The following is a 47,364-nucleotide window of genomic DNA, read 5'->3' on the forward strand; positions in this document are numbered from 1 at the left end:
CCTGCTGCTCCAGTTGCTCCCGCTGCTCCGGTTGCTCCTGCTGCTCCTGTACCTCCAGTCGCTCCTGCTGCTCCTGTTGCTCCTGTACCTCCAGTTGCTCCTGCTGCTCCTGTTGCTCCTGTACCTCCAGTTGCTCCTGCTGCTCCTGTTGCTCCTCTCTTCCCTCTCTTACAACACTTTGAGGTCGTAGTTGTTGTCGTAGTTGTTGTCGTAGACGTTGTCGTACAACAACAATGTGAACTCGATTTTTTCGGATTATTACTCATATAAATTTGTAACTCTGGTTCAATCGAATCGAGGACTTGTTTAATTTCCTCTTTATTTAATCGCTCCAAATATTCCACCTCTTCCCATTGTTTTAATAGTTTATGAGCTAGAATATATTTTGCGAGGGCTGGATGAGAAAACAATCATTCCCCTAGTAGAGTGACATATCGCATGAAATCTTAATACTATATTATGTAAAAATACTACTTACAAGAGGTGGCAGAATGAGCATCAACGATAATCTTTCTATCCCACATTTTCACATTACTGCTATTCCCGAGCAGCTAGAAAAATTAAACAAGAACATCTACTTAGAGCTATGGATCCCGGCAGTCCTTCGCCTTAATCAAGATGAATATCAAATAAAGCTGGCCTATCGTGGCTCACATACCCGTAAATTTCCAAAAAAATCGTTCCAGGTCAAGTTCATTTCACCAATGGTTTACAAGGGAGAACAAGAATTTCATCTTAATGCCGAATATGCAGACCCCTCATTCATACGAAACAAACTTTCCTTTGACTTTTTTACCCGTATCGGAACCCTATCACCACAAACCTACCATGTGCTGCTGTACATCAATGAACAATTTGCCGGTATATATTTGAAGCTTGAATCTGTAGATGATCTTTTTTTACAAACAAGAGAATTGCCCGACGGGCCGATTTATTACGCCATAAATTCGAAGGCCAATTTCTCGCTTCTTAATCCTAAAACCTCTGAAGTTAAAGACTCCCTTGAAGAAGGGTATATGAGAAAGTGCGGAACGACTGCAGACGATGCCGATTTACGCACGTTTATTTATAAAATCAACACAACCACAGTCGCTCAATTTGAATCCGAAATTGAAAAACTGTTGGATGTCGATAGTTACCTTCGCTGGTTAGCAGGAGCCGTATGCACTCAAAACTTCGACGGCTTTATTCATAATTACGCTTTATACCGCAATAGAGAAACAGAACGGTTTACTATCATTCCGTGGGATTACGACGCAACCTGGGGAAGAAATGTGAACGGACACGTACTGAAGCATACGTATCTTCCGATAGAGGGGTTTAATACACTCACTGCGCGTATCTTGGATGTGTCTTCATTTCGCTTATCATATTGTAGTCTTTTGCATGCCATTTTTCGCGAGCATTTTACAGAGACGGCACTGGAGCCTGAAATTATTTCACTGCAGCAATTGCTTCATCCATTTATCCATCTCGATCCTAATAAAAAAGACGGCGATGGCATATTTTTAGGCGAGCGAGGATTCATTCTTTCTTTTATCGAGAAGCGGAGGACATTTTTGATGGAGAGTATAGAGTCATTTCAAGCACCAAAAAAATAAGGTAAGCAAAGCTCTTCAAGTTTTCTCTTTGGTTCTTCGAAGGATAACCAGATCGTCCACATATCGGACGAGCGTGGGCTTCAACCTTAAGATCTCTCCACCAGTTGCCTGTTAGCTACGAAGCGACTTGTTCTCTTACCTCGTTTTAAATTTCATAAATTTAGTTGTGCTTAGCTTTGATAGGCACGCTAAAACATAAAAACCCCACTTCATCCGAAGTGGGGCTGCCTATAAATATTGTCGCCTGCTATTCAGCCGGCAATTAATTCCTACACCTTACGGGAAGTCAACTTCGCTTGCGTCAGCAACATCAAGTAATCGTAACCGCCTGCTTTGGAATCCGTACCGGACATGTTGAACCCGCCGAAGGGATGTACGCCGACAAGCGCTCCTGTACATTTGCGGTTGATGTACAAGTTACCGCAATGCACGGTCTCCAACGCTTTTGCGATGCGATCTTCGTCCGTGGAGAAGTACGACCCCGTCAACCCGAACTCCGTCTCGTTGTACATCGCAATTGCTTCCTTCCAATCCTTTGCTTTCGCAATCGCGAGCACAGGCCCGAAGATCTCTTCCTGCATCAAGCGCGCCTTGCCGCTCACATCCCCGAACACGGTTGGCTGAATATAATAGCCGTTACCTTCCGCTTTGCCGCCGCCAACTAGCAGCGTGCCCTCGCTTTTGCCAACTTCGATGTAGTCCAAAATCCGCTCATACGATGCTTTATCAATCACCGGACCTGCCGCGAAGTTTAACTCCGGCAGACCGCTTTGTAGTCTGTTCGTGTAGGCGACAACCTTCTCGACCACTTCATCGTAAACCGACTCTACGATGATGGCGCGGGAACCCGCGGAGCATTTCTGTCCTTGGAAGCCAAAAGCCGAAGCCACAATCGCAGCCGCAGCTGCATCCAAATCCGCCGTTTCGTCGACGACGATGCCGTCTTTTCCACCCATTTCAGCGATGACTCGCTTAATCCAAATTTGTCCCGGGGCTACATCAGCAGCCAAACGGTTAATCCGTAAGCCAATTTCTTTCGACCCCGTGAAGGAAATGAAACGTGTCTTCGGATGCGTCGTCAAGTAGTCGCCAACTTCAGCACCGCTGCCAGGGATAAAGTTGATCACGCCCGCTGGCAGACCTACTTCCTCCATCAAAGCTACGAATTTATGTGCGATAACAGGAGTCGTAGATGCTGGCTTCAACAGCACCGTATTCCCCGAAACAACAGCAGATACCGTCATACCTACACAGATTGCAAGCGGGAAATTCCAAGGTGGAATCACAACGCCAACACCAAGTGGGATGTAGGAAATCTGGTTGTTCTCACCGGGAATTCTCACCAAAGGTTGTGTCTCATTGATCCCACTCAAACGGATCATTTCACGCGCATAGAACTCGATGAAATCGATCGCTTCCGCGGTATCGACATCGGCTTCTACGTAGTTTTTGCCGGACTCCAAGATCATTAGAGCTGAGAATTCATGCTTGCGCTCACGCATAAGAGCAGCCGCTTTGAACAAATATTCCGCACGCTCTCTTGCAGGTACTCTTTTCCAGGACACGAACGTTTCGAGTGCGGTGTTCATTGCTTTTTCAGCCAAAGCCTGATCAGCCTTACTCACGTACCCGATCACTTCATCCACATTACCTGGATTGATCGATGTAATTTTCGCTTCAGTCATGACCTTCTCAGCACCAATATATAGCGGGTACTCGCGTCCAAGCTCGCCTTTCACCTTCGCGATCGCCGCTTGCATTGCCTTCACATTGTCCTCTAGTGCAAAATTCGTAAACGGTTCATTCGCGTAAGGAATAACCTTAGTTGATAATGTAGTCATGTATAATGGCTCCTCTCCGAATAGAAAGCTATTTTAAATGTATTTACCCGTGTTTATTTGAACATATTTTTAAGCACAAACCAGACATTGGCTGGCCGCTCTGCTAACCTTCTCATGAAATAACCGAACCAATCCACGCCATACGGCACATAAATACGAACGCGGTAACCCTCTTTCACTAGTTGCTTTTGCAAATCTTCACAGATCCCATAAAGCATTTGGAACTCGAATTGATCTTTCCCGATGTTATGAGTGCTCACGAATTGTTTCGTGAAATTGATAATTGCCTCATCATGACTTGCGACAGCTGTATAATGTCCGTTCAACAGATGCTTCTGAATAATCACTTTGTAATTCTCATCGACAGCACTTTTCTCTGGAAATGCAACCTCAGGAGACTCCTTATAGGCTCCCTTCACCAATCGCAAATTCGCGCCAAGCTCATGCAAATCATCGATATCCTTCTGGGTGCGGAACAGATAAGCCTGAATCACAATCCCGACATTGTTGTATTCTTCACGCAGCTCACGATAAATATCTAATGAAACCTGACAATGCGCATAATCCTCCATATCAATCCGGACAAAATTACCATGCATCCGCGCACGATCTAGAATCCGTTTCATGCTGCTTACGCAAAGTTCTCGGCTAATATCAAGCCCTAAAGATGTCATTTTCAACGATAAATTGGAGCGAACACCCGACTCCGCTATCGCGTCGAGGGTTTGGATACACATCGCAGCCGATTCTAACGCTTCTTCCTCGTTAAAAACAAACTCGCCTAAATGGTCCAACGTCGCCAAGCGCCCATCTTGATTCAAACCACGCACGGCGTTGATCGATTGCTGAATCGTCTCACCTGCTACAAAGCGCGCAGCACCAAATCGGAGTCCATATTTCTTCGCTAAGCGATTGGCTGCACGACTTTTGCCAAGGGATTGAAACATATTACGCATCATGAGTTCCATCTGTGGTTGCCTCCAAGAAGAATTTGTGCACTTATGTTTAATATATAATCGAATTATACACTTTATTTTCAAATATGAACACTATTTGTTCAAAAATATTTTTTAACTTGTACAAAAAAGCCTTAAACCCATCCATATCTGTACAATATTCACCTAAGGGCCAAGATGTGTTGAATCACCTACCTTTTCATGGTAAATTAAAACCAAATATGACGGCTAAAAGAGGGTTAACATGTTCATGCCTGAACACTTTCCATTACACACACAGATTCAAACACTTCCAATAGAGACGAAACTTACTGAAGTTATTACGGTTCTGCACAGTGGCACTGCCGTACTCGTTCATAATAATCACACGGTTGCGCTATTTACACCTGAGGATGCCGAACTTATGCATGCCTTTACTGCTGTCAATGTGGCTGAGTTACTTCTAATGACATCTTATTTCAACACACAGCAGCATCCCCTAGCGAAACTAACCACAGCAACACAAGATCTAGAGCTTCCACAAGGAACGAAAAGACACATCCTATGCACGAATGACACAGGCACAATCACAGGCTATCTCACCTTACATGCGTATGCGAATTACGCTTTGAAAGAGCGGCAGAAGTGGCACGCTTACTTTACTGCGCTTGCAGATACAGTGACTGACGCCGTAACCGTAGTTGATCGGGATGGTGCCGTGATTTGCTGGAACCCAGTTGCAGAAGAGCTCTATGGGCTGCCGCGTGCAGACATTGTTGGCAAGCGGATCGGGGAACATTTTGACGTGGAAACCTTGATGGTTTTGAAAATGTTAGATGAAGGCCGGCTCATCCGCAATACGTATCATCGTCCGAGGCCAGAAACACATGTCCTCATTAATGCTTCCCCAATCAAAGATGCCGCGGGTACGATCATCGGTGGCATTGCAACAGAACAAGATATTACACAATTGGTGCGATTGAACGAACAATTGACAACAGTCGAGTCCGTAGGGCTCCCTTTTGAAGCATCGCAGGAAGATCCGTTTGCCCTTATCAAAGGAAAAGGTCCGGCTATCGGCAAGGTCATCCAATGGGCCAAAAAAGTCGCAGCCACCGAAACTCCCGTCCTGTTAATTGGTGAATCGGGGGTTGGTAAAGAGCAGCTGGCGCAAATCATACATCAGTCCAGCTCGCGCTCGGCRCAGCCTTTTGTAACCGTACATTGTGGTGTTGTGCCTGCGGGGATTTTGGAAACCGAACTATTCGGTTATCAAGGTGGGGCTTTCAGTGGAAGTGAAAGTGGTCAGCCCGGTAAATTAGAATTGGCCAAAGAGGGTACACTGTTTATTAACGATATTGAGAAAATGTCCCTCGAGCTCCAAGCCAAGCTGTATCGCTACATCACCCAGCAAACGCTTGTCCGCTCTGGCGGGAACCAGCCAATTCATGTAAGGACGCGCATCATTATTGCAACGACACAAGATTTGGCCAGCAAACTTGCTTCTCATGAATTTCGAACTGATCTCTATTACGCTCTGAATGTCGTGTCCATTCGAATTCCGCCTCTTCGCGAGCGTGTCGAGGATATTCCTGCGATGGTTCATATGTATCTCAAACAGTTTTCGATGCATTACCAGAAACCAGTTCCTACATTAGCGCCAGAAGTCATACTAGCATTGACGCAATACGATTGGCCGGGAAATATTCAGGAATTGAAAAATGTGATCGAGCGTTGCATTATTTTAAATGAAGATGATGTTATTACAATAGACCAACTGCCTACCACTCTTCAGGAGCAACAGCCGAGTTTAGTTCAAGACACTGAAACATCCACGATGACGTTAAAAGAAACCGTTAGCGAGATTGATGAAATTACTTTGATTGAAGAGGCATTAGCCAAAACCGCTGGGAATAAGAGTGCTGCAGCCAAGCTGCTCGGGATTTCGCGTGGAACGCTTTATAATAAAATGAAGGAATTCGAAATGGAGTAATTTATCAATGGAAAGAGGGCTCACCAATTATGGTAGCCCTTTTTTAATAGTATGAAAACTCGCTATACAAGGAGGCAATTTGTAGATCAATCCAGTACCTCACGAAAAAGCTCAAGTTACTATCAGTCATACCTAGCAATAGTCATAGGTAGTGAATAATAGTGACATTGAGCTCTGTAATAAATAAACTCTATTTAAATAAACATCAGTTAATCGTTATACCTGCACTAGCAAAGCCGACTACAGTTTCCAAAAGGTCCAGTCCGCCTGTATCGAGTGAGAATACCATTAAGAGGCGATCTTGTGCGGCAACTGCTAGATTAAACGGAAGCATTGCATTCCTTGTAGTACCTATAGTAACCAAGCCGCCTAGTGACGGTGTTAAAGGAACTACAGCAGCTGTCGGCGAGAATATGTTGCTGCCAGCAGGTGCTCTATACAAGGTTGCAGTAATTGTAACTGGGCTTACCAACGTGACGCCAGCAGTAACACTGAAGAATGCTGATAAGGATGTGACTGTTCCGGCGCGAGGCACCGAGAATGCGAAGTCAAGAAGTCCTCCACTGGCTGAGAGATTAATAGTTGTCCCACCAACAACAACATTATCGATTGAACTTCCGAATCCGATAAGGCCACCCGTGCTGAGTAAGCCACCTAAAACAGAGGCTAATGCTACTGGAGTGCCTGATGCAAACGGAATAATTGCACCCGGTCCAGCTGCTCCAGTTGCTCCGGTTGCTCCTACTGCTCCTGCTGCTCCCGTGGCTCCGGTTGCTCCTACTACTCCTGCTGCTCCTGCTGCACCGGTGGCTCCGGTTGCTCCTGCTGCTCCTGCTGCTCCTGCTGCTCCCGTGGCTCCTGTTGCTCCTGCTACTCCTGGCGCACCTGTTGCTCCAGTAGCTCCTGTTTCTCCTACCCCTGGACCCGTTGGTCCTATCGGACCTATTGCTCCGGTTGCTCCCGTTGCACCTATACCCATTGGACCCATCGGCCCCATTGGTCCCACTGGTCCCATTGCACCTGCTGATCCTGGTGCCCCGGTTGGTCCAGTGCCCCCAATTCCGTATGGTCCTGTTGCTCCAGTAGCTCCTGCCGCACCCTGTGACCCCGTTGGTCCTGTATGGCCTCTCTTGCCTCTATCGCCATCTTCACCTTTTTTCCCTCTTTGCCCCGTTGCTCCTGTTGCACCTGTTGCTCCTATTGCTCCAGTTGCTCCAGTTGCACCTGTTGCTCCTATTGCACCATTTGCTCCAGTTGCTCCAGTTGCACCAGTTGCACCAGCTGCTCCAGCTGCTCCAGTAAAGCCTCTGAAACCTCGGGGACCGCGATTTCCTTTAGGACCTTTTTTACAGCATCTCCGCTTGATCTTTACGATGACAATCTTGCGGCAGTGTTTTCTCACTTTTTTCTTACGTTTCTGACAACCGCATCCACTTACTTTATGGAGCTTTGCTCCACCTTTTTTAATAATTGTACGCTTTTTCACTGTCATGGTACTTTTCTTTTTGCCAACTAAGAGACTCAACTACAACACCTCCTGTGATGCTTCATCATACGGATTATCCCAGAGGTTTGTCTGTACTTTTTGGCAATAGATGGTTGTCCATTACAAAATATGCATATGACTATATGTAATGAAAATGTGTTTCTGAAATAATGATAGGATTAAACGTGGTTGCAAGGCAGTATGGAATTCGCTACAGACCTGTTATCAATTTGAAAGGAGCTAGCTATTATTAATGTAGTACATTCGGATCAACGGTATTATGATGTGCCAACACATTCGTGTGAATTTACCCCAAATCAGGTTCCGGCAAAAATTGTGAGGAAAATCCAAAGCTAGATACATTAACTTCTTTTTTTGATCTAAGAGCCTATTCTGGTTAAGATAGGCACGCATCATCTTTTAGGTTGCCGATCTTCCAGCTCTCTAAGTAACCAAGAGCTTCTTCGTACTCTTGCTCCCACTTCACTGCTCCGTAATAAAAAGGCCCAAAAGAAGGTTAATAACCTTTTGAAAGAGAATGTGGATTTCACCAAGTAATTGGGCCAATCTAACCGTCTTGTCTATGCTTGTCAGACGATATGGCACGGCACAGATCCACTGCTGCAAGTTTTCAACGGCTGCTAGAATCCCTTAACCATCTGCACCACTTCCAGTTATTATGGTTTCAAACAGATAAGATCCCCTTTCGCATTATGAAAGGAGGATCTTATCTTAAATTCAGGAGATAAAGTTATTAAATACGTTAATCTTCATCATCGATATCTGAACTTGAACTGGAGCTGGAATAATGCACTCCACAATGTCCTCTTTCCCCTCTCTCTCCTGTCAGTCCTTTTGGACCAGTAGGTCCTAATGCACCTGTTTCTCTCGTTGCTCAGTAAGCCTCTCTCTGGACGTAAAAAAGGCATCCGCAAAACTGCGGATACCCTGCTCAATTTACCTTTGATCACTAATTGTAGCATTGCTATTATTGGATGATAACACTGTCAAAGGATCGTAAGGCGTACCAGCTATTGTTCCAGATAACAATGCAATATCAACTGCATTTATTGGAATTCCCCATGAGTTGCCTGAAAAGACAAAGATCGCCTGATCAACTACAAATCCGCGAGTATTATAAACTACATTACTAATGATTTGACCAGTTGAATTTGGATTTAAATAAGCTGGTTGCCTTAGTGAATAAAAAATATTATTTTGAACAATTAGATCTATCACATTAGATTGCGTTACAAATCCACGATTTACTACCCAACCTGTTGATGGACCTGCTTGAGGCGGTCCATAAATAATATTATTAGTAAGCATATGATTTGTTCCGGCTAGTTGAATAAACTCAGTCGCATAAGGAACATCACTGGTAATTGTCAATCCGTCTATTGTTACACCATTTCCCGTAACAAGAAAAGGAATTACGGCAGCTTGTAACGATATTAATGTATTAGGATATCCTCTTAATGTTACCCCAGCTTTATTAATTACTATTTGTGAAACAAGAGGATAAGTGCCACCTAATATATGAACTATTCCTGTTGGGGATACAGCTGTCACACCTTGTTGTATTGTACCAAATGGACTAGCCTGTGTACCATCTCCTCCAACTGCCCCTGCTTGAACAAATACTTCAAATGGGTTGGGTTGAATCGAACCTATTGGTCCCGTTGCTCCGGTTGCTCCTATGTCACCGGTTGCACCAGTTGCTCCTGTTGCTCCCGTTGCTCCAACAGCTCCTGTGTCACCAGTTGCTCCGGTCGCTCCTGTTGGTCCCGGTGGACCACCAGCTGGTCCAGTTGCTCCGGTTGCTCCTGTGTCACCTGTTGCTCCTGTTGCTCCGGTCGCTCCAACTGCTCCTGTTGCGCCTGTTGCTCCAGTCGCTCCAACTGCTCCTGTTACGCCCGTTGCTCCGGTTGCTCCGGTTGCCCCTGTCGCTCCTGTGTCACCCGTTGCTCCGGTTGCTCCGGTTGCCCCTGTCGCTCCTGTGTCACCTGTTGCTCCTGTTGCTCCGGTCGCTCCAACTGCTCCTGTTGCACCCGTTGCTCCGGTTGCTCCTGTTGGTCCCGGTGGACCACCAGCTGGTCCCGTTGCTCCGGTTGCTCCTGTTGGTCCCGGTGGACCACCAGCTGGTCCCGTTGCTCCGGTTGCACCTGTAGTTCCCGTTGCACCTGTAGCTCCTGTAGCTCCTGTCGCACCTGCTGCTCCTGTTGCGCCTGTTGCTCCTGTAACACCACCTACATAAGGAAATTCAATTTCAATTTTTCCTCCATTGTACAATTCAATTTCAATTTCCTCGACCTGAATCCAATCAATGAGTGCTAAAAAATTGTTAAGTTCAGACATTCTTTGAATAGTGCCATCGCCTATGTCGAATTTCAATTTGAATTCAGTCTCATTAAAATACTCAATTTCAATTTTTTTGATGTTCATTATTCCCACGATTCCTATTAAATTCATTAACTGAGTAAGTTTACTCAACGTACTTTCACCTCCATATTATTTTAATGCTAGTAACCTGCAATCGAGATACGGTTTCTTTTAATGAGACATACCTCCCTTACTTAAAATGAAACTACTCTAGTTTCCTCGTATATTATATGTGTACAAACTTTCAGTGCATGGACGAATGAGAGAGGACAAATGATGAAAAAAAACATTTTTTGTAAATACTTGATTGAATTAGGTACTAAAGTTCGAACTAGAACCTCCCAACGCACTTCTAAACACATTTCGAACATGTCATAGTTGATAGATTTCAAGTCATATGTACCGCAAAAAGAAGCGGCTGCGCCCAAATTTATAGGGAGCAGTCGCTTTTTTTATAAACCTGATGTATCCATAATATACTGCATCACCGTATCTACCCTATTATCACTCGGTACAAGAATACCTAATCCATTATTCGTATAAACGCGATGGAAGCTTAGAGAAAAAGCCGTTACCTTTAGAAAATCTTCTATTGCTGTCAACACGCCGTTTTCTTCCCCATATTCATTCATCGCATTGAACTGGGTTTCATTAATGCCCCCTGATTCAACTAGATCACTGGAGCCGGCTTTCACCCCTTTTTGGGCATGCGGTTTTCGATATTGGATAGGAATGGTATTCGGAAAGTAGTAAGAATCACGTCTTCCGTATGGCCACTCCGTATCATGAAGAATGACAATCGGAAATTTACCTGATCTAGTTGCCATTTGCTCAATTGCCATTAATTCATGATATACGGTATACCAATTGTGGTCTCCGTCTATGAGAACCAGATCAGCAGTTTCGAGATCTGATAATACTTCCAGACTGTGCTTTTTATGAAGGACTAATTCCTCAGAAAATACTGCTTCATAAGCATAAGTATTAAATCCCGGTGCAGGATCAATGACTGTTAGCTTACTGTTCATCATTTTACAGAACTCAAGTAATTTAATCGTTGAACGACCTGCTAAAAAGACACCAATTTCTACAATGTGAGAAGGCTCATATTTGATTAGAATAGGTTTAATTATTTTTTCAAAAAACCGTTCCATGCCACAACTCCTTTTTGATCACCATATTCTTCCAAAGGATATTTGGTTCCCTATAACTTCATTTACAAGCCGTGCCCTCAACATGAAACTATGAATAGTTTAGAAAGACCAGGTTGGATTTTATCTCTACACAGAAAGCGAGTGAACACGTTGATTACCATAAGTCTTTGCATGATCGTTAAAAATGAGGAGAAAACACTTCAGCCTTGTTTATCTTCCGTTGCCAAAGCAGTTGACGAGATCATCATCGTAGATACCGGTTCTACCGACCAAACGAAATCGATAGCAAGCTCCTTTACGGATCACATCTATGATTTTAAATGGATAGATGATTTCTCGGCAGCACGTAACTTTGCTTTCCGGCGAGCCACGAAAGACTACATTCTATGGCTGGACGCGGATGATATTTTGAAAGAAGAAGATTGTAACAAGCTTATAAAGTTAAAAGCAGATCTGGAGCCTTCCGTCGATTCGGTCACGATGTTTTATAATTATGCCTTTGATGAATTTGGCACCCCGACTTTCAGATTTAAGCGAAATCGGTTGGTGAAACGGGAGAATCAGTTCAAATGGATAGGCGCGATCCACGAATATTTAGAGGTTCACGGAAATATTGTGGACTCTGACATTACCGTTACGCATTGCAGAATCCATACAAAGAGCGACAGGAATCTCAAAATATTTCAGAACAGGCTGCTGCGTGGTGAGACTTTCACACCTCGGGATTTATATTACTACGCGAATGAATTAAAAGATCATAACAAGTACGCAAAAGCTATTATTTATTACAATAAATTTCTTGCGAATGGAAACGGCTGGGTGGAGGATCAAATCTCCTCCTGCAGCAATCTAGCGGATTGTTACCAGCACCTTGGCAACAGTGAAATGGAACTACAGTCCGTATTCCGATCCTTTCAATATGACAGCCCGCGTGCTGAGTTCTGTTGTCGTCTAGGCTATTATTTTTTAACTCGAAAGCAATACGATTCTGCCGTGTTTTGGTACAAATTAGCAACAGAACTACAGGTTCCTGCACACAATTGGGGATTTTCTAATCCTAAGTTTTCAACTTGGCTGCCACATTTACAGCTCTGTGTCTGTTATGACCAACTAGGAGAACACGCAAATGCTTATAAGCACAATGAAATTGCCCGCACCTTCAGACCCAAAGATCGAAATATCCTCCATAATAAAAAGTATCTTGAGTCCGTTCTGCAAATATCGGAGAACTCTGAATCCACAGAATGAGAAAGAAACAGCGGCTGCGCCTTATGATACGAGGCACAGCCGCTGTTTATCGTTTACATCAACTTTCTTCATCAATAATGCATTGGTAAATCTCGAGATATTTGTCGGTCATCGCACTTGTTGTAAAATGCTCGAGGACATATTCGCGGAGCTCATATGGATCCGGAAGTGTCTCATGGATCAATTTATTCGTCATCTCTTCGACAGAGCGGCATATCAATTGAGGAAACCCGCTCATTACTTCAGGAACAGATCCATTTGGCAAGGCCAAGACAGGTGTTCCACAGGCCATAGCTTCCGTCATGACGAGACCAAATGGCTCCTCAACCAGTGTCGGAAATAACATGCATCTGGCATGCTTCAATAAATCTTGTCGAGCTTGCCCTCCGACTTCACCGACATATTGAATAGATGGATTCGACAAGGTCTTGGAGAGAATCTCTTTATGGAAATAGTCATGATCATAGACCGGTCCAGCTATAATTAACCTTTGGCCCGCTCGCTCTGCCGCTTCAATCGCATGATGGACGCCTTTATAAGGAATAATAGCTCCAATGAACAGCAGATAATCATCTTTTTGATCGGAGAATTGAAATTCATCCGGGTTTAATCCGTTATAAACGACGTGATCATGTGGGGTGCCGAACAAGTCCCGATGTCTTTTGCTTAAATAGACGGCATGTTTAACCGGATTGGTTAATGGATTATGAATCGTACAAACCGTTGGTACCGCGAGTTTCTTTTGCCCTACAACGGAGAGCTGCGTGTGGTCATGAATGATATCAACCCCTGGTGGCAATGTTAGCTTGACAAAGCCAGGAATTCGCCACATGTCATGCCCCTCGTGCAAATAAGGCATTAACTTTCCTCGAACCTGACTTCCAAAGGGAGCATAAAGAATAACTTCATGCCCCCGATCTACTAGCTCCTCTGCCAGCGTATAAACAACTCGCTCTATGCCGCCGTATTTTACGGGTGGGACAGGAAGATAATCGGGACTTATCAGTGCAATCCTCATTCCTTTTCCTCCTACAAGATTCCCAATGAGATACTACTTCTTACTAATAGGTATATAATGTCGTTCTATTCGAAAAGGCTTCTCTCTCTCTACAAGCTCTGAGGGATTGTATCCGAATTGATCCAGCTCTAAACCCGTTATGCCTAACGACCACTTTCTGGCAAATCGTTCTGCATTCGAGTAGGCGCTTGCTGAATAATTCGTTTTGTTCGATTGGAACGTACTTCCTCCATAGTGATGAATGTAAACATCATTCGCTACCCACAGAATTTGACCGCTGACACGGGCTCGTAAACAGAAATCGTCATCTTCATAATTGCCTGGGAAAAACCTTTCGTCCAGCCCACCTATTGTTCGAATAAGATCTTTATGAAAAAGCATGCAATGCCCGATTAATTTATGAGGGAAGAAGCCTTGATCTTTATGCATCAGCGACCAATGGGAGGCAAAAACCTCCATCTCAGCAGAGGACTTATAGGGAACATTATAGACGAGCTGCGACCAAGCGACATTATTAGAACGGGGCCCAACGATAGCGATGTTTGGATTCTTTTGAAGGCATCCCAGTAAACGAATTAACCAACCTTCGGTAACAACGGTATCGTTATTCAGCAAACAAATGTATTCACCGTCAGCTTCTGCGATCCCTTGGTTGTTTCCAGCGGCAAACCCTTTATTATCCTCATTACATATGAGCTTAGAGGAAGGAATTGTTTGTAAGTACTCCACAGTACCATCCGTCGATCCATTGTCTACAAACACGAATTGAATCTCTATGTTGTCATCGGCATGTCGCAAAATACTTTCTACGCATTCTTTCGTAAATTTCAATCCATTCCATGTCAGCATGACGATTGAAATAAGTGAAGGCATCCCATTTCCCCCTTTCAACTCGCCCCTTTTAAAATGACCATAATATAAGTATTCATTTGATTTTCATATGGTGCAGGCTCGCTGAAACATGAAAAAAAGCCCCTTTCCTACTATCGGAAAGAGGACTCCCTACAGCTAGCACTCAGCGCCGCTCATCTCATTGGTAAAAAATCGTTTATACTCTTTCGGTGTAAGTTTAATGGCTGATTCGCCTACATAATGGAACTGCAACGCGCGACGTTTCTTCGTAGATAGATTATAAGGCGTACCGTGCTTGAGTAACCCGTGGAACAATAATATACCTCCAGGTAATAAAGGCACAGCGACATCTCTTTCTACTTGTACATGCGTATCACACAGCTGCCAGTCTCGAATGGCATAATGTGGTGTTGCCCCATCGGCATGTGAACCAGGGATGACATGCATACAACCATTATCAAGCGCTGCTTCATCTAGTGCGATCCACACACCAACCACAGGTTTCTCATATGCCAAATTCCCATAGGCCATATCTTGATGCCACGGCTTCTCCCCTCCACCATGCGGAGGTTTAAGCAATGCCATATCCTGAACAAGCCGCGGTGTTTCTCCTAGAATATCTTGAACGATGGCAAGGATCGCAGGATGCTCCGCAATCCATCGCAAGCGTTCGTCCACCTGAACGAACTCGTGTACCTTTCTAACCGATAGTTCCCTCTCTTCGTCCGTTTTCAATTCACTTTTCGGCTTTGAGAATTGGATGAGTGCCCCTTTATTATCTTTAAAAATAAGGTCATACAAAGCTTCTTTCGAATTCTGAATTTCTTCTTCATCTAATACATGTTCGACCGCCGCGAAGCCATTTCTCCAATAATCGGCGAGATGAGACTCATTCCAATTGTTACCACCCTCAATTTTATCTGCAATACGGTCGTAACGGTAAAGCTTTGCCGAAATTTCTTCAGGAGATTGATCGGTTGGTTCAGTTCTAGGCATAACGGTAACCCCTCCGTTTAAATAATTTAACGATTCATATCTTTATTATATGAATAGAACATAGTAAAATAAATGCATTCAAACACCATACAATTTGCACTATTTTACATAGAGGGGCAGTGATCTTGCATGTCAGTTTTCTCATCCCAGGTGCTAGAGCTCAATAGCTATTTCGGTAAGACCATTTGTGAGGTGAATTGGAAATGGAGCAGCCGTGAGCATGAGCCTTTCCAAGACTTCGATTTCTGGTATGTATGGGATGGTGAAGGTGAGGTCACCTTAAATAGCAAACGTTACCACGTGAGTAGCGGTGATTGTTTCTTGTTTAAGCCAGGGGACTTGTCCAGTGCGAAGCATAATCCCGAACGTCCTCTGACCGTTACGTATATCCATTTCTCTGCTGAAGGGGATCATTCGTACCCAATGTCTCTGCCATCTTTCGTCCATTTCGATCCCACTGAGTTCCACGAGAGCTATCTAGATCGTTTCGTACAAGTACGACATACCAAAGCGTATGGGCATGAAGAAGAAGCGAAAACGTTGCTCAAACTCATTCTTTTGCTTTTTGAACGTCAAGCACCTGACCATCAACCTCAGGGTGATCCAGCGTCGCGCTCAATGAATCGAGTCATGATGGATATCGCGGCTCACATTCGGCAAGATCCCGGGCGGCAGCATAGCATTCAAGATTTAGCCAAAGAAGCTCATCTATCTCCACGATATTTCTCCCTAAAATTCAAAGAAATCATGGGCCAGACGATTGAATCGTATCTCATTCAGTCCAGAATTGAACGTGCCTCCTATTTGCTTAAGCTTGGGATGAATGTCAGTGAAGTCGCTGAGGCGCTTGGTTATCGAAGTATTTATTTCTTTAGCCGCCAATTCAAAAAAGTGACAGGAACGAACCCCTCTCAGCTTCGCTCCTGATAAATTTTTTTTGCAACTTTGGCTGAGCGTGATAAAATGTACATTCACGACAGCATCGTGCTAGTACTTCAAGGAAGGTTAGGTCATCATGCATTCATCCAATTTATTGCGATCGTTTAACTTTATGTATTTCGCATTACTTGCCCTCTTCGTCTCTTTTCTACCCGTCTATTTGGACGCGCAGGGACTTTCCACATCCCGAATTGGTCTCATCATCGGAACTGGTGGTTTCATCGCCATCTTTTCACAGCCTCTATGGGGCATGATCAGCGATCGCACGAAAACGATCAAAAAAATCATGTTACTTCTTCTCTTCTGTTCCACCATCATCGGGTACTTGCTGTACGATTCCAAGAGCTTTATCGTGCTTCTTCTATTTACGATGCTGCTTTACTTTTTCTTAATGCCGCTGGATCCTTTGACAGAAAGCCTAAACTTCCAGACCGCAGAACGGCTTGGCACGAGTTATGGTTCCATACGTACATTCGGTGCAGTCGGCTACGCTGTGATGTCGTTAATTGTAGGCTATGCGGCGCAGTATTTCGGTATCCATAGCTTGGCCTACCTGTTTGGCGGCATTGGTATATTGAGCTTGATCATATGCTTCGCGCTGCCTGATGCGCCTGTGACTGGGAAGCCCATCTCACTGCGCAGTCTGCGAAATTTTCTAAGTAATAAAGAAACCATTTGGTTTATGGTTTTAATCTTCATTTGTGCAGTCCCGCAGCGGATTAACGATACATTTCTTGGTGTCTATATCCGTGAATTAGGCGGCAGTAATCATTTGGTTGGCATTGCCTTTTTCTTAGCAGCTGGGAGTGAAATTCTAGTATTCGCTATAAGCTTCTGGTGGCTTCGAAAAGGTAAAGAATTAGCGCTTATTTCATTCGCTGCGTTCTTCTACTTCTTGCGCTTCTTCATCAGCGCTTGGGTAACGGATCCCCATGTGCTTGTTGCGATTCAGCTTCTCCAAACGTTCACATTCCCTATTTTTTACTCAGCCGCGATTCAGTACTTGTATCAGATTGTCCCTGAGGAGTGGCGTGCAACGGGACAAACCGTGCTAGCAATCATCTTCTTCGGGGTCTCGGGTATCGTCGCTTCTTATCTTGGTGGATGGTTCTATCAGACCTTTGGTGTACACACGTTATTTATCTGGGTGTCGGTCTTGTCATTCTCTGGATTCTTGTTAAGTCTGGTGCTGCGTGCGGTCTATCGTAAACAGAAGCTGGCAACCTAAGCTTTTTCTGCTAAAATGATAGGATAGGAAGAAACGGGGGCACATCATGGATTACATTATATTAGATATCGAATTTAACGGCCGCAAGTTTGCCAGTGATTTACCTATGGAAGTAATTGAGATCGGTGCAGTTCGTTTAGATGCTTCTCTTCAGCAAGTAGATGAATTCTCAGCCTTGATTAAGCCAGTATATTTCTCTAAATTGAATGCATTTATTAAAAAGAAAACCGGGATTCCCCAAGAAGATATTGACGAAGCGGCTGGTTTCCGCAAAGTGATTACCGACTTCTTAGCTTGGCTTGGACGGAGTGAAGAATTGTTGCTGGTCACTTGGGGCGGCGAAGATCTCAAGCGAATCGTGTTTGATACACGAATGCATAAGTTAGATGATGCGTATTGGATGGCGGCTCACTATTTCGACTTATTGAAAGGGTTCACCCGCTTCAAAAAAGTAACGAATGACGTCAGCGTCGAAGCCGCGCTTGTTGATTTGAACATCGCCGCTGAGGGCACGGCTCACAGAGCGTTAGACGATGCGAAGATGACAGCGGAAGTATTCCGCTCGATCTTCTCCGAACTGGATTTTGACCGCAAGCAACAGTATGTGGACATGTACACGAATGCCAAGGAACGCAGGCTGATCAAAACAGCCGTAAAAACCATCCATATGCAAAAGGTCGTTCCGACCTGGGAGCTTTTCGTCGAGAAATACTTCGCGGATAAAATAGAAGCAGCCGACGCTAAAAAAGTCGACGAAATGCAGACACTATTCGCAGCCGAAGTCGCGAAAGGTGTGCCAGCCGCGAAGTCCGCGGTCAATACGGCCGCTAAGGAGAACACAGCATCGCAATAGTGCACTGTGTTGTCTCAACCCCATCCCTACTGGGAGGGAACGAGGGTTCACTATTTGTGAGAAAATCAGTTAAATCGTCATCGAAGGGGAACTACAGTGCCTTATTTCTCCGAAAAGCATTATTAATCTCAAAAATAAGCTAGATAGTGCATCTACGTTCCCCTTGGAGCCCGTATCGAACGATTTCCGTAAAATAGCACACCTACGTTCCCCTTCATCGGTTCATTTTCATGGTCACAAATAAGGAGCTAAGCGCATAAGCAGCTTAGCTCCTTTCATTTACATATTGAGCTTTCTCCAACCATTACAGCTGATCCACGCCCAAACGGTTCGCATAGAAACCGGTGATCACATTGTCTTGGGTCGTCTTGGATCCATTAGACTGTAAGGAAAGTAACGTATCGGTTAGCTCCATAAACCACATCTCATCCTTGATGCCTAGAGCAATGTCAATCATGCTGCGTACGCCATCTTCTGAATCAAGTCCGCTTATTGGTAGTGTCTTCACACTGGAGAGTTTCACTTCAATTTGATGTCCAATAATGTCATCTTGATCCGAAGCAATGACATGAACGAAGGCGACACCATGCTGCCAAGCGATCGCTCCCACATACCCATGAACCATTTCATCTTCACTTGTTGTTGCGACTACCMAATCACCAATTGCAACATTCAACATACGCCTCGCCACCTTCACTCGAAATGTTAATTCATACTGTAATTATAATAATTACAGTATGAATTGTCAAGTAGGTACGGTGGCCATCATGGAAGCTGCCATTAACAAGTGCCAATCCGTACCTGCTGTATCGGTGAATAACTTCATGGCAATCGGTAGTGTCTGATCCTTGAGCGATGTCGTCAACATCCAAACAAATGGCATCAAAATCACAGCTGAAACAATCGTTTGACCCCTATTAAATTTACAAGTTAGTTCTGGCATTTTATAATAGAGACATGTGTTCTTATCGTACGAACCAAAAGGAGTTAATTCATGTCTTCTACACCTATTTTGAATGATGACCAATGGTCGAAATTGCTTGAATATGTGGCCGAAACGTACAACGAAGTTACGTTAAGTCGGGGCTTTCATTTTTATAAACAGCAAATGGTAACGTCATTGAATATAACTACAGAGCTGAGGAAGGTTAACGCCGTCGTGGAGGAGTTTGGCGAGAAATGTCAGGTTGCGATTGACCTGAATCAATTGAAAGCCAGCTCTTGCACCTGCCCTGTTAAGACCTCCTGCAAACATGTTGCGGCAACCTTAATGGAGCTGGCTGATCGCCAAGGCTATCCAGCCTCCCAAATCATGAATGCCAAAATGGCGTTGAAACGCGTAGCTGCGCAATCCTCCAACGCATCAAATTTGGAGCAACTTCCAGGGATGACTGTGGATGGTTGGCACAAGTTCATGGAGCACTACACCTTTCACCTCAAGCCCTCCTATGATCAATGGAACTATGTTGAATTGCTGAGGGGGCAATTCGCGAATCTCAAGCGTAGATCGATTCCGTTCTCTGAAGCGGACCTGTTTTATTTCGAATTCCATCAGCGATTGTTCATTTTACGCAAAATCGTAGAGCAGAACGCCCAAGCTGGTATCACCTTTTTCACGGCTGCAACCGTCTATCATTTGAGTGATGAGCTGGATGAGTGGTTGAAAGAAACGGCCAAGACGTTGAATGTTGGGCAGCATGAGCAGAGATTAACTCAGACTTCCGCTTATCTTCGCGGGCAAATGGCGATCGAATCACCGAAGAAGCTGCATCACTTCAGGGTGTTTACGACGTTCTGGGCTTATCATGTCCCCATTGAGGCAAGCCTCATCGCTTCAGAGATAACAGCTTTCGAAGAAATGGAAGCGGCAGATCTCTCCTTTTCCCTATGTGCAGGACGAGCGTATCTGTATCTTCGTCCAGGGAACTCACGTCAGGCCTGGGATACATTAGTCTCACACGCAACATTCAAGGAAGCGCCAACGCTTCTGTTCGTACCGTTCCTTGACTACATGAAGCACGCTCAGGATTGGCAAGAGATGGTTCATTGGTTGCTTAGATTGAGTTCTTTCTATCAGGGAAAAAGACATCTCGAAGTTGACGCCTACGTCTCCTATTGGAAGCTGGTCGTCGCTGAACGGCCTGAAGCCGAAGCTGACATGTGGCAGTCGTTAGGAGAGCTTTTGCCAACAACTTACCGCATAATTGAAGATCTCTACTATGAGAAGCGCCAATGGAAGCCGTGGATTGAGATGCAAATTGCACAGGGCTACGACCCTTTTACACATCGCGTTCATGTGCTGCAACCCATTGAGAAGGAGTCTCCTGAGCTACTACTACCTTATTATCACCAAGCGGTGGAGCACTATATTCGGCTCAAAAACCGACATGACTACAAATCGGCAGTACGGCTCCTGAAACGTTTGGAAAAGGTATATAAAAAAATGAAGCAACCCGAACGATGGGAAGCGTTCTTCACCCGATTCGTCAGTCGGTTTAGCAGGCTGCGCGCATTGCAGGAAGAATTGAAGAAAGGGAAGCTGCTAGAATGAGCACCAAACTGCACGAAATGTCGCTATGTATGTCCTTAACAGATAGTGGAGATGCCTTGCTCTGGGGCTTTAAAGATGGCCGAGACGTCTCTGGTGACCACTTCCGCAAGCTCTTATTCACATGGCATGAACCTTCGCTCTATGGCACTTTATTAGAAACGCAGCAAGCTGGCGAGCTTGTCGTGACGATTCTCCCTGCTGAGCAGGTTCTTGCCTTCTTTGCCGAGCCGAATTTCATGGATATTGTCAGTTGGGAAATGGGCACAGAGTCTTCAAAGACGATGTTGCATCTTGCTCCACTTCTCTATCAAGCTGCTCAGAAAGGGCACTATTTACCAAGCTATGAGGATTTCCGCAAAGGTCAGTTAGTATGGACTTGGGATCGGAATGCGGATGAACTTGCGGACGTGGATTCGCGAATGCTCGAGAGCATCGATGACCTTGGCGAGACTGGTTTACGCGCTGCCTTTTCGGCTGCAGTGGTAGAAGCACATTATGCGGATGCGACTGCAATGGCCGATTTACGTCGCGATTATCCGGCTTTATTTGCGACCAATCGGAAAGCTAACACAGCGGACGATTCCCCCGCTGCTTTTACGGAAAATGAATGGCTCTCAGCCATGGGTTGGCGACCAGATTTAGCGCCTTTCCGCCCTGCGCTGCAACTGCTTGAGCCTGATGAGCTTGAAGAAGACTGGCGGTTGCGACTCGTCCTGCAGGACAAGCACGACAGCACTCTGCTCACTCCGATTCGACTGCACGTGGATGGAACAGCTTCAGGCCAATGGGCGTCGGAGTGGACGCCGCATGTGGTGGAGCGTGCACCCGGCTGGGTAACGCGCTTGTTAGAAGCACTTCCCCGTATGGCCGATGACGGGGAACTACTCGCTCATCCGATGAGCGATGATTCGGCTTGGACGTTCCTGACCAAGGACAGCCGGATTTTGCTGGAAGACGGCTGGAACGTCATGTTGCCGGCTTGGTGGGAAGCCGCGGCGAAGCGGAAGCCTCGCCTGAGTGCCAAAGTTGCTGCAGAAGCAGGCAGCGGAGCCGGCGGCGGTGGCAAAACCGAGTCCTTATTCGGAATGAACTCGCTCGTTAATTTCGATTGGCGTATCGCCATTGGTGATTCCGAGCTAAGCGAAGCGGAATTCAACAGCTTGCTAACGCGCAATGAACGATTAGTTCGTTTCCGCGGGCAGTGGATTTATTTGGACCCTGCCTTTCTTGAACAAATCCGTAGGTTGATGGATAGTATTGATCCCGCTGAGGGCTTGTCGCTGCAAGATATTTTCCAGCTGCACCTGTTGAGTGAGCTAGAGCGAGATAAGGTGAAATCCTCCCAATGGGATGGCGATCATCTGGATGAGGTTGATCCTGAAGAAGAAGCTCGTTTACAACTTGAAGTGGAGTTGAACGGACATCTGCTTAAGTTGGTTCGGCAGCTAGGACAGCCATCCGATCTCGAGCTTATCCCCGTACCGCAAGGGCTTCGCGCCGAGTTGCGCGGTTATCAGCACCAAGGGTTTACGTGGTTGACCTATCTGCGAAAGTTCGGCCTCGGTGCGTGCTTGGCAGATGATATGGGACTCGGTAAAACCGTCCAATTCATCACCTATTTACTGCATCACAAGCCGGTTTCTGAGCAGCCTGCGTTACTCATTTGCCCTACTTCTGTACTGGGGAACTGGCAGAAGGAGCTTGCGCGCTTCGCTCCTGAACTGAATGTGATGCTGCATTACGGGAAAGGTCGTTTGGGCGGAGCTGCACTGGATGATGCTTTGCAAGGAGTCGATATCGTCCTGACTTCCTACACGACAGCACTTATGGATCAAGAAACACTTCAGCCGTATATGTGGAGCTCCCTCTGTTTGGATGAAGCTCAAAATATTAAAAATGCCCAAAACAAGCAGTCCGCCGCCATCCGCTCATTGAACGCTGTTCATCGCATCGCTCTCACGGGTACGCCAATTGAGAATCGATTATCAGAGCTGTGGTCCATCTATGATTTCCTGAATCCAGGTTATCTCGGGAATCAGCGCGGTTTTCAAGTTCGCTTCGCGAATCCAATCGAGAAACATCAGGATACTGAACGGACTGCGCAGCTTCAACAGTTGGTAAAACCTTTTATGCTGCGGCGCAAAAAGAAAGATCCTGCCATCCAGCTCGATTTGCCGGATAAGCTGGAAATGAAGGTCTACATCAACTTGACGGCCGAGCAAGGCGCGATGTATGAGCAGACCGTCAAGGATCTGATGGAGCGCATGAAGAAGCTCGAGGGTATGGAGCGCAAAGGCGCGATCCTTGGTGCTTTGACACAGCTGAAGCAGCTGTGTGATCATCCGATGCTACTTACGAAGGAAGCGGAGCTGGCTGAGGAAATGGCTGCCAGCGAGGAAAGCCGCGCAGAGTTAGTGCTGCGCTCCGCGAAGCTGGAGCGGCTCGTTGCCATGGTCGATGAGCTCCGCGACGAGGGCGATTCGTGCTTGATCTTCACGCAGTATGTGGGCATGGGCCGCATGCTGGCGAGTGTGCTCTCCGCGCAGCGCGGAGAGCCGGTGTTCTACCTCAACGGGAGCACGCCGAAGCAGGAGCGCGACCGCATGATTGAGCGGTTCCAAGCCGCTGATGGCGAGGGACCGAGTATTTTCGTGCTGTCGCTGAAAGCCGGCGGCGTCGGGTTGAACTTGACCGCGGCGAACCACGTGTTCCACTTCGACCGCTGGTGGAACCCCGCGGTCGAGAACCAAGCGACCGACCGGGCGTATCGCATGGGCCAAACACGGAACGTACAGGTCCACAAGTTCATCTCGCTCGGCACATTGGAAGAGCGGATCGACGAGATGCTCGAGAGCAAAATGAGCCTCAGCGACAACGTCATCTCCTCCTCCGAAGGCTGGATTACGGAGCTTTCCAATGATGAGCTGCAGGATTTGTTTACGCTGCGTAAATCTTGGTGATTAGCAGCGGCAGCGAAGGTAGCGAAGGACGATTTAAGGCCCGAAATGGGCCTTATCGGCTCCCGCGGCGACGCGCGAACGGACAATAGCGCCCCAAAAGGGCGCTATTGTCTTTGGTCCGCTGCTTCTGCGGCGGTTTCGCCTGACTTAAGGCCCGAAAAGGGCCTTATCGGCACCCGCGGCGGCTCGCGAACGGATAATAGCGCCCCAAAAGGGCGCTATTGTCTTTGCTTGCTGCTCTTCCGCCGGCTTCGCCAGCAGCTCACCTCACTCCACCTTCACTCAACTACACAAAATCTGCGGAGCACGCTACCGAATCTCTATCCACCACTAGCTAGATACGCTTCTATCTTACAATCTACCTGCGTCTAAAACACCACAACTCCTCCGAATGTTATACTAGACGTATATAATTCATCAAATTTCGACATCCACATTCATTAAAAGGAGACCCAACCTTATGTTTCATTCGAAACTTGTCATACCAGCAACTGCCTTACTCCTAACAGCAGCACTTCTCACTGGCGGAGCGTCATCCGTATCCGCAGCCTACTCCCCATCCGTTAACGCGTCAACGAAACTCGTGTACGCTGCCGGCAAAAACTTCACAGTCAAAACGGTAACGGTTGACCTCACTGATCCGACGCTTGAACTTGTTCCGGCCTTAGCCGATGGTGGTATCGGACACGACGAAGCCATGCAATCCATTGTGGAGCGAGAGAACGGAGTCGCAGCGATTAACGGGACATTCTTCAACGCCTACGAGTCTGATCCTTATATCCGCTACCCCAACGGGACGCTGCTGAAGTCTGGTGAGCCGATGCATTCTGGGGAAAATCAGACGCTTTTTCTAAACAAAGATAAGGTGCCTGACATTCAGTTTGTCAATCTCGATATTGCCATTCGCACCAGCGAGGGCAGCGGTACCTACACCATTAATCCTTGGGGTATTAACAAATATTACGGAGACACGAGCACCGACCAGATTGTCTGGTATACGTCAGATTTTGGCCGCTGGATCGGCTTCCCTAATGGCACCAAAGTGGTGATCAGCGATGGACTGGTCACACGCATTACGCAGGATTCCGTATCAGTTCCGGAAGGTGGTTATGTTTTATTCGTTGGTAACAGCGCCAACAATAAGCAGAACGTACTGACCAAACTGGACGTAGGTGACAGAATTACGAAGGATATTATTGCCAAAGGGGAAGGCGGAAGCAGTCTCGACGCCAAAACCTGGCTGTCCGCCATCGGCGTAGGTCCGAAGCTTGTAACGAATGGCGCCTCAGATATCAATGTAAGTAGAGATGGATTTACGGATCCAAAAGTCACACAATCTTCTGCGGCTAGAAGCTTTGTTGGGATCGATGGCTCTAATCAACTAGTCATGGGCACGGTACCTAGCGCTACCTTATCCGAGCTTGCTTCAATTTCGATTGCACTTGGATTAAAAGAAGCGATGAATATGGATGGCGGTTCAAGCTCCGGCCTTTATGCAAACAGCACGATGATRACTTATCCGGGACGGAAGCTTAGCAATGTATTTGTCGTCCGCAAGCTGGAAAAGCCTAAAGTACAAATTGATATTAACGGTCAATATATCTCAGATTTTTCCGGTTTCATCGATAAAGAAACGACGGTCGTCCCGATTCGTCCCTTCATTACGGCCATGAATGCCAAGTTTACTTGGGATGCGTCAACCCGAACGGCAACGATTACGAATGCTGGTGTTACTTTGAAGCTGCAGGACGGGAGTTCTGTCGCTACCGTAAACGGCAAATCCGTTTCTGTCCCTGTTCCCTTGCAAATTATGAGCGATAGCCGAATGTATGTCCCTCTTCGTCTAGTCGCTGAATCGCTCAAAAGCTCGGTTGAGTGGAACAGCAAACTGTACCGCGCATCGGTGCGTTTGCCTTAATTGCATTTTATGATGTTAAAAAAACTGGTAGTTCAAACATGAGCATGTTTGAACTACCAGCTTAATTTTAGGGATCGTAATAATATCGTAATAATCGAGTTCTTTAGATTGTCAATGGCCGCCAAATGGTAGCCATCACTCTATTTTCATTCCATAACACTCCCATCTGTATAAGCATTCAATTGCTTAGACATCATGATGGTGTTCATCGATATGAATCCATCTACGATTTTAAAACCAACTCTATCATAGACTTTAATCGCTGCTTCATTATCACTCAAAACTTCAAGATACATGGAATCTAAACCTAAAACCTCTCTGCTGAACTCACAGATCGCATCTAATGTTTTTCCCCCTAAACCCATCCCTCTAGCAGCGGGATCCCCGATCATAAATCTCCCGAATTCAGCTTCCCTGCCTTCATAATTAATATTGTACAGAGATAATGCGCCAACAGGTCTCAGACGTATTTTCAAATCAACAATAATAAAAAATAGATCATTTTCTTTTTTCAGATAGTTCGTGTACMAGTTCGTTTGTTGCGAGCTCGTAATTAAGCTTTGATCAACAAACCACTTGCGGATCGTGTCTGAATTTCGCCAATTCCTTAGGTCCTCTAGGTCCTCGATTCCAAGAGGTCTTAACATGAAATCTTCTYTTTTAACAACATAATTATGGTCCATGAGTACCCCCAGAATGACTGGTATATTGAATCACCATTTCTGACACATAGTCTACGTCTTTTTTAGTTAAATTTAAATGAAGAGGTAACGAAAGAATCCGTTCATTCAATCTTTTGGCGTTAGGACATGTATGTTGTCCATATTGGTAAAGAGGGTATACCGTATTATCCCTATAATGAACGCCTGGGTAGATACCGCTTTCGTTCAATGCTAATAACACTTCATCTCTATGATCGATTTCAATTACAAACAAATGTCTGGAAGACTCACAATTCGGCGATACGGCAATCGTTCTTATTTGCATGGGAACCTTTTTAAAATGCTGATCATACCAACTTGCGATTTGTCTCCTATAGGCATTATCCTGATCTAAATATTTCAATTGCACTAACCCTATTCCAGCCATAATGGAGTTGCCGTGATATTTATATCCCAAGAATTCAACATCGTATTTCCACTTATATGCACCCTTACTGCTTGTACGTTGATAAGTGTCTTTATTGATTCCGAGCCAGGTCATTTTTCTACAGAGCTCATCGTGTTTTTGCTCTTTAAAGCAAATCATGCCAGAATCAGCTGTCGGTAAATTTTTTACGGCTTGATAAGAATAAACGACCACGTCAGCCTCATGCCCTGGAATTTTGCCATCTACCCTAGTACCTGCCATATGAGCGGCATCTAAAATAATTTTTAAACGATGGACTTTGCATAACTCAACAATTTTCTCGTATTGACCGACATTCCCCCCCAATCCCACGAAAAGAACCGCTTTGGTCTTTTTCGTAATCTTCTTCTCCACATCTATGGGATCTAAGCATAACTGGTCGTCAACATCTGCAAAAACAGGATGAAGATTCTCATACAGGATCGCATGATTGGTTGAAACAAAAGTCAATGGAGTCGTTATAATCTCATCTCCGTCTTCCCACTTATTTTCCATTTTCAATACTTTTAAAGCTAAATGAAGGCCTGCAGTAGCTGAATTAATAAAATGCGCATGAGACAACTGTGTGTAATCTTTCCATTTATTTTCAAATTCAATTGTTTTATATCCCAAACCAGTCCAACCTTTTTCTAAACACTCCCGAATTTCTTCGAGACATTCTTCTATTCTAAATTTGGGTACAAATAATTGGATACTCATGTTGTACACTTCCTTATTCGGCATTAGAACTTCCTCACAGATTGGAAATGATAGCTTCGATCTTTTTCCGCTGCTCGTTGATTTTCGGAACATATTCCGAAAAAGAAGGTAACAAAGTATTTTCAACTAGCCTTTTCAATTGTAAATCAAGCGCAGCCTTGTACCGGTCCGAGTTCTGTAAAAAACCTGCCTCTCTTGCACATATCGTCAATTCGCTCCAATCTGCAAATGAAGATATGCCGAGAGAGTTTTGATTTTGTCCTAGATGTATGCGGAAATAACTGAGTGTCTCAGGTAAATAAACCGCGTTACCTCGAACAAGAAGCGAGAGCCATGTCGCCAAATCATTGATGGTCGTAAACTGTCTGCCACAAAGAATGCCGAACGGTTCTATTAAATCCTTTTTCCGAAAAAGCACAGTTGTCGGCTCTCCGATCACATTATGTCCGTCACTCAATATGTCATTGCCAAAATCAATTCCTTTCAACACCGTCGTCTCATTGAACAATCTTCGTGTTGCATATACAGCAGATCTTTCGTTCCCGGATCCGTCGATCAACTGGCGGTAAGAAGTAACTAACGCGACATCCGGCATCTCCAAATAGCATGCCATCATTCGCTCAATTTTCTCAGGGTGAAACAAATCATCATCCATTAAATAGTTCACATATTCACCAGAGGATAGTTCAAAACACTTGTTCCAATTTTTCACAAATAGCACGGTGTCGTTTTTAACATACTTGATATTCGGGTAATGTGCTAGATAGGGCTGCATCATAACCCATACGCCCATGTTCGTGCTATCGTCACAAATGATGATTTCAATATTTGGATAGGTTTGATTAATAGCACTTTCTAGCGCTAACCTCAAATAATGAGGCCTGTTATAAGCAGGGATCAGAATACTGACAAGCGGCTTATTATCCATATCATTCCTCCATTTAGCATGAAAGGTTATTAGCCAATTCTGCGAATAATTCTCATACTATCGTAATCACATAAATATCGATAATTTGGATTTCTGCACATTTCATCCACTGCTTGTTTGACATCCAGGGAATTCGTATAATCGTGAAATGCTACAATCCCGCCAGGTACTACCCTTACAGCATAGTAATCAATATCATGTTTGACACCCCAGTAACTATGATCCCCATCAATGAATAATGCCGCAATGGAATCAGGGCAATCCTCATAGGCTTCCGTGCTGAATTTGGGGATCGAAATAATCGTGTTCGGCAATTCAATTTTTTCTATATTATTTCGGAATTCTTCCGGCGAGGATATGACGAATGGATCAATGGCGAAGACCTTCTTTTTCTTTTCCGTAAAGAGAGTGCTACCAATGGCCAGGCAAGCGGTGCTTTTTCCTTTATAAGATCCAATTTCTACAATAGCCCCATCTAAGTGATTCACCATAAGTGGAATGTGCAGCAAAGCGATTTGTTCAATATAGGATAGCCACCCATCAATCGTTTGAATAGTATGAAGCCAATAACTTATGCTCAAATGTTTAAGAATATCGATGCTAGGAGATTCTGATTCATCTACCTTACGGATGCTGGTCGTTGTTGCATTGTCGTTTCGGAGAACTTCTGGCAGCGCGCCAGTAAATTTAACTGCTCTTTTCCAAACATAAGGGTGGGTAGGGTGAAGATCTTCGCTGCCTTCCGACCAATTCAGCCACTTATTAGAGTACCAAGCTTCACGGTCAAAATCTAAAGCATGGCCCCACGAATTAATTTTGCGGTATACCTCTTCATCTTCAAGCACATAACTTCCGTGAAAACATAACGAATTGAGTATTTTGACTTTCGCAGCGTATCCTGGACCGCGATGGCTAGTAAACCAAATGTCTCGCTTGCAGTTCATTGCTACATTAGGACGATAACCATGAACACTGGATCCTGCTTCGTTCACTAAGACGTAATCCCAAGATTTCCAGAAATTGCACCAAGGGGTTTCATAACAGTCATAATCAGGTTCGCCGCTGATATCTTCAATCATCCTTCCATAAGCTTCAGTTGTATAGAATTCATCTGCATCTTGAACAAGTAAGAAATCAAATCCATCTTCTTTGGCTTTTTTCAGACAAGCGTTCCTCTGATCGTGCTCCCAGTCCCAAACTCCGTGGATGATCTCTATTTTATCAGCATATTTGGATTCCATTAATATACTAAGATCAGCAGTGTTAGTCATGTCATCTCTGGCTTGAGGATTGTAACTCCACGGGACTTTGCTGTATGCGACGTAAATCTTTTCAACAAATGGATCGCAATTTTCTAACATCTTTAAAATAAGTTTCTTTGAATCAAAAAGGAGAATATGTGCCGCAAATCTTTTAGGTGTTGTAACCATTATTTTCTACCACCCTCACTTTGAAGTTTATCTGCCTTCAATTCCAATTGAAACAGGATATCGCTTACTGTCCTGATTTCTGCTTATGATCCAGTTGTTTCGATAACATGCTCATAAATGTAAATGTTTCTCCTTTAACCGGATGAACCCAATAATAGTGAGACTCTAATTTTGCCGCCTTCATTTCATCGAAAGAAATAGGTTTTACAGTACGCACGTATTGCAGGCTTTCTTCATAATCCCAAGGATACTCCCGGCACTTTCCTCCATATTTCATAACGAGTGTGGCATAGAGCATTTCTTCCATTGCAAAGGTATTCGTTGCAGCTAATAATTGCTCTAGCTGATTAAAATCGGTCTCATCGACTATTTTCCTAACTATGGAGCGACGATAAACTTGTGCTGGATTAAAATAGCGGACAAAGTAGTTTGTCTGGAAGAACGGTTGCCAGCGATGCCATTCGTTCCACAGCGTAACCCCCGGATAAAATTGTGGATTATCATGCGCTGAACGTTGCATTTGCATATGAGCTCCCATGCAGTCATAGCCTTCCATTACCTCTTCGATGAATGACTCAAAACCAGGCTTGATAAAAAGTACGTCAGAGTCCAGGTTAATGAGGTAATCGTATTCAATGTTCGTTTCTTCAAGCCAATGCATGACATCATATAGAAATCTGCCTAATTTCCCATATTGTAAAGGCCTGCTGTACGGACAAATGGGAATGCCTTGGCAACTGCCGAAGTCCCTATTTGCACCTCCGTTGTATAAGACAATCTTGACATTAGGAATGTAATGTCGAATATTTTTTATTTGCTCAGTTAGTACGCGTTCGTCCTCATGTGCCAATATTGTAAAACAGATCATATAGTATCACATCTTTCAAGATAGTTTGAACCAGCTTGAGTATTCGTTTGAAACCCGTGTGTCGCTATCCGATATTTTAAGTGAAATTACGGTGAATGTAGCTGCCATGTTTATACGTTATTCGCATATATTGATGGTTCATCATCCAAGAGTCCACCCGTTTCTCGAACAATTCGCCTCCGTATGCTGGGTACCTTTGCGATGCCGGATGTTTTTCATTGTAAATGCGTGCTCTGAAGTCCTCAGTACGAATCAAATAGCATTGATCCGAAAAGCCATACCCAACATAAAACCGATCATTCTCCTCTTTAGATTCCTGCTTCACATATTCGTAGCTAAAGTTCCAGGTCGGATTTGCAACTTTAATCCTGGGATCATTTTCCATATTTAGAAGCGCTGGCTCCACCCATTCGAGCGGCCCCTCCAGGATCGAGTCGCTTGAGAAATGAAGCAAATAATCTGCCCTGCACAAGTAAATAGCGACGAGCTCGGAAATGGAATAATAATATCCTCCGTTAAAACTATCCTTATCAATTCCAAAGAAGTCCAGCGCCTCCCTTGCATAATGATCTACGAGGGTATAGGAAGTAAGAACACCTTTCTGAACTAACTTGTCGGCATAAAAGCTAACCTCATCCGGATCGTTCACGTTATTGATGTATAAAACTACTTCCTTGAACTGAAAACAATTGTAACGAAGATTAGCTTCCAGTCTCGGTGTTTGAAGAAGGTAACGCCAATCCTTTTCATAGCATTTCGTCTCAAAGGTCACGTCCCACCGTTTCATATAACGCCTCCTTTCTCAGACACTACGAAAACCTTGCTCCTAAGATATGCCCTGGCAGGTCCGCCTGCAACGGCTAGAATCACTTTTCATCCATTAATTCCCAAGAAGGGGCTTGTCAATAATCCCCTCAATTAGCGAAATTTTATTACCAGTACTCCATGGCACTAAAAAAGACAGCTTGTAAGTAGAAGATCTACTTATAAGCTGTCTTTTTATATCTAAAATATATGGCCAATCCAACCAATCTAGCTTAGTGCAAACCTTCTAGCGCAACGTCTGTTCTTGTTTCATGATGTGCTTCTGTTTTGCCGCGGCGCAGGAAGAGTCCAAGAACTACTCCGCACATCGCGATAATCATCATACATGTGAACGTATATCCGAATGCATCAGGAGCTACGGATAGCATCGACTTTTGCATATCTGCAGGGGAACTCATTGGAAGCTTCTGCTCGGTAATCAACGTTGTCACACGTGAAGTCAGAATTGTAACGACGATAGCAACACCGAAGGAGCTAATAACTTGCTGCATCGCACTTGTCAACGAAGTCACTCGGCTGACGAGGTCTTGCGGAGCTTTTTTGATCAAATGGGAGTTGATTGGCATCATCATGAGTCCCATACCCGCTCCAGCCATCGCTAGTGGTAGAATGAGATCTGTTCTTTGTGTGCTCAGATCCAAATGAGAATATTGGAAAATCGCCCCTGACACCAGGGTAAGACCGATGACAACTAACCAACGAATACCGATTCTATCAAATAAATAACCACCAATTGGCATCATAAGTCCAGACGCGATCGCTTGCGGGAACAGGGTCAAACCGGTATCGAATGCACCGTAACCACGGGCTTGCTGCAGGAATTGCGGAAGAAGGAAAATCGCGCCAAACATACAGAATTGGATCACCCATTGAATGAATATACTAAAGGAAAAATCGAATGATTTAAAAACGCGAAGCTCAAGCAATGGAATTTTCGTTCTGAGCTCAACGATGACGAAGGCAATCAATGCAACGGCACCAACGATGATACCGCCAAGCGCTTTATCGGACGTCCACCCTGAAGCACCTTGTGAAATACCATAGGATAGCGAAGCGAAAGCAATCGGACCCAGGATCATCCCTGGCAGGTCGAATCCGGCAACTTTTTTACGCGCCACAACAGGTAATTTCCATAATCCGAAAATTAAGCTGAAAATACCGACAGGCAAATTAATTAGGAAAATCCAGTGCCACGAATGGTATTCCACTAACCAACCTGATAAGATTGGCCCAATAGCTGGTGCTAATAAAATAGGTACGCCAAGCATACCCATCACTTGCCCAATCTTGTTAGGCGGACTAAGTCTGTATACATACGCCATAGCGACTGGCATCACGAAGCCTCCGCCTAAGCCTTGCAGAATGCGGAAAAAGATCAACATTTCAGCTGTGTTTGGCGTCGCACATAAAAGAGATGCAATCGTAAATAAAAATACGGATGTAAGGAAAACATTTTTCGCTCCAAAACGGTCAGATAACCACCCCGCTAATGGAATTACCGCAGCGGATGCCAGCATATAGCCTGTTACCGCCCATTGAATTGTAGGTAGATCAGTTTTGAAGTCAACCACTAACTTCGACAATGCAACGTTCATTGCTGTCGTGTCGAGGATAACCATGAATATGCCTGTGATAATGGCGATTAACGGCACCAGAATGCTCGTAATCTTAAATTCCGGCTCACTTCCACCGGATACAGCCGTTTGACTCATCCTAACTCCTCCTTAGACAATCTCTCTCTTCACGTGTTACAATATAGGGGACAATTGTCCGCTACCTCATATTACGGACAATTGTCCGCAAAGTCAAATAAATTTTTTATGGACGATCTTTCTACCAGGAGGAACGAAAATATGACACATCCAGATGATCATCAAGGAGTCTGTGAACTTATAAAAGAAGCCATTCCACCAAGCAGCCGCCGTGGAGAACGTGATACGGAATATCGCCGACGCATCCTATCTGCTGCGCGCACGCTTTTAGAAACGAATGAAATAGAATCCGTCACGATGCATCAAATTGCGAAGGAATCTGGCGTGGGCCAAGGAACCTTATACCGCCGCTATACCCATATAGGCGATGTGTGCAGCGATTTGATCAAATCTACGACTAATCGGTTTATTGATATGATGGAGGAGAAGTACCGCATTGCTGGACCTGTAGAATCAGGACTAGCGCAGCTATCCGCTTGTATCCATGATGTCATTGATTTCGTTGACGAGAATGTCAGCCTGTTATCTGTCATCTCTTCCATGCATGCAGACAAGCGCAACTACAGCATTCACAAAAAGCCTTTTTTTGTCAGACTCCACAATATCCTAGCTCCACTCATCCAAAATGCCATTCAAAATGGCGAGATCGAAGATATTGACGTCACATTGACGATCAATACGCTGCTCATTTCCCTTTTTCCAGAACAGTACACGTACCATAGAGATGTACTTGGCTATACGAAGCAGCAATTTACTGAAGGCATATGTCGACTCTTTGTAAAAGGAATATAAATCGATGAAATCAGATATGAATGCGAGCCAACGTACCTTTTGGAAGAAATATATGGCGAAAGCCAGAATAGATGTCGACTATGCGGCTTACACAAAAGTATCACGTAGTTGGAACGATGAGAACCCGGCATGCCCTGTCAATCGGCTGTATTTTATTATRGAAGGTGAAGGTTTTGTTAAAATAGGCAATCAAACCTATTATCCTCGTCCTGGCGAGCTCTACCTTCTACCTGCTGGCAGCGACCAAGCCTATGGCACGATTAGTGAGGATACCTTCGGCAAGTATTGGTGCCATTTCACTGCGAAAATCGGTGATTTGGATCTCTTTCAAATTTTGCACACCAGCCCTTCGATTGTCGTTAAGGACGCGTTAGCCCTTAGGCAAACGTTCGAAAAGTTGATTGCTTATCGTCACAGCGATGCTTTATCCGCCGAATTCCGGGTGACAGGCGTCCTTCATGAACTAATCGCGGATTTCATAGATGGCAATGCTGCCGTGAAGCTGAATTTGGCTACTACGCCAACCCACGAGAAAATGAGTGTAGTTCTGAATTACATGGAGCAGCATATGGCTGATCAGGTTTCGATTGAAACGCTTGCCCAGCTCGCTCATTATCATCCGAATTATTTCATCAATGCGTTCAAACAATTTACGGGATACTCCCCGATCCAATATATGAACCATCTGCGCTCGGAAAAAGCGAAAGATTTGCTCCTGACAACGGAGCTGAATGTCTCCCAAATTGCCGATTCCTTCGGCATGGAATTATCGTATTTCTCCCGCATGTTCAAGGAACAAACGGGATTTAAACCAACGGCGTTCCGCGATTTGCGGCCGCGGTGAGTTTTGGATGCGGTTGGAGGGCGAGACAAACATCCACATCCACCGCAACACTCACACCTGCTCCTGTATCCAAACGCCTCCGCGCCAAATTTAACTGTAAATTAGGTAGTTAATTTCTTGTAAAACTAGCTAAATAGCGAAATAGATGGATAACCTCCATCTATTTTCGAGAGATTTGCCATTTACAGCTTGATATGGCAGGATTAGCTGATCTTTTTCCGTTTATTTCATTATTAAAGATGATTTCGAGAAAATTAGATGTATGTTTTCCATTTAATGGTGGTGGGCCTGGTGGACGTTGGTGGGCCTGGTGGACGTGGTTGGCGTGGCTGGTTTGCAAGGGGTTAGTTACTTGGGAGTTGGTCGCTTAGGTTAGCGAGTGAGAATTACTTGGGAGTATTAGTTACTTGAAAGAATAAATAGCTATGAATAGCAGAATAGTGGCGGTTAGCCTGCATATTCGTTCATAAAGGGAGCTTTCAGCGGTAATCGTTACCGATCCAACGGTGAGGTACCACTTCCCCATAAAACAAGAACCCCCATCACATCGATGGGGGTTCTTGTTGCTAGCATCTTACGGATAAAAAGCATTCTTCGCCGTCGTCGTTGGACACCAACGCGCGTTAAGCAGGAACTTAATGAGCGTGTCTTTCGCACGCTCCGTGCCAACATAGCGTAAGGATTCCGCCGCATGCGCACGCACGTAGCGATTCTCATCGTCCAGAGCGATTTCCAATTGTGGAATCGCTGCTTCTGCACTTGCCCCTAAACGGGACAGCGCCAAGCTGGACATGAATCGCACCTGTGCACTTTCATCCTGCAGAGCGTCCCCTAAGCACGCCACCACTTGATCGTGGCCAGCTTCCATAAGACCAAGGGCATCAACGACAGCGCAGCGGATCGTCTCCGACGGATGCTGCATCAAGTTAACAAGTGCAGGTACTGCCTCGCTTGTGAGGCCTCTCAATTCACCCAGCGCGAATACGGCATTCGCGATGACTTCCTCAGAATTCGCTTCCGCCGCTTCATTCTCCCCTGCCGTCAATGCTGCAACCAATCCGCTAACAGCTTCACTTCCCGCAACAGATAAGCCATACGCAGCGAGTCGCGACACATTTTTATCCTCACTATGAAGGGCTTGAAGCAATGCGTCTACGCCACTTTGACCACTTGCCGCAAGTTCGTAAGCTGCATTAATGGCACTAGGCTCAAAACTGCTCAACCCCGCGCTCAATTCCGCGATTCGCTGCGGATCAGAAGTAATCGTGTTAGCGATGCTGCCCACTTGTCCCGACAGCCAATTCCACGTCTCTTCCCACATCAAATCGTGCTCACCTATCGGCAGCTGTAACCCCTCAGGTTTGCGCCAGCCGCTTTCTTGATTATCCCAGCTTGGCGATTGTGGCAGCTCAGTCCGCATAAATTCAAACTTCAACATATAGCGAGGCTGACCCAACACATTTGGAGTGGAGCGGTGCCAAATATCATAATGAATCAGCGCAAAAGTCCCCGCTTCCCCACTCGCCAAAACCTCACCCTCTGGTTCATTCCCTTCAAAAGTACGAGATTCGTAGTTTTGCGTACCTGGCAGTACGCCAGTCGGCCCTAATTCCACAGGTGTATCCTGTGGGAAATACATAATCATCGCCCATTGCGGGTGATGGTTGCGCGCCCTTTTGTAACCCCAATAGCTATCTTTATGCCAACCACCAGCTACGCTAGATGCATTAAAATGCCCATGCCGATGCGCATGCATCATATAATTAGGTCCTAGTACACTCGTTAACGCACCTGTTACAACGGGATGATCGAAAACCTTGCGCAGCTCGCGGATTCGAGGTAAAAGATTATTGCCAGGATTGCCTTCTTCGGTGTAAACCGTGTTCAATTGCTCTACTAAACTTTCATGGAATTCACGCGGAAAATCAGTTTTAAGAATCAGGCAGCCATTCGTAATAAACGTTCTCATTTGCTCATCAGTCAATAATAAAGGTGTGTTGCTTTGCATTGTCTCTGCCTCCTTGGCATGTAGGAATAAGTGAACCATGCTTTTATTATATGAATGATGAACCGGACATTAAATAAACAATCTTAATCCGTGCTAGCACAAAATTAAGGTATTATTATCCGCCTTACACTTTGCGACAATGATCTTAATCTTGTTGCAAATCAGGCGTTCAGTATTAATCACATCGATCCTACCTTATAAAAGCGCAGGCATAACGTAGCTATAGACGGCAATAAAGTGGCAGGTACTTCCCGCTAGCACAAACAGGTGCCAGATCGTGTGATGATAGCGCAATTTGTGCCAGAGGAAAAAAGGTACACCGCCAAGATAGCTCGCCAAACCGAGCCCCAGCCATGCAAATGCCATATGTGGAAGTCGCACATAAAGTGGGATAATGAAGAGCATCATGAAAGCTCCCATGCCCAGATACATTATTAGCCCCCAGGGCATAAAACGTTGAATGATATAGTGCACATACCTTACGCCGCCGAAGGCTAGCGCCCAAATGACAACGAGCAGCTCAATAGCAACGCGGCTATGCCAGGTAATGAGCAGGAAAGGCGTATAGGAACCCGCCATGGCGATGAATATCGCTGCGTGGTCCAGTTTCTCAAAGCGCTTCCCCCACTTGGGTGAACGCACAGCATGCAGGAGCGTCGAAGACACATAGAGTAGGCAAAAGGAAATTCCGAACACCGCGTTGCTCGCAGTGTACAGCCAATCTTCAAAAAGCACAGACCGCTGCAAGAGCAGTATGAGCCCATAGACGCTTAAACACACGCCAATCCCATGACTAACCGTGTTTAAGCGTTCCTCTTTGCGTGCAAGTTGTTCCTCCATGGGCCAAGACACTCCCCTCGCTTGTTTGTCCTAGTTTTTCCCATGGAGGTAGCGCGTATGTATGGAATGTGGGGCAGTTGCTGCTGCTCCACCCGAGATAGTCGGTTTCACCGACTATCTACCCTCCAATTGCCGCTGCTTCTCTCGAGATAGTCGGTTTCACCGACTATCTACCCTCCAATTGCCGCTGCTTCTCCCGAGATAGTCGGTTTCACCGACTAACTACCCTCCAGTTGCCGCCGCTCCTCCCGAGTTAGTCGGTTTCACCGACTAACTACCCTCCAATTGCCGCTGCTTCTCCCGAGTTAGTCGGTTTCACCGACTATCTACCCTCCAATTGCCGCTACTCCACCTGAGATAGTCGGTTTCACCGACTAACTCCCCTCCAATTGCTGCTGCTCCTCCCGAGATAGTCGGTTTCACCGACCGTTTGCCTCAGTTTTTGCCATGCAAGAGGGCTACCGCCTTTTCAGTAAACATGAACTTATGGCTTCTGGTTAACCCGCCTCCAATGGGTTGAACTAGTCCTCTACCTTCTAACCTTCGTAAAATTTTTCCACATGCATCTCTTTTAAGCTGCAACCATTGGCTCACTTCCGTCACTTGAAAAGGTTTATTACATAGCATAGCAAACCTCAATGCCTCCCGCTCATACACCGGCAACTCGAGCAACCCTGCCGCCTTGACATTACCGAATCTGCCTATCCATTCATACAGATTTCTTTGGCAGAAACTCGCTTTTTTCTCGAGCTCGTCTCGGCTATATGGGAAATACGTGTACCCGAGCATCGCAACGCTTCGAGCACGTGCCCTTTCGAATGAGAAGCGATCTCTTGTAATTTTCTCAGCGTGTGTGACAAAACTGTCTTCTTCGAACACGATTCGCAGCTTGGGATGACACACGTCCCCATATATTTTCACTCAGACAAACTTATCATTTCAAATTCAAGTTCCAAACCCTCAAACGTCCCCAATACCGGCAACACGACCTCCTCCAAAAGCTTCTTCGTTCCCGTCAAATCMCTTCGCAGCATTTCCAGTCTCTGACCTTGTGCATTTCGAACTTGCTCACTCCAAAAGATCTCATACTTCTTCTCAAACAACTCAACCGCCTCCTAGAAAAATAAAAACGCCGCCAACTCCAACAAACAGGAGCTAGCGGCGTGTGCTTCACGCTTAAATGATTGCTTCTTCACAATACCAAACTCTAGGACACTTCGCAAAACAAACTTGATTCTCTTCCTGAAAGACAGCGTCTTAATGTCGTACTTTTCAAAGTTGAGAACCTTCATGTTCCTTCTTCTTTTTAAGCAGCAAGGCAGCCAACTCTTTATGATGCTTGAACATGATGAGTAGCGTATTTCCCACCCAGATCCACAGCAGCATCGCCGCCGCATCCCTCACATACAGATAAACACCTAACAGTAGCATCCCGATCACAACCTGCTGACCATCTGCCTCCGAAGATATCGGCTTCCATTTGTTAATCATCTTCATCCCACCAAGCATGACAGCCAAAATAACCGCCAACGCAAGTGACACTTCAAACTGTGTCAATCCACTCCAGACGCCGAAAGTGACAGCGATGGCTTTGCCCCCTTTTCCACGCAAAAATGGCGAAAATGCATGCCCAAATATCGGTGCTAACGCGATTGGGATCAATCCATACCCTGACATCCCTCCAACTTCCACCGCCAATCGAATAATCAGATACCCTTTGATAAAATCAAGCAATACCCCAGCAATGCCCAGCCGATATCCCGCCGCTTTCCACAAATTAAGGGCACCTGGGTTGCCGTCCCCGACGGTTTTTAGGTTTTTGCGAGCTAACCGACCTAACCAGTAACTAAACATGAGCGCACCTGATACAAAAGCACAAATCGTCCAAACAATGATCATTGCTCTCGCCTGCTTCCTACTTTGACATGCCGCCCTTTCCAGGCCACATGCCCTAGAAATACGACCTGATACATCGAGTACAGCATGACCATAATGAAAAATAACGTCGACACGATGTGCAGCCCGGGCGTAACAATGCCGAAAATTCCAACGTATTTTACAAAATAAAAAAGCTGCGCCATGTATAAGAGATAGCCGATGAATAGCGGAATGCCCCATGATGTCGCTAGGAAAAAAGGGAATGCTGCTGAGAGAACCAGCCCAATCACCCAAATAGCGGTTAGCGTAAGGGTACCTGCTTTAAGTTTAGACGTGCCTAGGACAGCGCCTTTGCCGAAGCCTTGAATTTGACTTTTTAGACCCTGAGGATACATTCTAAAAGAGACCTGTCCATAGCCGATAAAATTATTCACCGGAATACCTGATTTTGCATACGTAGCGCCGAGATTCAGGTCGTCCAACATTTCTGATTTGATGCCTTCGTGGCCTTTGATCGATTCGTAATCTTCCCTAGTCGTCAAAATACAAGACCCATAGAGGCCTTTCTGTTTATTATTTTTCTCAAAAGGAGACGTAAACGCAAATACACCGAGCACATTGAAGATGAGCGCTAGTTTCTCTCTTAGATTCTCTGTGTAATGGTAGGGAACGATCGACAGGACTCCACCTAATTTATTCCGTGTTTTTACCAAACATTCTAATGCTCGAGGTGCAAATCGAATATCGGCATCCAGGAAAGCAATAAGATCGCCGGTGGCGTGGGAATAACCGTTCCATACTGCCCAGTTTTTGCCCGTCCATCCGTCAGGCAGTTGAGGATTAGAAATCACGGTAACGCCGTAACTTTCAGCGATTTCCTTCGTGTGATCCTCCGAAAAATCATCCACCACGATGACTTCATAGGGTTCCAAGGTTTGGATTTTCAGGGCATGAAGAAGGTGAGGGAGATTGTCCGCTTCATTCCTAGCCGGAATAATAACAGACAACTTAACTTCATTCAGAGCTTGATCGGTGCTGCGCGGTATCACTTGTCTTCTGAAGATCAAGAAACCAGACAGACACCCTACGACACATATGACTAGTAACGTCATCCTTGGAACTCCTCCTTCACATCTCACTGTTAACGGATCCTGAGCGAGACATTAATTCGATCCGGGAATACAGGCTATATAGATGTATATGAAAGTTCAATCGCTTCTCATGCGAACAATTCACTCGGTATGTTATAATATTGCTTATCACCTTATTGGAGGCATCCTTATTTATGAAAATTTATGTCATCCTCTCTTTTGATGGGGAAACACTTGAGAATGTTTATGTCGGTCCCGACGAGGAAAAAGCGCTTGCGTTTAAACCGGCTGATTTTGAAAATTGCGATGCACTCTTTGTGGAAATTTGGGAAGACGGGGAAAAGACCGATGATTTCCGTTTAGAAGAAGAGGAAGAATTGGAAGAAGATGATGTACAATATGAGGACGTGGATCTGGTTAACGAAGAAGACAATGAGGAAGAAGTGAAATAAGTTTTCCCTCTATATCACATAGAAAGGACGATTACATATGGATTATGCGTTCGCTATTGAACCGGCTGCGTTTACTCGTTTTGATGAAGAGTCCGAGCTGATCGAGCAATGTAAAGAATGGGGTTTAGTTTCTGAAAAAGCGGTAAAAGCGAAAGCCTTTTTCTATAAAGGGAATAGCCTTAATGTGGCATGTAATATCGTCGGTCTTGTAGATCCGATGACAGCTGTCATTGAATTGGATACGAAGCAGTTGCACTGCATTCATCCTTCCTACTTGAAGGAAATGCAAGCAGCGAACTATAGCCAGCGTGGTGCGGCTCTAGCTGAAGATGCTGCTGTTGCGGATGAATTGGAGACTGCTGAGCCGGAAGAAAAGCCAGCCAAAGCTGCAAAAACGGCGAAAGCTGAAGTTACAACTGAAGATGGACAAGCTGCTCCTGCTGAGAAAGCGCCTGCTAAGGAAAAAACGAAAAAAGAGAAAGCCCCTAAACTGGAGCTTCCTGAAGAAAAAGTGAAAATGAAGGCAACGGTTATGGAGTTTACGACCGTGCCGAACAACTTCTCAGACACCGATGATGAAGTCATCATCTATGAAACTGTATCCATTCTGGATCCAGCTTTGGACATCGGCACTGCGTGGTCAAGCCACAGCGCAACACTCAAAAAGCTCGAACTCGCCGTCGGCGACATCGTCACTTTCGAGTGCAAAATCGTCGCGAAGAAGCTGAGTAAGCACCCGGTGCCGTATAAGATCAACAATCCGGGAAAGATGCAGAAAGTAACGGAATAAGGAAAAGGAAGAGCTTCAGCCCCTTTTTGGGGGCTGGAGTTTTTTTGGTTAGCGGGGCGGGGGCCGATTGCGCGGCTAGAATTCTGATGCTGTGGAGGGGATAATGCCCAAAAAGGGCCTTATTTCCTCGCGCGCCGACCGGCGAACTCACAATAGCGCCTAAAAGGGCGCTATTGCCTTGGCTGCGCTCGCTTCCCTGGCGTTTCAGGTACTTTAAAGCCTACACAACCTTTCTCACTGCATAAACTCATCCTCTTCCACTTTAATATTTCAAAACTTAGCTACTCCACACATTATCCCCTCCAAACATACACGATTCACACTTACACATATGGGAAAGAGCTACATGGACACAAAATACACACCAACTAGAAGCTAGATTTGTTCTTGAAATCAACTCAATCTGACCCAAAAGGGATATATCGAGAGTTATTTCAGTTTCCCCCTTCCCTACTACTCCACTTTCTGTTGCCAAAGGCACACTCCAAAATCAACCCCTACATGCTATAATTAGCACTAAGAAAGGTGCTGATCAGATGGCTCCCAACCTGACAACCATGCAGCCGGCAGAAACGATCGGCATGCTTGCGGATTATCATTTCCCGCCATATATTACGTTAGCTCATATGTTCCATGCCCCTCAGGGATGGGCGATACGCAACCGAGAGATGACGCAGTTCATCCTGCAATATGTCGTCGATGGTTTTGCTCACTATCCCGTTGGCGACATTCCCTATGAGACGCGCCGCGGGGATCTCTTATTTCATCGTCCGAATGAACGCCACTCGATTATCAAAGAGGACCACAGTCCTTATGTATGTATTTCACTTGTCTTCCATTTTGGTACGTCTGCGTTCCCTTACGAGGAACTCTTTAAACATAAGCATCTGCTCGGTAATTTCGCGGATCATCCGGTAGAAACGATGCTATCCCAGCTTGTTTCGCATTATCGCCAACCAGGACTTGTGCATCAAATGCACTGTCAAAGCTTACTCATGCGTATTCTTGCTGAAGCCGCGCAAGCTTTCGAAACGGGAACAACCCGCGCCAAAACTGACGCAATCACGATGCCCAAACTCGTCTTAATCAAAAACTATCTCACCGAGCACTACAACCGCGAAATTCAAATTAAAGAACTGGAAGACGTTTCGGGCCTGAGCAAAAATTACATTTTGACCTTATTCCGCCAACATGTCGGCATGTCTCCTATGCAGTACTTGACGTGGATTCGCATTAACAAGGCCAAGGAGTTGGCCATACACAGCAGCMTTTCCTTCAGTGAGATCGCGGATCGTGTCGGCTATTCGGATGTCCACACATTCGGGCGTATGTTCAAGAAAAAAACGGGGCAAAGTTTAACCCAGTTTTGTTCGAATTTGATCTATTCTTAGCTCGTTGGGACGCGGCTGGTCGGGCACTACTTTGGATTGCTGCTCCCCCCTCCCACGCAAATTAACTGGAAAATCTTTGGTTGGCACCTCATTGCCCACATAACAAAAAAGCCGTCCCCCATCCATCTACTTGGAGGAACAGCCTCATCTTCACTTATGCACGCMAATATTCCGTATGCGTATACCGGTAAGTCTTCGGTACTTGCTTCGTACCTATCGCGAATGCGCCTTTCGGCTGATACTCGTATGGTTTTTCACCTGACGTGTAGGCCGCTTCTTTGCGCTTTTCGATACAATCGACGAGCATATGCTGCTTCAACGATAGATACTCTAGCGTATGCGGACCATATTCCGCTTCAATTTCACCTGGGCGGAACTCGTAGTACACGGTACGGCGAAGCGCATTGCCATCCCCCTCAGGTGAGCCATGCAGCAGCTGAATATTGTGGAAAATGACATCCCCAGGATTCATTGGCACGGGTACAGCATCGCTGACATCGAAGCCTGGCAGTGCGCAGCGTTCCTCGGCAACCTCAGCTGCCCAATGGTTTGAACCAGGAATAACCCACAAGCATGACTTCAGATCCGCCTCATCCAAATAAAAATCAACATTGAAGATCGGCCGTGGATCTGTACAGCCCTCAGGCACTAACGCATCGCGATGCCAAGGCACGCTAGCCGCCTGATTCGGGATTTTCACAACTAGGGAATCCCATGTAGGAATGAAGTTAATCCCTTGAATCTTCGCAACTGATCGCAAAATAAACGGATGCGCAAGCAAAGCCTTATTCGCTTCTTGCTTGTCGATAATATACTCTGTCCGCCAGTATTTGCGTTCACCATTTTTCCTCACACGGTACAGATAATCCTCGTCACCACTACCAGCCATTCCAATGTCAACGGCCTTCATCGTTTGCTCCTGCAGGAGTCGAAGCTCCTCTCCAACTACCGCATTCCGAATAACAAGGAAACCATTTTCTAAGAAAAACTGCGCTTGCTCGCTTGTAATTTCATCTTGCAGTAAAGCATCAGCTTCAGGAATATGAATCTTTTGTTGGCTCATGCGAACAACCTCCTCAAATAACTTTGATACCTTTACTTTACTGCAACGGTTAGCGAAAATCTTTAGTCTAAACAGGCATAATGGTTGCCAAAAGCACACTGTCCACTTTGATATTCTTGCTTCCAGATCGGGTGGACAATCCTTCCGGAGATGCCGACCTCGATTTCATTGCTCTCTTGCAAACCATATGAAGTACCAAATTGCGATGCGCGAGCTTGGTAGTACTGCAGTGGCAGTCGATTAAGCCGCGTTGGGTTGGGTTGGGTTGGGTTGGGTTGGGAATGCTCAAGCCAAATAACTGGAAAACCTACAGCTAATCTGGAGGAATTAACGCGATAATTTGTTTTAGATGGAAATTATGTAGTTAATTTACTCAAATTTGACCATTACGACAAAAAAGACTGAATTTAACTGTATGAAATCCATCTAATGTCTGATTAGACGGAATTTCATGGAAATTAACTGGAGGAAATACATTTATTCGCGGCGAGTAAGGCAGATGTCGCAAAGTGCAAACTCTACTCTACTCTACTCTACTCTACTCTACTCTACTCTACTCTACTCTCAGCCCCATACTAGCTAATCTTTACTCTTCACTCCCTACCCACTCACCATCACACTATCCATCTCCAAACCTGATCCACTCTCAACACCAACTGAAACAAATCCATCTATCCGCCGCTGAAACGTGCTCCCCCAAAAACTAAAAAAACACCAGACCATGTCGGGTGCTTCACACTGGGTAGTCCCAGTCATTATGATGTGATTCTACTCGCCTAATGTTTCAATCTTCTTCTCGCTTCGAGCTCCTGCTTCAATGCTTGTTCCACCAACTCGGCCATCATATCGAATTTCTCAGCAACCGTGTAGGGAGACAAAGCCCCGCAGTGCGAACAACGCTGCATATGGAGTTCTGTTGGTTTGGAGCACGATTTGCAAGTAATCATGAGATGTTGTCMCCTTTGTGTAAATAAGATATATCCATTATACACTTCTGGCACGTATCCCACACCTTTAGTTCGTGCGGAACGTTCGTGGAGAGCTTCCGTATTTCTGCTTGAATGCTCTTTCGAAATGCGTTAATGTGTTGAAGCCTGAGGCGAAGCAGATTTCAGTAATCGGAATGTCCGAAGCTTGCAGAAGTGATTTGGCAAATTGCAACCGTAGCCCTTGCAAGTAGTTTTGGAACGAAATACCTGTCATTTTATGAAAAACGAGACTAAAATAATTCGGCGCCAATCCAGCTTGCTTAGCAGCATCTTCCAAACGGAGTTCTTCCCGAAAATGATGATGCATATAAACAAGCGCCCGCTGAAGCGTTGAAGACTGAGACTGTGTAACCTGCAACTCTGGCTGATCTTTACGTTCGTGATAAGTTCGAAATAAGTTCAAAAGGATCCGCTCGAAAGCCCCTTTGATCAGAATAGCATGTCCTGGCTTCTTTAATTGAACCTCATCACGTATCAGTTGAAACTCGGACTCTATAATCTCATGATGCGTCTCGTTCAGATCTACCATATATTCCGCAACTTGCCCAAACATGAATTCCCGCAGTTCTTGATCGAGCAACTCTTCATCAAACACTAGATTATAAAGTTCCATCGGCTCATTTGGATACGAATAGATTTCGTGGAAATCAGCAGGAGTTAGTAGAAACAAGCTGCCTTTCCGCAGCTCATGCTCGGTTCCATTCACAACATTCTTACCTCTGCCTCGAACTACAAAGCAAAGCTCATAGAATTCGTGCCAATGTAGTTCATGGTACTTATTGATATACTGAAAGTAAATTTGAAAGGAGGAAGCAGGATGAATAAATTGTTCATTCGTTAGTCTTACCGGTTGTTTTTTCATCCAAGTCCTCCTCATCCCACATTTCGTTTAGAATGAATGAATGAATACTTAATCTCTTCTATTATACATTCGCGTAACTATTTCCTGCTAAGTCTTTACCGCGAGCGAGCCATACTTTGAAATTTGGATTTTTGTCCGCGTAGACCTTCGTATCCGTAGAGAAATAGCGCATCGTATATCCGCAGCGACGGAATTCACTCTTGTTCGGATCCGCACCATGAATAATTCGTGAATCATGCAAGGAACATTGACCTCTTTGCAGTTCAAAATGAACGGCAGTCGATGTATCCATATTCTTGATTTGCGTAGTGAAGAGATTCTTGGCACCATCTACTTTCTCATACTCAGAGAACCCATTACTGTGTGTGCCTGGAATAACTTGCATGCAGCCATTTTCCTTCGTGCTATTATCGATGGCTAACCATATTGTAATAATATTATCGAAGTTACTAACGCGGCCCTTCCAATAAGCAGAATCCTCATGCCATGGCGTCGCTCGTCCAACGAATGGATCCTTACATATAAAGTGAGAAGACCACAAACCAATGTTAGGTCCGATAATAGGCTCAACGAGATCCAATACTTCATCAGCTAAAAGATACTGTAATAGACGCTCTTCACGGAAATGCGGGGTGTCTAACTCGTCTGAGAGCTTGCTGCCTTTTTGCTTCAGTTGATCTTCAAACAGCTCCGTTAATTCGGTTAATTTCTCTGGGGAGAATACTTGCTTCTCATAGAGAAAATACCCATTCTTTTTATAAAACGCGACTTCTTCTTGYGTTAATTTACTCATTGTAGCCCCTCCTGAAAGTGTAATCT

At 45.2% G+C, this 47,364-nt stretch carries 41 protein-coding genes and 1 pseudogene; 14 read left to right on the top strand and 28 right to left on the bottom strand.

What is annotated here, in order from left to right; genetic code table 11:
- A pseudogene (locus AB4114_RS30875) lies at positions 1-335 on the bottom strand (exosporium glycoprotein BclB-related protein); the annotation flags it as partial.
- A gap of 156 nt (positions 336-491) precedes the next feature.
- Between AB4114_RS30875 and AB4114_RS30880 the strand changes: the two are divergent.
- A complete protein-coding gene (locus AB4114_RS30880; RefSeq protein ID WP_441991844.1) occupies positions 492-1,601 on the top strand; it encodes a CotH kinase family protein in 1,110 nt (369 codons plus the stop codon).
- A gap of 269 nt (positions 1,602-1,870) precedes the next feature.
- Here AB4114_RS30880 and pruA read toward each other — a convergent pair whose 3' ends face one another.
- Together pruA and AB4114_RS30890 are read right to left on the bottom strand one after the other, a co-directional pair.
- Positions 1,871-3,442, bottom strand: a complete 1,572-nt coding sequence (gene pruA, locus AB4114_RS30885; protein ID WP_441991845.1) for an L-glutamate gamma-semialdehyde dehydrogenase — start codon at positions 3,440-3,442, stop codon at positions 1,871-1,873.
- A 53-nt stretch (positions 3,443-3,495) separates the two neighbouring features.
- The gene (locus AB4114_RS30890) at positions 3,496-4,410 is read right to left on the bottom strand and encodes a proline dehydrogenase family protein (RefSeq protein ID WP_441991846.1); all 915 of its coding nucleotides are present in this window, start codon (positions 4,408-4,410) and stop codon (positions 3,496-3,498) included.
- A gap of 232 nt (positions 4,411-4,642) precedes the next feature.
- Between AB4114_RS30890 and AB4114_RS30895 the strand changes: the two genes are divergently transcribed.
- Complete coding sequence (locus AB4114_RS30895) at positions 4,643-6,370, top strand: sigma-54 interaction domain-containing protein (RefSeq protein WP_441991847.1); 1,728 nt, start codon at positions 4,643-4,645, stop codon at positions 6,368-6,370.
- A 205-nt stretch (positions 6,371-6,575) separates the two neighbouring features.
- On the opposite strand, the gene AB4114_RS30900 is transcribed toward AB4114_RS30895, so the two are convergent.
- The 3 genes from AB4114_RS30900 to AB4114_RS30910 all read right to left on the bottom strand — a co-directional run bounded on the left by AB4114_RS30900 (position 6,576) and on the right by AB4114_RS30910 (position 11,392).
- Positions 6,576-7,895 carry an exosporium glycoprotein BclB-related protein gene (locus AB4114_RS30900; RefSeq protein ID WP_441991848.1) on the bottom strand — a complete coding sequence of 440 codons (1,320 nt, stop codon included), beginning with the start codon at positions 7,893-7,895 and terminating at the stop codon, positions 6,576-6,578.
- 918 nt (positions 7,896-8,813) lie between these two features.
- A complete protein-coding gene (locus AB4114_RS30905) occupies positions 8,814-10,349 on the bottom strand; it encodes a collagen-like triple helix repeat-containing protein (protein ID WP_441991849.1) in 1,536 nt (511 codons plus the stop codon).
- A gap of 341 nt (positions 10,350-10,690) precedes the next feature.
- Entirely contained in the window at positions 10,691-11,392 is a 702-nt protein-coding gene (locus AB4114_RS30910) for a class I SAM-dependent methyltransferase (RefSeq protein WP_441991850.1), read from the bottom strand.
- Between the two features lie 141 nt (positions 11,393-11,533).
- On the opposite strand from AB4114_RS30910, the gene AB4114_RS30915 reads away from it, so the two are divergent.
- The gene (locus AB4114_RS30915) at positions 11,534-12,640 is read left to right on the top strand and encodes a tetratricopeptide repeat-containing glycosyltransferase family 2 protein (protein ID WP_441991851.1); all 1,107 of its coding nucleotides are present in this window, start codon (positions 11,534-11,536) and stop codon (positions 12,638-12,640) included.
- 58 nt (positions 12,641-12,698) lie between these two features.
- Here the strand turns inward: AB4114_RS30915 and AB4114_RS30920 are convergent, their stop codons facing one another.
- From AB4114_RS30920 to AB4114_RS30930, 3 genes are all read right to left on the bottom strand, one after another.
- Positions 12,699-13,658 (bottom strand): glycosyltransferase family 4 protein, encoded by a 960-nt coding sequence (locus AB4114_RS30920; protein WP_441991852.1) that lies wholly within the window; start codon positions 13,656-13,658, stop codon positions 12,699-12,701.
- Positions 13,659-13,691: 33 nt separating this feature from the next.
- Positions 13,692-14,531 (bottom strand): glycosyltransferase family 2 protein, encoded by an 840-nt coding sequence (locus tag AB4114_RS30925; RefSeq protein WP_441991853.1) that lies wholly within the window; start codon positions 14,529-14,531, stop codon positions 13,692-13,694.
- 135 nt (positions 14,532-14,666) lie between these two features.
- On the bottom strand, positions 14,667-15,506 hold the full coding sequence (locus AB4114_RS30930) for a phytanoyl-CoA dioxygenase family protein (RefSeq protein ID WP_441991854.1): 840 nt from the start codon (positions 15,504-15,506) through the stop codon (positions 14,667-14,669).
- A 129-nt stretch (positions 15,507-15,635) separates the two neighbouring features.
- Here AB4114_RS30930 and AB4114_RS30935 point away from each other — a divergent pair, with 129 nt between their 5' ends.
- From AB4114_RS30935 to AB4114_RS30945, 3 genes are all read left to right on the top strand, one after another.
- The gene (locus AB4114_RS30935; RefSeq protein WP_441991855.1) at positions 15,636-16,433 is read left to right on the top strand and encodes a helix-turn-helix domain-containing protein; all 798 of its coding nucleotides are present in this window, start codon (positions 15,636-15,638) and stop codon (positions 16,431-16,433) included.
- 88 nt (positions 16,434-16,521) lie between these two features.
- Complete coding sequence (locus AB4114_RS30940; RefSeq protein ID WP_171635013.1) at positions 16,522-17,673, top strand: MFS transporter; 1,152 nt, start codon at positions 16,522-16,524, stop codon at positions 17,671-17,673.
- A 46-nt stretch (positions 17,674-17,719) separates the two neighbouring features.
- Entirely contained in the window at positions 17,720-18,526 is an 807-nt protein-coding gene (locus AB4114_RS30945) for an exonuclease domain-containing protein (RefSeq protein WP_441991856.1), read from the top strand.
- Between the two features lie 304 nt (positions 18,527-18,830).
- On the opposite strand, the gene AB4114_RS30950 is transcribed toward AB4114_RS30945, so the two are convergent.
- Positions 18,831-19,205, bottom strand: a complete 375-nt coding sequence (locus AB4114_RS30950) for a hypothetical protein (RefSeq protein ID WP_441991857.1) — start codon at positions 19,203-19,205, stop codon at positions 18,831-18,833.
- A gap of 66 nt (positions 19,206-19,271) precedes the next feature.
- Complete coding sequence (locus tag AB4114_RS30955) at positions 19,272-19,409, bottom strand: hypothetical protein (protein ID WP_441991858.1); 138 nt, start codon at positions 19,407-19,409, stop codon at positions 19,272-19,274.
- 111 nt (positions 19,410-19,520) lie between these two features.
- Between AB4114_RS30955 and AB4114_RS30960 the strand changes: the two genes are divergently transcribed.
- The 3 genes from AB4114_RS30960 (at position 19,521) to AB4114_RS30970 (ending at position 25,955) form a co-directional block, all read left to right on the top strand.
- Positions 19,521-21,077, top strand: coding sequence for a hypothetical protein (locus AB4114_RS30960; protein WP_441991859.1), 1,557 nt, complete (start codon positions 19,521-19,523; stop codon positions 21,075-21,077).
- Positions 21,074-24,037: a DEAD/DEAH box helicase gene (locus AB4114_RS30965; RefSeq protein WP_441991860.1), complete on the top strand. Its 2,964-nt coding sequence runs from the start codon at positions 21,074-21,076 to the stop codon at positions 24,035-24,037. Before AB4114_RS30960 ends, AB4114_RS30965 begins: the two co-directional genes overlap by 4 nt.
- 460 nt (positions 24,038-24,497) lie before the next feature.
- A complete protein-coding gene (locus AB4114_RS30970; protein WP_441991861.1) occupies positions 24,498-25,955 on the top strand; it encodes a stalk domain-containing protein in 1,458 nt (485 codons plus the stop codon).
- 146 nt (positions 25,956-26,101) lie between these two features.
- Here AB4114_RS30970 and AB4114_RS30975 read toward each other — a convergent pair whose 3' ends face one another.
- From AB4114_RS30975 to AB4114_RS31005, 7 genes are all read right to left on the bottom strand, one after another.
- A complete protein-coding gene (locus AB4114_RS30975; protein WP_441991862.1) occupies positions 26,102-26,602 on the bottom strand; it encodes a GNAT family N-acetyltransferase in 501 nt (166 codons plus the stop codon).
- Between the two features lie 25 nt (positions 26,603-26,627).
- A complete protein-coding gene (locus tag AB4114_RS30980) occupies positions 26,628-27,782 on the bottom strand; it encodes a DegT/DnrJ/EryC1/StrS family aminotransferase (protein WP_441991863.1) in 1,155 nt (384 codons plus the stop codon).
- Positions 27,783-27,816: 34 nt separating this feature from the next.
- Positions 27,817-28,710 (bottom strand): glycosyltransferase family 2 protein, encoded by an 894-nt coding sequence (locus AB4114_RS30985; protein WP_441991864.1) that lies wholly within the window; start codon positions 28,708-28,710, stop codon positions 27,817-27,819.
- Between the two features lie 29 nt (positions 28,711-28,739).
- Positions 28,740-30,140, bottom strand: coding sequence for a class I SAM-dependent methyltransferase (locus AB4114_RS30990; protein ID WP_441991865.1), 1,401 nt, complete (start codon positions 30,138-30,140; stop codon positions 28,740-28,742).
- 64 nt (positions 30,141-30,204) lie between these two features.
- A complete protein-coding gene (locus AB4114_RS30995) occupies positions 30,205-31,008 on the bottom strand; it encodes a hypothetical protein (protein ID WP_441991866.1) in 804 nt (267 codons plus the stop codon).
- 76 nt (positions 31,009-31,084) lie between these two features.
- Positions 31,085-31,795: a hypothetical protein gene (locus tag AB4114_RS31000; protein WP_441991867.1), complete on the bottom strand. Its 711-nt coding sequence runs from the start codon at positions 31,793-31,795 to the stop codon at positions 31,085-31,087.
- A 250-nt stretch (positions 31,796-32,045) separates the two neighbouring features.
- Positions 32,046-33,545, bottom strand: coding sequence for a DHA2 family efflux MFS transporter permease subunit (locus AB4114_RS31005; protein ID WP_441991868.1), 1,500 nt, complete (start codon positions 33,543-33,545; stop codon positions 32,046-32,048).
- Between the two features lie 141 nt (positions 33,546-33,686).
- Here AB4114_RS31005 and AB4114_RS31010 point away from each other — a divergent pair, with 141 nt between their 5' ends.
- Together AB4114_RS31010 and AB4114_RS31015 are read left to right on the top strand one after the other, a co-directional pair.
- Entirely contained in the window at positions 33,687-34,337 is a 651-nt protein-coding gene (locus tag AB4114_RS31010) for a TetR/AcrR family transcriptional regulator (protein ID WP_441991869.1), read from the top strand.
- 4 nt (positions 34,338-34,341) lie between these two features.
- On the top strand, positions 34,342-35,181 hold the full coding sequence (locus AB4114_RS31015) for a helix-turn-helix domain-containing protein (RefSeq protein ID WP_441991870.1): 840 nt from the start codon (positions 34,342-34,344) through the stop codon (positions 35,179-35,181).
- Between the two features lie 574 nt (positions 35,182-35,755).
- Here AB4114_RS31015 and AB4114_RS31020 read toward each other — a convergent pair.
- The 6 genes from AB4114_RS31020 to AB4114_RS31045 all read right to left on the bottom strand — a co-directional run bounded on the left by AB4114_RS31020 (position 35,756) and on the right by AB4114_RS31045 (position 41,019).
- Positions 35,756-37,189, bottom strand: a complete 1,434-nt coding sequence (locus tag AB4114_RS31020) for a HEAT repeat domain-containing protein (RefSeq protein ID WP_441991871.1) — start codon at positions 37,187-37,189, stop codon at positions 35,756-35,758.
- 195 nt (positions 37,190-37,384) lie between these two features.
- Positions 37,385-38,029 carry a PAQR family membrane homeostasis protein TrhA gene (gene trhA, locus AB4114_RS31025; protein WP_441991872.1) on the bottom strand — a complete coding sequence of 215 codons (645 nt, stop codon included), beginning with the start codon at positions 38,027-38,029 and terminating at the stop codon, positions 37,385-37,387.
- A 435-nt stretch (positions 38,030-38,464) separates the two neighbouring features.
- Complete coding sequence (locus tag AB4114_RS31030) at positions 38,465-38,950, bottom strand: hypothetical protein (RefSeq protein ID WP_441991873.1); 486 nt, start codon at positions 38,948-38,950, stop codon at positions 38,465-38,467.
- Complete coding sequence (locus tag AB4114_RS31035; RefSeq protein WP_441991874.1) at positions 38,947-39,132, bottom strand: hypothetical protein; 186 nt, start codon at positions 39,130-39,132, stop codon at positions 38,947-38,949. The genes AB4114_RS31030 and AB4114_RS31035 overlap by 4 nt, the downstream gene beginning before the upstream one ends.
- A gap of 169 nt (positions 39,133-39,301) precedes the next feature.
- Entirely contained in the window at positions 39,302-39,928 is a 627-nt protein-coding gene (locus tag AB4114_RS31040; RefSeq protein WP_441991875.1) for a glycerol-3-phosphate acyltransferase, read from the bottom strand.
- Positions 39,925-41,019: a glycosyltransferase family 2 protein gene (locus AB4114_RS31045; RefSeq protein WP_441991876.1), complete on the bottom strand. Its 1,095-nt coding sequence runs from the start codon at positions 41,017-41,019 to the stop codon at positions 39,925-39,927. Before AB4114_RS31045 ends, AB4114_RS31040 begins: the two co-directional genes overlap by 4 nt.
- Positions 41,020-41,192: 173 nt before the next feature.
- On the opposite strand from AB4114_RS31045, the gene AB4114_RS31050 reads away from it, so the two are divergent.
- The 3 genes from AB4114_RS31050 (at position 41,193) to AB4114_RS31060 (ending at position 43,631) form a co-directional block, all read left to right on the top strand.
- A complete protein-coding gene (locus AB4114_RS31050) occupies positions 41,193-41,450 on the top strand; it encodes a hypothetical protein (RefSeq protein ID WP_441991877.1) in 258 nt (85 codons plus the stop codon).
- Positions 41,451-41,487: 37 nt separating this feature from the next.
- Entirely contained in the window at positions 41,488-42,240 is a 753-nt protein-coding gene (locus AB4114_RS31055; RefSeq protein ID WP_441991878.1) for a hypothetical protein, read from the top strand.
- A gap of 536 nt (positions 42,241-42,776) precedes the next feature.
- Positions 42,777-43,631 (top strand): helix-turn-helix transcriptional regulator, encoded by an 855-nt coding sequence (locus AB4114_RS31060; protein ID WP_441991879.1) that lies wholly within the window; start codon positions 42,777-42,779, stop codon positions 43,629-43,631.
- 154 nt (positions 43,632-43,785) lie between these two features.
- Here the strand turns inward: AB4114_RS31060 and AB4114_RS31065 are convergent, their stop codons facing one another.
- From AB4114_RS31065 to AB4114_RS31080, 4 genes are all read right to left on the bottom strand, one after another.
- Positions 43,786-44,694, bottom strand: coding sequence for a phytanoyl-CoA dioxygenase family protein (locus tag AB4114_RS31065; RefSeq protein ID WP_441991880.1), 909 nt, complete (start codon positions 44,692-44,694; stop codon positions 43,786-43,788).
- Positions 44,695-45,470: 776 nt separating this feature from the next.
- The gene (locus tag AB4114_RS31070) at positions 45,471-45,641 is read right to left on the bottom strand and encodes a hypothetical protein (protein WP_171634938.1); all 171 of its coding nucleotides are present in this window, start codon (positions 45,639-45,641) and stop codon (positions 45,471-45,473) included.
- Positions 45,642-45,708: 67 nt separating this feature from the next.
- On the bottom strand, positions 45,709-46,545 hold the full coding sequence (locus AB4114_RS31075; protein WP_441991881.1) for a helix-turn-helix domain-containing protein: 837 nt from the start codon (positions 46,543-46,545) through the stop codon (positions 45,709-45,711).
- A gap of 61 nt (positions 46,546-46,606) precedes the next feature.
- Positions 46,607-47,338: a phytanoyl-CoA dioxygenase family protein gene (locus AB4114_RS31080; protein ID WP_441991882.1), complete on the bottom strand. Its 732-nt coding sequence runs from the start codon at positions 47,336-47,338 to the stop codon at positions 46,607-46,609.
- Between the last annotated feature and the right edge of the window lie 26 nt (positions 47,339-47,364).

The sequence above is a fragment of the Paenibacillus sp. 2RAB27 genome (genome assembly GCF_052115445.1).
GTDB lineage: Bacteria > Bacillota > Bacilli > Paenibacillales > NBRC-103111 > Paenibacillus_E.

Excerpts from the sequence above, each read along its gene's own strand:
- AB4114_RS30880 (WP_441991844.1), top strand. The coding sequence starts at position 492 with ATGAGCATCAACGATAATCTTTCTATCCCACATTTTCACATTACTGCT.
- pruA (WP_441991845.1), bottom strand. The coding sequence starts at position 3,442 with ATGACTACATTATCAACTAAGGTTATTCCTTACGCGAATGAACCGTTT.
- AB4114_RS30890 (WP_441991846.1), bottom strand. The coding sequence starts at position 4,410 with ATGGAACTCATGATGCGTAATATGTTTCAATCCCTTGGCAAAAGTCGT.
- AB4114_RS30910 (WP_441991850.1), bottom strand. The coding sequence starts at position 11,392 with ATGGAACGGTTTTTTGAAAAAATAATTAAACCTATTCTAATCAAATAT.
- AB4114_RS30920 (WP_441991852.1), bottom strand. The coding sequence starts at position 13,658 with ATGAGGATTGCACTGATAAGTCCCGATTATCTTCCTGTCCCACCCGTA.
- AB4114_RS30925 (WP_441991853.1), bottom strand. The coding sequence starts at position 14,531 with ATGCCTTCACTTATTTCAATCGTCATGCTGACATGGAATGGATTGAAA.
- AB4114_RS30930 (WP_441991854.1), bottom strand. The coding sequence starts at position 15,506 with ATGCCTAGAACTGAACCAACCGATCAATCTCCTGAAGAAATTTCGGCA.
- AB4114_RS30935 (WP_441991855.1), top strand. The coding sequence starts at position 15,636 with ATGTCAGTTTTCTCATCCCAGGTGCTAGAGCTCAATAGCTATTTCGGT.
- AB4114_RS30940 (WP_171635013.1), top strand. The coding sequence starts at position 16,522 with ATGCATTCATCCAATTTATTGCGATCGTTTAACTTTATGTATTTCGCA.
- AB4114_RS30945 (WP_441991856.1), top strand. The coding sequence starts at position 17,720 with ATGGATTACATTATATTAGATATCGAATTTAACGGCCGCAAGTTTGCC.
- AB4114_RS30955 (WP_441991858.1), bottom strand. The coding sequence starts at position 19,409 with ATGCCATTTGTTTGGATGTTGACGACATCGCTCAAGGATCAGACACTA.
- AB4114_RS30960 (WP_441991859.1), top strand. The coding sequence starts at position 19,521 with ATGTCTTCTACACCTATTTTGAATGATGACCAATGGTCGAAATTGCTT.
- AB4114_RS30965 (WP_441991860.1), top strand. The coding sequence starts at position 21,074 with ATGAGCACCAAACTGCACGAAATGTCGCTATGTATGTCCTTAACAGAT.
- AB4114_RS30980 (WP_441991863.1), bottom strand. The coding sequence starts at position 27,782 with ATGAGTATCCAATTATTTGTACCCAAATTTAGAATAGAAGAATGTCTC.
- AB4114_RS30985 (WP_441991864.1), bottom strand. The coding sequence starts at position 28,710 with ATGGATAATAAGCCGCTTGTCAGTATTCTGATCCCTGCTTATAACAGG.
- AB4114_RS30990 (WP_441991865.1), bottom strand. The coding sequence starts at position 30,140 with ATGGTTACAACACCTAAAAGATTTGCGGCACATATTCTCCTTTTTGAT.
- AB4114_RS30995 (WP_441991866.1), bottom strand. The coding sequence starts at position 31,008 with ATGATCTGTTTTACAATATTGGCACATGAGGACGAACGCGTACTAACT.
- AB4114_RS31000 (WP_441991867.1), bottom strand. The coding sequence starts at position 31,795 with ATGAAACGGTGGGACGTGACCTTTGAGACGAAATGCTATGAAAAGGAT.
- AB4114_RS31005 (WP_441991868.1), bottom strand. The coding sequence starts at position 33,545 with ATGAGTCAAACGGCTGTATCCGGTGGAAGTGAGCCGGAATTTAAGATT.
- AB4114_RS31010 (WP_441991869.1), top strand. The coding sequence starts at position 33,687 with ATGACACATCCAGATGATCATCAAGGAGTCTGTGAACTTATAAAAGAA.
- AB4114_RS31020 (WP_441991871.1), bottom strand. The coding sequence starts at position 37,189 with ATGCAAAGCAACACACCTTTATTATTGACTGATGAGCAAATGAGAACG.
- trhA (WP_441991872.1), bottom strand. The coding sequence starts at position 38,029 with ATGGAGGAACAACTTGCACGCAAAGAGGAACGCTTAAACACGGTTAGT.
- AB4114_RS31040 (WP_441991875.1), bottom strand. The coding sequence starts at position 39,928 with ATGATCATTGTTTGGACGATTTGTGCTTTTGTATCAGGTGCGCTCATG.
- AB4114_RS31045 (WP_441991876.1), bottom strand. The coding sequence starts at position 41,019 with ATGACGTTACTAGTCATATGTGTCGTAGGGTGTCTGTCTGGTTTCTTG.
- AB4114_RS31050 (WP_441991877.1), top strand. The coding sequence starts at position 41,193 with ATGAAAATTTATGTCATCCTCTCTTTTGATGGGGAAACACTTGAGAAT.
- AB4114_RS31055 (WP_441991878.1), top strand. The coding sequence starts at position 41,488 with ATGGATTATGCGTTCGCTATTGAACCGGCTGCGTTTACTCGTTTTGAT.
- AB4114_RS31070 (WP_171634938.1), bottom strand. The coding sequence starts at position 45,641 with ATGATTACTTGCAAATCGTGCTCCAAACCAACAGAACTCCATATGCAG.
- AB4114_RS31075 (WP_441991881.1), bottom strand. The coding sequence starts at position 46,545 with ATGAAAAAACAACCGGTAAGACTAACGAATGAACAATTTATTCATCCT.